Here is a 46,508-nt window from a genome sequence, read left to right as displayed (position 1 = left end):
TCCGTTTATAAGCATGCCGAATTCTTGTGCCATTTCTCCCTCCTAATTTTATGGCCGTAAGATCTTTGTTTTCAAAGTTAACAAAATAATTACGATTTTCAAAGAAAAAATTATGAAAAAAAATCCCCGGCACCTTTGAGGTACCGAGGATTTAAAAGAACAACTCCCTTACAAATTTTTCATCATTTAAAGAAAATCCTTGACTTTTCCCATTTAATTGTTTAAAATCCCAATGGTTGGACAGATACTTTCCCGTAGCTCAACTTGACGTTTCATTTGCTTTCACTCGAACCCATCAAATTCAGGAGGAACTCATCATGATTTTTCACTCTTTTACCCGATATGGGAGGTTGGCTTTTGGCGTTTTGTTTTTTCTATTTTCTTCTACGCTTTTTGCCGCTTCTCAAAAACACGTTACCGTTCCCGATACGCTGGTGGTCATTCACGTAAATGACAGCCACTCCCACTTGCTTCCTTTTGGCCCCCGGAATGAAAACGGGGTTTCGGAAATGGGCGGTTTGGCACGAATTGCCACTCTCGTTAAAGAAACCCGCGCCCACGAAAAAAATATCCTCTTTTTTCACGCAGGGGACCTGTTTGTGGGCGATCTCATGTGGGACCGCTTTTTCGGGGTTCCGGAATTCAAAATGCTTCACGAGCTGGGCTGCGATGCCTTCACCATCGGAAATCACGAATTTGAAATCGGTCCCGAGGTATTGAAATCATCTTTAAAAGCAGCCGGCCTGCCCGCTCCGGATTTTGCCGTTCTTTCCGCGAACATCGACATGTCCAAAGATCCGGGATTGGACAGCCTGGTGGTGCCTTACATCATTAAGGATGTCGGACATTTGAAAGTGGGTATTTTTGGCTTAACTACCCCGGAATCGAACGATTTCCAACATCCCAAACCCGATAGTGTGATTGGTTTCATCGGTCCGGCGCGCGCCTGCGTAGATTCGCTGCGCGGAAAAGTCGATTTGATTATTGCAGTCACGCATCTTGGGGTTTACGCAGATTCGGTTCTGGCGGATTCCGTTGCCGGCATCGACCTGATTGTCGGCGGCCACTCCCACACCAAAATCCCTCAACCAATTCCGGTCACCAATCCCGAAGGTAAACCCACCTACATCCTGCAGGCACAGTCCAAATACCGGTATCTTGGAAAGTTAAAAGCCTATGTGGACGGCAACGGAATGCACATTTTATCCTACGCCTTGCTGCCCGCCGACCCGAGTGTACCGGATGATCCCATTATTGGTGCCAAAATCCAGGCTCTTCGAGACACCATTGAAAATGATCCCAAATATGGCCCCTACTACACAAAGTTTATTGCCGAAGCAGATACATTTATGGGACGCAAATCCGGCTGGGGTTATAAAGACACCCCCATCGGAAACCTGATTACAGATGCCTACCGCGAAAAAACAGGAACCGACATTGCTCTGGATGTGTATGGGTACATCAGCCAGGACCTGTGGAAGGGGCCACTCACGGGAATGGACTTGTTCCAGATCGTGTACTACGGGTACAATCCCACTACAGGCTACGGTTTTAATTTAATGACGTATGAACTGAAGGGATTTCAGGTAAAAATGGGAATGGAGTTTGTTGCGGGAAAAATGGAAACCTCCCAGGATTTAACCGTTCAGGTTTCGGGAATGACATTCAAATACAATCCCAACAATCCGCCCATGTCCAAGGTGACGGAAATATTGATCAATGGTCAGCCCTACAGCATGGTAAAAACCTACACGGTCACATCCAATTATGGGCTTTACAGTTTTCTTTACATTGCAGGACTCAATCCCACAAATGTCGTGGATACGGGCATTCCGGAATATATCGCCGTGCGCGACTTTGCTGAAGCCCATTCCCCCTTGCACTACACCGTAGAGGGACGGATCGAAAACGTGGTCGAAACAGGCGTTGCCCATTCTCCACACCAAGCACCCTTGCGCTCCTTTGCCCTGGAACAAAACTATCCAAATCCCTTTGAAATCAAGAACGGGCAATCCCTCCAAACCACAATTGCCTATCGTCTCAATCACCGGGAAAATGTTTCACTGAAAATTTACAATGCCGTGGGGCAGGAACTCAAGGTGCTGGTTTCGGGAACCAAAAATCCGGGGAGATATTCCGTTCAATGGAATGGGCAGGATGATCGGGGTCGTTTTCTTCCAAATGGAATTTATTTCTATAAACTGAAAATCGGGAATCAGCAGAAAACACGGAAATTAATTTTAATGCGATAGAGAGACAGGGGTCTGTATCAAAAGTCCCTTTTTCAGGAAAAAATGAGTGTTTGTCATTGCGAGTCCGCCGCGGTTCCCGAGCTTGTCGAGGGACGGCGGACTCGCAATGACATGTCTTAGAAGAATAAGTCTCATAACCGTATTTTTAGACTTTTTATACAGCCCCCTGCAAATTAAAAAGGGAAAAGGACTATTCCGAATAGCGCACTTTTTTCTGCAGCCGGTCCCAATTTTTATTCACGGAAAACTGAATGTTCCGAATATCGTCGTCTGTTAAATTCCGGAAACGTCCCTGTACCTTTAAATAATCACGCACGGGAATATTTCGGGGTTCTACCGTAATGCGGTATTTTTCGCCATATTCCACCTCATACAGGGGAAAGGCCTTCGAATTAACGGCCATCCGCGTGACCTTTATGGATTGGTCATCGGGTATTTTCCATCCCGGAGGGCAGGGCGAAAGCAGGTGAATAAACCGCATCCCGCGAATGGTTTTCGCTTTCCGGAATTTCTGAATCATATCCTCGGGATAGGCCACACACGCCGTAGCGGCATAGGGAATTTGATGGGCCGCCATAATTTCCATAATATTTTTTTTGGGCCGGTCTTTTAAATGGCGTTCCGGTGTGGTGGTGGTCCACGCCCCATACGGCGTAGCCGAGCTTCGCTGAATACCCGTGTTCATATAGGCCTCATTATCGTAGCACACATAAAGGATATTATCATTCCGTTCGGCTGCACCGGAAAGCGCCTGAAAACCAATATCGAAGGTTCCGCCGTCACCCGCCCAGGCCATTACGGTGATGTCTCCCTGCCCCAGTTGATCCAAAGCCGCAGCCATTCCCGATGAAACAGAGGCAGCCGTTTCAAAGGCCGTATGGTAAATAGGTACCTTAAGTGTCGAATAGGGAAAGGGCCCCGCAATAATGGACCAGCAGCACGCCGGAATCACAACCATCGTTTTGGGGCCAAGCGCTTTTAGCGCATAGCGCATGGAAAGTGAGGCCCCGCATCCCGGACAGGCCAAATGTCCCGGATAAATATATTCTTCTTCAGGAATTCTTGGTTTAGGAAAAACAGCTTCCATAATATGTCCTTTCAGGTCACAAATAGATAAAGATTATTTTCAAGCCATCTGACTTACCAGGCTATCAACCCGTAAATTCCGCGGTGACTTTTTATCTGTTTCTGTTTTTCTAGTATCCTGACTTTTTACAGATATTGAAAGAAAGCTATTCTTTAAAACAAACCTATTTTTTCAGTCCGATCCACACCGAATCTTCCTCAGGTTCATCATGACTCATCATGTGGTCAACCATTTGCTCCAGGTGAGACAAGGTAATATCCCGGCCGCCCAGGCCCATGACGTAACCAAACAGGGCGGGTACTCCGTTTTTCTTTTCCGGATACAGAGCCGCTTTTATTTCCTGAAAGAAGATCCCGGTAGCCCCAAATGAAATATCCCGGTCCAAAACGCCGATTTTCTTGCGTCCGGCCAAAAGCTTTTTGAAAATTTCAGTGGGAAAGGGACGAAACATTTTGATCTTCAGCAAGCCAAGTTTGAGTCCTTTTTCCCGATAAGCATCCACAATGACCCGAAGCATGCTGGTAATGGCCCCGGCAGACATGATGACATACTCTGCATCATCCAACTTGTAGGCTTCCATCACTCCGTAGCTTCGTCCAAAAATCTCCTGAAATTCCTGATCCGCCTCCACGGCCACCGTTTTTGCCCGCTGCATCGCCTGGTGTATTTTGTAACGCATTTCCATGTAATTGTCGGGCGTTACCAGTCCCCCAAAGGCATGCGGATTATTTACATCCATTTTGAATTCAGGCTGGTAGGGAGGCAAATAGGAATCGACCATGGCTTGTTCGGGCACGTCGACAATTTCATTCGTATGTGAAAGAATAAAGGCGTCCAGTACAACCATCACCGGGAGCAAAACCTGCTCGGCAATTCGATAGGCCATGATTACCGTATCCAGAACCTCTTGATTATTTTCGCAATAAAACTGCAGCCACCCGGTTTCCCGCTGGGCGAGGCTGTCTGTTTGTTCCGTCCAGATGGACCACCCCGGCGCCAATGCCCGATTTACTTCCGCCATAACAATCGGAAGCCGGGCCGCCGATGCCCAGTGCAGAAGCTCGTGCATAAGCGCCAACCCCTGAGAGCTGGTTGCGGTAAATGAACGGGCACCCGCTGCTTCTGCCCCGATGCAGGCCGCCATGGCCGAATGTTCAGACTCAACCTTAATAAATTTGGCATTTAAATCACCATCCGCGCAAAGCTCCGATAATTTTTCGACGATTAATGTCTGAGGCGTAATCGGATACGCTGCAATCACATCGACCTTTGAAAGCCTTGCTCCATGCGAAGCTGCATGGTTTCCAAGCATCACATCTTTCATAAAATCACCTATTAAGAGTTCGTCGGTTTATCGAATTTGTTGGCTTGTTTAATGGTTAATCAGTGCCGATTTTCCACTGCACGTTGCTTATCCTTAATCGTTTTTGCCAGAGCCTCTCTCCGCCGCCCGCTTCCACATTACCTGCCTTCTGACTGGAGTGTCATGGCAAAGCGCGGGCATTCCTGTACACAAACGCCGCATCCCTTGCAATAATCGTAGTCAATAATGTACCGATAGCCGTCTTCCCGCCGCTTGATGGCTGTATCGGGACAATAAACCAGACAATTATCGCACATATTACAGACCCCGCAGTTAAAGCAGCGCCTGGCCTCGGTGATGGCCGTTTCTTTGGTAAAACCAATCTTAACTTCCTGAAAATTGGTCACCCGGCGGGCTATTCCCAATTCAGGCACGGCATTGCGTTCCAGATGTTCAAAATGATCCAGATTTACATGCTCAATGTGCACCACTTCGCGATTATCGACAGGATCTCTGGGAAGGTCCCGCACATAGCGCCGGAAGGAAAAACTGCCCTTGTAACCGATTTGAATTTCAGCAAGCAGTTCCTCCAGATTCTTATCCTTCAAAAAGGCATCAATGGCCATGGCCGCCCGCTTGCCTGCGCCAATAGCGTGTACCACTGTGTGCGGCTGTGAAATAATGTCGCCACCTGCAAAAACCTTTGGGATGGCCGTTTGTCCAATTCGATTGACCGAAATGGTGCCGTCATCAGGCTGCAGTTCCTTCGGCAAATAGGAAAAATCACCCTTTTCGCCAATGGCCGTAATCACATTGTCAATCTGAACCTGAAATTCGGATCCCGGAATGGGAACAGGCCGTCGCCTGCCGGACTCATCCGGTTCTCCCAATTCCATTCGCGTAAACTCAATGGCATGGACCTTTCCATTCTCACCGACAATTTTGGAAGGCGAAACCAGAAAGACCATATCGATCCCTTCGTGTTCCGTTTCATCAATCTCTTCGCGAATGGCCGGCATCTCGGCGCGGGTTCTCCGATAGTAAATGGTCGGTTTTGCTCCCAGCCGAAGGGCTGTTCGGGCCGCATCCATTGCCGTGTTGCCCCCGCCAATAATGGCAACTTTTTCTCCCAATGCCACATCCTTCCCGCTATTCACCTCCCGCAAAAATTCCAGTCCCGACAAAACGCCGTTTAAATCCTCGCCCGGCACCTGCAATCGGCGGTTTTTGTGAACACCGGAAGCCAGATAGATGGCGTCGTAAGCCAGCAACTCGTCCCATCGGATATCCTTCCCAACGGTTGTAGCGGTTTCAATGACAACGCCCAGTTTTTCGATACGGGCAATCTCTTTGTCCAAAATATCCCGTGGCAGGCGATATTCGGGAATCCCCACCCGTAAAACACCCCCCGCTTCTCTGTGCGATTCAAAAACCGTTACATTGTAACCCAGCCGGGCCAGATGATAAGCACAGGCCAAACCCGACGGGCCCGATCCAACCACCGCAATTTTGTGGGAATTGCTTTGACGAATGCGAAGCTTCTCTACGTCCATGTCCAAACCATGATCCCCTACCACCCGTTCGATGGCATTAATACTCAAGGATTCATCATAGTCTCCCCGATTGCAGGACATCTCACATGGATGATAACAGACACGGCCGCACACAGCCGGAAAAGGATTTTCTTTCATAATCAGTTCCCAGGCTTCATCAAATTTGCCCTGGGAAACCAGATACATGTATCCTTCCACATCTTCGCCTGCAGGACATCCTTCCACACAAGGGGCTGTTTTATCGTGATAGACAGGACGCAGATAGCGCCAGGAACCGGTTTTATTATATAAAGTGGATTCCAAAGAAACCACAAGAAGTGGCATTTCCTTTTCCGAGGTAAACTCAATGACTCTGCTCAAGGCACCCTCCACACTTAAAAAATGACTTTTTCATAGGCTTCTTTCGCCGCCTTTGCATTGCTTTCAGCCATCAACGGCACATTTTCCTTGATCGCGTCCACAATGGAATCCAGCGATAAAAATCCAAGACGTGCAAACGCACCCAGAATTCCTGTGTTTACAATGGGATGAGATTTTGAACCCAATTGATACTTAACTGCAATGCCACTTGCATCAACTGTGGCTATTTTAAATCCCTTGAGGTGGTTAAATTCGGATGGGTCTCGAACAGTATTAATTAAAATCCAGCCTCCGCTTTTGAGGCCTTTTGTAACATCTACTGAATCGATTAATGTGGGGTCTAAAACAATGATATGGTCTGGCTCATAAATCTGACTTCGAATCAACACGGGTTTTTCATCGATACGAACAAAGGCTGCCACCGGAGCTCCCCGTCTTTCAACGCCGTAGGTGGGAAAAGCCTGCACGTATTTGCCTTCCTTAAACGAAGCATACGCCAGCAGTTTGGAAGCAATTACCGCACCTTGCCCACCCCGGCCGTGTATCCTGATCTCGATCATCACGCCTTCCTTCTCTTGGTCGTTTTGAGAATAGAACATATGAGTCCCCCCACAAACGGCCCTGCTCACAACCTCCATGAATTTTTATAAATGCATGGCAGTAAATTAAACCGGCACAACCGATGTCATTGATGACTTTTGGGGTGAACTCATATATCAATTGCCAAAAAACAATACGGACTGCTTCAGCCATTCAGAGTATACGAATTTTTAAAAATATTTGCAAGGGTTTTTTCCCGAAAAAGAAATAGAATAATTCAGTTCTCCCGTTCCCGGATCCCCGGCAGCAGAAAAGCCAATGCAATTTTTTAATTCAAGATTACTCTCCAAACAAACGATAAAGGCTCTTCCCCGAGGAGATATCCAAAAAAATTACATTTTTGCAATTTTTTTCTTGACATGGGGACTATTTTTTTGTACTATTTTTAAAAAGGTTTCTAATAATAAAATAGCGTTTTACTATATGAAACAACTACCCAACAATTCCATTTATCGGGCGTTTCAAATTCTCTTTTTTATGGCCGAACATGCGTCAGATGCGGGAGTCACGGAAATCGCTAATGCGCTGGGAATTCATAAAAGTACGGTTTACCGTTTTCTCTCATCCATGGAAAAATTGGGTGTTGTCCAACAAAATACCGAATCCAATAAATATCGTCTTGGTCTGGCCCTTTTTGAGTTGGGGAATCGTGTTCCAATGAAGCAAGGTCTTATCGATAAGATCCATCCCTTTCTTGAAGATTTGGCGCAGGATGTACGGGAAATTGTTAACCTTGCCGGGCTTTTCCAAAACGAAGTGTTATATTTAGATAAAATCGAAGCCTACCGAAATATTCAAATCAAAACCTATATCGGATTTCACATTCCCCCTCATTGCACGGCCCTTGGCAAATCAATTTTAGCGTTCATGAACCCGGAGGATGTGAAACACATTCTGCATGAAAAAGGGCTTCCAAGGCTCACGAAAAAGACCATTACTGACGCGGGTACATTTGAAAAAGAACTGTCGAGAATTCGTTCCGCAGGTTTTGCCGTTGATGATGAGGAGTTTGAAGAAGGCATCCGCTGTATCGCGGTCCCCCTGTTTGATACCCGGGGAAATGTCATGGCGTCAATCAGTATTTCAGGACCTACGGCACGCATTCAGGAAGAAACAATTCCGGAAACAGTGAACAAGCTTAATGATACCGTTAGCGCGATTCACAAATCTTTAAAATTTAAGCTGTTGTAATTTCTTTCGTTCAAATGCTTCTTTTACTGAATTCGTAATTCACTTGAACATATTCAGAAAAACGTGATTATCGATTTCCACAAGGAGGGAATAAAAAATGGAGTTTAATCTGGCATTTATCGGATTTGGTACCGTTGGGAAGGGCTTAATGGAATTACTTATCGAAAAAGAGGAGAGTCTGCAGCAGTCCTTCAATTTTTCATATAAAATTGTTGCCGTTCATGATCTTCTTCTGGGAACAGTAATCGACACGGAGGACGGCCTGAATGGCCCTGAGATTCTGGACACCGTCGCCCGGGAAAAATCCCTTAAAAATCACCCTCGTTTTTCAAAAGGATGGGACACAAAGCGGGTCATCAGTGAAACCGATGCCCACATTATTATTGAAGTCACACCGACGGATATTAAAACGGGACAACCAGCAATTTCCCATGTGGAATGGGCCCTTTTGAACCAAAAGCATGTTGTGACAACCAACAAGGGGCCAGTTGCTCTTGCCTATCAACCCCTGAAAGAACTGGCCGACCAAAACGGTGTGGACTTTCGGTTTGAAGGAACCGTTATGAGCGGAACACCCGTTTTTCACTTGTGTGAAACGGGGCTTGCAGGTGCAAATATTCATCGGATTCAGGGTATTTTAAACGGAACCACCAACTACATTCTTACCCAAATGGAACAAGGAATTCCCTATGAAACGGCGCTTAAGGATGCCCAGGAAAAGGGCTATGCAGAAACCGTGCCCGATGCAGATGTTCTGGGTTGGGATGCAAAGGCCAAAGTTCTTATATTGGCCAATGTTTTAATGGGAGCTAATCTGAAGGAGACAGATATCCCCTGTGAGGGCATTACTCATATTTCATTGGATGATATTGCTTCAGCCAAAAAATCGGGCCAGCGGTGGAAACTCATTGGCAGCGTGGAACAAACAGAAGAGGGTGTATCGGCCAGTGTAAAGCCCGTAAGACTTCCGCAAGATGATTTTCTCGCAGGTATATCCGGTGTGACCAATGCTCTAAGCTTTGAAACAGACGCATTGGGAACCACGACGATTATTGGACCCGGTGCAGGCAAAATTGAAACCGGTTTTTCGCTATTGACGGACATTTTGGCAATTAATCGGAAATACAATCAATGAAGGAGAAATTGTCATGGAAATGCTTATTGCCGGAAAATGGATCGATAAGCCTGAAAAAATAGATGTGCGCAATCCCTACGACAATTCACTGATAGACACGGTTCCCAAAGGGACGGCACAGGATGTAAAAGCAGCAATTGACGCGGCCGTTTTAGGGTACCACGTCAACAAGAATCTTCCAACCCACACGCGGGTTGATATCCTTTATAAAACCGCGCAATATGTTCAGGATCGTTTTGAAGATTTCGCCAAAACAATTGCAAGCGAAGGCAGCAAAACAATTCGAGAGGCCAGAAAAGAGGTGAGTCGCTGTATTAACACCATTACCCTTTCGGCAGAGGAAGCCCGGAGAATTTCGGGCGAAACCATCCCGTTCGACAGTGTTCCGGGTTCGGAAAATCGTACCGGCTACTATTACCGCTTTCCAATTGGCGTAATTGCAGCCATTACGCCTTTTAACGATCCACTCAACCTGGTCGCCCATAAACTTGGGCCGGCCATTGCGGGGGGCAATTCAGTCGTTCTCAAGCCGGCAACGGTCACCCCCCTGTCTGCCCTGAAATTAGCACGGGCTTTTACCGAATCGGGATTGCCGGAGAACATCCTGAATGTGGTTACCGGCTATGGGAACGAAATCGGCGACCCCCTGGTATCCGATCCGCGCGTTCGAATGGTGACTTTTACGGGCGGCGTGGAGGCCGGATTGGACATCACAAAAAAGGCCGGACTCAAGAAGATCGGCATGGAATTGGGCTCCAACTCTCCCGTAATCGTCCTGAAGGATGCCAATCTCGAAAAGGCGGTAGAATCCTGTGTTTCGGGCGCGTTTTGGGCTGTTGGACAGAATTGTATCGGCGTTCAGCGTATTTACATCGAAAAAGATATTTATGAAACGTTTGAAAAAGCGTTTGTGGCGCGGACGCAGAAGATAAAGGTGGGGTATCAACTGGATGAAACGACCGACATGGGCCCCATGATTACAGAGAAAGAAGCCATCCGGGTTGAGAATTGGGTTCGGGAGGCTTCTGAAAAGGGGGCCACCATTTTAACCGGCGGTCACCGGAACGGAACCCTCATGGAACCCACTGTTCTGGCCAACGTACCGCCGGAGGCAAAAATTAATTGTCAGGAGGTATTTGGCCCCGTTGTGGCACTCTACCCCATTCAATCCCTTGAAGAAGGCATTGAAAGGGCAAATGCCGTAGAATACGGCCTGCACGGTGCCATTTTTACAACGGATCTGAATAAGGCTCACAAGGCCATTCGGGAACTGGATGTTGGGGGGATTATGATTAATGATTCAACGGATTACCGAATTGACGCCATGCCTTTTGGAGGGGTGAAAAACAGCGGTCTGGGACGTGAAGGCATAAAGTTCGCGCTGTTGGAAATGACCGAACCCAAGGTGGTTTGTTTTAACCTGGAAACCGATTAAGCGGGGCATTTTTGATAGGTGCGAAGACGATCTGTTTTTAACTCTTTGTTTTTTTACCGGCAAAGCAACCGGAAAGGGATGGACAGAATTGATCCCGGTTCGACAGGATCAATTTTTGTCCATCCTGACCTATTTGCAATATCTGAGTCGTTTCCGAAATGAGACCTGAATTCCCCAATCGCTTAGACTATTGTAATAATCTGTAAGTGAAATAGATTCATCCAACACGTATTCAGAGGAAGGGCGATTCTCATGGTTGCTGAAAAGGAAGAATGGAAAAGCCGTATCGGTTTTCTTTTGGCTGCAATTGGTGCGGCGATCGGTTTGGGGAATATTTGGCGTTTCAGTTATTTATGTTACAAAAACGGTGGGGGTGCCTTTTTAATTCCGTACATTATTGCCCTTTTAACCGCAGGAATTCCGCTTCTGATTCTGGAATATGGAATTGGCCATAGGTTTAGAGGGTCTGCCGTTCTCAGTTTTCACAAAATCGGAAAAAAATGGGAATGGGTCGGGTGGTGGCCTTCTGTTTTTGTGGTTCTCGGAATTACCTTCTATTACACTGTTATTCTGGCCTGGTGTCTGGATTACATCTGGTATTCGATCACCCTGAAGTGGGGTACAAACCCGGCGGATTTTTTCTACCACCAGCATCTTCAGTTATCCCGCAGCTTTTGGCATCTGGGGAGTCCGAGCACCATTATTTTCGTGGCCCTTATCGTTATCTGGATTCTCAACTGGGTCATTGAATTACGCGGAGTTCAGCGGGGCATCGAACTGGCCTGCAAAATCTTTATTCCTCTGCTGGTTGTTTTAACGACCATTCTGGTTATTCGCGGAGTTACCCTCCCGGGATCGGGAAGAGGACTGACCTGGTACCTGAAGCCCAATTTCTCCGAGCTTTCTAATCCCCGGGTTTGGTTAGATGCCTACGGACAAATCTTTTTCAGCCTCAGTCTGGCCATGGCCACAATGATTGCCTATGCCAGCTATCTTCCCAAAAAGTCGGATATCGTCGGGAATGCGTACATTACGGGATTTGCAAACAGCAGTTTTTCGCTTTTTGCCGGATTTGCCGTATTCGGCACTCTCGGGTTCATCTCGTTTCAACAGGGGCTGCCGCCCTCTGAAGTAGTCAAAGGAGGATTCGGGCTGGCGTTTATTACCTACCCGCAAGCCATAGCGGCCATGCCGGTGGGAGCCCGTCTGTTTGGAATCATATTCTTCTCGGCACTGGTCATCGCCGGCCTTTCGTCTTCAATCTCACAAATTGAAGGCCTGGTAGCCAGTTTGATTGACAAGTTTAACTGGAAACGCAAAAAAATCATTCACATTATTACGCTTCTCGGAATATTGGTTGGCTTGATCTACACCACCGGATCCGGGTATTATTGGTTGGATCTGATCGATCACTTTATTTCAAGCTATCTTTTGGTCCTTATCGGATTTCTGGAGGCCGTTATTGTAGGGTGGATTTACAAGGCTGAAACGTTGCGGGGCTACGTCAACGACGTATCCAATATTCGTGTGGGAAAGTGGTGGAATTTTATGATTAAATATTTTATTCCATTGGTTCTGGGAGTCACATTTATTCTTTCTCTGAAAAGCGATCTTGTTCACCGATACGGGAATTATCCGATATCGGCCATTCTGCTTATTGGCTTTGGCAGTGTTATTTTTACCTTTTTGATTGCCCTTTTCTTTTACAAGAGAAAATGGACGACGGCCGGGAACATTCAAAATTAAGCAAAGGAGGTGAATACACAAAACTTTGATGTTTCATCTAATGAATCTGGGGACAAATGGGTAGAAAACCTGCAACTTAACAAAGGAGGACGTGGTATCATGAAACATGTATTCAGAATCAGTGTATTGGTTGCTTTGCTGGCAGCCCTCACCATGGGATGTTCGCAAAAGCAAGCCAACAAAACCGATTTGTGGGGCATTTACCAGAACACGCTGACCAAATGCAAATACGTGGATTTGACCCATGCATTCAGCCCCACCATTCCGGTCTGGAAAGGTTTTGGTAACACCCAGTTTTTGCCGGCACGTGCGGCGGTTGACATTCCCGGATATTGCAAAAAGGGAGAAATTTTTACGTATGCCAAACATGAATTTCAGGCAACCGCTTACATCTTTAAGACCGATCAGTACGGTACGCAATTGGACCCGCCCGCACATTTTAATCCCTACGGCGCAACCATAAGCGACCTGCCGGCCACATATGCCGTACGCCCCCTGGTTGTCATCGACATTCACAAAAAAGTGGCAAAGGACCCGGGGTACCACTGCTCGGTGGAAGACATCAAAGCGTGGGAAGCCAAACACGGCACCATTCCTGAGGGCTCGGTCGTCTTTATCCGATCGGATTGGTCAAAGAATTGGCCGGATAAAAAGAAATGCGATGCCTTCCCCTTTCCGGGAATTACGCTTGATGCTCTGAAGTTTTTGCATCTCCAGCGTCATATTCTCTTTCACGGACATGAACCGCTGGATACGGATACGACATCTGCCATGATTGGCGAAAGCTGGATTCTGCACCATAATTTCTGCCAGGCAGAAGGTCTGACCAATCTGGATAAGGTTCCCGAGGCCGGCGCATTGGTTGCCATCGGCTTTGCCCGACCTGAAGGAGGAACCGGCGGCTATGCACGGTACATCGCTATCTGCCCGCCCGATTGGAAATACGGAAAATCCATTCTTGAAGTACCCGGCGCTCCCCTGCCAAAACAGCCCTATCCTTTAAAGCGTGACAAAAACGGGGTTTTGCGTCCGACAAAGGAATAGGACATTCATCGCATGAGATAAAATTAAGGGCGGGAGAATTCCCGCCCCGATGTATTCATTTTGGATGGTAAAACGCATTCATAATGACATGGCATGTATTCTCCGGTTTTTCGATGCTGGATTAAAAAACGAATCATTAACAAGCAGGTGGGAGGAAAAAAATGAAACGAACTTTTCTTATAATACTTCTTGTGGTTTTTGGGTTAACATTTGCCACAAATAGTTTTGCCGAAGGTCCAAAAGTGGAATGGCATGGCTTATTTTATATCTACAACTTCTTTCATAAAAATACGGACTTCGACAAAAATACTCCGGATGGAAACTCTTACATGTACATTCACGGAGACATCCAATACAACGTTGATTTCGGCAAGGGTGTTTCAATTTACACCATGATCGGTGCCTGGAGCCAACACGGCATCAACCCCTATTGGGGTACGGACTTGCAGGGAAACACGGATCCCGATGTCCGAATTCTGCAGGGTTACCTAACTGTCTCCAATATTTTTGATTCGCCGTTCTCATTTCGAATGGGAAAAGAGCGGCTTCTCTACGGCGACGGAACCGTATTTTTTGACGGCGGAGAAGACGGCGCCATTCAGGCCAAACTCATGTACAACAAGGGCCCGCTGGATGTTGATTTCTTTTACTCACGTCTGGCCCAATCCCATGGGATTGCCTATGTCGGCGCTCCAACCTACAACGGCTACGATCCGACCAAATCGGATCAGTACCCCGGAAATATTAATCTGCTGACCGCCTACGGAACGTATCATGCCATGGGCGGGAAAATGAACGTGTCTGCGTACGGTGTGATGCGCCCGCAAAACATCAACAAGACCCAAACCAGCAAACCCATCTGGCTGGGTGCCCGGGTGGAAGCAAGCCCGATAAGCGGATTGGATTTAACGGGTGAATACACCCTTCTGCGCGGAACAAACGATGCCGCAACAGCCAAAAACTACAAGGGATACGCCCTGGTCACAAAAGCCGATTATGCCCTTGCCAAATCACCCCTCAGTTTTGGCGGTGCCTTTATCGAATTTAGCGGCGACAACACCTCAACCAAAACCGACAATGAGCTTTATGAATCGGCCACAAACGGGCCTTTTACATTTGGTTTTTATAAGGATTGGCCCGGATTTGGTCCGGCTCATCTGATGACCACTGCCTATGGGTTTGCCGGATTGGATCCCGGAAACCTGACCATGACCAATCTGAATGTTATTAACGCCCATGCCAAGGTTTCCCTTGGCGATCTGGGTGTTCGGTTTGATTTCTACAACTACGCAAGAAATTGGGTCCCCTCCAACGGACATGCAGCCATGGGCAATGAAGTGTCTGTTCTGGCAACCTATAATTATAAAAAAACCATCACATTTGGCTTTACGGCAGGAATGTGGATGCCGGGAGACTACTGGAAAACGGACATGGGCCTGGGTAATAATGCCGACAATGCATTTGGCGGCTATTTCTACTTCGCAAAAGAATTCTGATAAACGTCTCCCCATTGACCTTGCGAAGGTTTCAAACCTTCGCAAGGTTCATTTTTTACACCCCTTCGCCCGCTACACTCTCCCAAGAAAATCTCTTTTTTCTATTTGACATAAAACGAAAAATTATTACATTTAATTTGAAGAACGATAAAATACAAGAAGTGTTTGAACGAAAATTAGATTCGGACACAAGGAGGACGCTAAATGCCCACAACGATGGAATGGCTTTATCTGGCCGGCTTATTTCTGATTCTTTTCCTGTTTGTCGGAATTGCGGAAAAAACCCGCTCTGCCCTGGGCTGGTCGCCGGAAGTTACACGGAAATTCGTTCACATTGCCACGGGGATTGTTGTTTTTTTCACCCCCTACATTTTTCGCACCAATGTCCCCCTGATTGTCCTGGCTGGCATTTTTACAATCATTAACGCCATGTCTCTAAAAGCCCAGGCTTTTAAGGGAATGCATGAGACCGAACGCACAACCTACGGCACCGTTTTCTATCCCCTTTCCATTATTTTAATGGCCCTCCTTTTCTGGAATCACTATCCGCAAATCCTCCAGATCGGAACCCTTATTCTGGCGCTCTCTGATGCCTTTGCCGCAATTGCGGGAGAAAACATCCGGCATGCACATACCTTCCGGATCACCCGTGATAAAAAATCGATTGAAGGCTCATTCACGTTTGCCACGACGACATTCGTTCTCGTAATAGCGGGATTAACGTTTCTGCAACCCCAACCCGTTCCGTTGGCAACCCTGCTGTGGGTCGCCTTTTTAACCGCCCTCCTTTCCACCGTGACCGAAACCCTTTCCTGGGCCGGTTCGGATAACATCACCGCACCGCTGGCCGGCGCGTTCGTCCTGCACCTGGCTCTTGCACATCCGGATCTGCTTACCCAGTTTTCCGTAGGCATGGGACTGGCCGCTTTGGTGGGATTTTTATCGTTTAAGGCACAATTTCTGGATGCCAGCGGCGCCGTTTCTCTCTTTCTTCTGGGAACGCTTATTTTCGGGATTGGCGGCTGGCTGTGGGCTATTCCCATCCTGACCTTTTTCATCACCTCCAGCATTTTATCCAAGCTGTGGAAATCCCGAAAGGCCGAATCCAATCTGCTCTTTGAAAAATCATCCCGAAGAGACTGGGCTCAGGTATTGGCCAACGGAGGAATGGCCGGTATCTCAATGATTTTATGGTACATCTGGCCGAAACCCATCTGGTACGCCATTTATTTGGGATCGTTGGCCGCCGTAACGGCCGACACCTGGGCTACGGAAATTGGAGTGCTTTCAGGCAGGGCACCCCGTCTGATTACCACCTTCAAAAAAGTCATTCCCGGCACCTCTGGCGGGATCTCGGCTGTTGGCTTGTTCGGAGCGTTGTTGGGCTCCCTTCTCATTGCCGGGGTCGGAATTGCAAGTGCCCCGCACATTTTCTCATCGCCCATCCGGATTATTCTTCTGGTTACGGCGGCGGGCATCGGAGCCAGTCTGGTGGACAGTCTTTTTGGAGCCACCCTCCAGGCCCAATTTCGTTGTTCCGTTTGTCATAAAATAACAGAAAGACGTTTTCACTGCAACAACACCCAGACTATTTTTGAAAGCGGAAAAAAATGGATCAACAATGATGTGGTTAATTCGTTTTGCGCGCTCAGCGGATTTCTCTTCACGGCTATTTTTATGGCATTATTCTGTTGAGCCAAGCGCAAACAGCCCATTCCTTCCTGAGTCTGTGAAACACGCAAGAAGAATCCCTTTTTATCCAAAAGATGAATTTCTTATTTGAAATTCGTCTTTTTTTTAATATCTTTTATGAGTGTCCTTAAAAAACCACCAATTACACAAATTGAACCGTTTTCACTATCGCCGGTTTCAATACCATCATGTTATAAACCGGACGGGTGCAATCTTTTTGGAACAGACTTATCTGCAGATAGTGAAAGGTTAAAGACCGATATAGTGTTAGCAAAAATACTCAAACAAAATCTTAACAGGAGGTTAGGATGACAACAATTGCTGATGTAACAGCCAGAGAAATTTTGGATTCGCGGGGCAACCCTACGATTGAAGTAGATGTTTTGTTGGAAAGCGGTATTCTGGGAAGAGCAGCCATTCCCTCAGGTGCTTCTACCGGAGAACACGAAGCCGTTGAATTGCGGGACAATGATCCCAAGCGGTTTCATGGGAAAGGTGTCTTGAATGCGGTAAAAAGTGTGAATGAAATTATTGCCGATGAAATTATTGGATACGATGCGGCTGACCAGGCGTTTATTGATAAATTGCTGATTGAATTGGACGGAACCCCGAACAAAGCCCGGTTAGGAGCCAATGCCATTTTAGGGGTTTCCCTGGCCGTTTGTAAAGCGGCGGCAGAAGCCTTTGAACTTCCGCTATACCAGTACATCGGCGGCGTAAGTGCCCGAACAATTCCCGTTCCCATGATGAATGTTTTAAACGGCGGTGTGCACGCCGACAACAATGTGGACCTGCAAGAATTTATGATCTTCCCGGCCGGGGCACCCACCTTTGCCGAGGCCTATCGCTACGCATCCGAGGTTTTTCATACACTCAAGTCGGTTCTTAAACAAAAAGGGCACAGCACCTCTGTTGGAGACGAAGGCGGGTTTGCCCCAAATTTAAAATCCAATGAAGAAGCCATCCAGTTCATTCTGCAGGCCATTGAAAAAGCCGGCTACGAGCCCGGAAAAGATATCTACATTGCCTTAGACCCTGCTTCCAGTGAGTTTTACGATGCACAAAAAAACAAGTACATTCTGAAGTCGGAGAAAAAAGAACTCACCCCGGCGGAATTGGTCGATTATTATCAGGCCCTCGTTAAAAAATATCCCGCAATTGTTTCGATTGAAGATGGAATGGCCGAAGATGATTGGGATGGGTGGAAGATTATGACAGAAAAAATGGGCGATAAAATTCAATTAGTCGGAGATGATATTTTCGTCACCAATACAGAACGGATTCAAAAAGGAATTGACCTGGGCATTACCAATTCGGTATTGATCAAACTAAACCAAATTGGCACCCTGACGGAAACGCTGGCCGCCATTGAAATGACAAAGAATAACGGGTGGACGGCCGTTATTTCCCACCGGTCAGGCGAAACCGAAGACACCACCATTGCCGATTTGGCGGTCGCTACAAATGTGGGAATGTTAAAAACGGGGTCTCTGTGTCGGAGTGAGCGAATTGCAAAATACAACCAATTGCTTCGGATTGAAGAAGAATTGGGTGAAGTGGCCAAATTCCCCGGCATTGGAATTATCAAGCAACAGCATTAGGGTATTGCAGGTTATTGTGGGTTTGGGCGGGTTTATTTGAACCGGCCCAACCCTTTCGTCCCTAATGGGACTGGCAAATGTTTTTTGTTTTTCTAATCTACAAACCTGCCGTCCCTAATGGGACGGAAACACAATGGGGAATATTTCTGGCATTTTTTGGGCTTGATGGGTGAAATTTTGTTCTTGCGAAAGAAACCCGTGAAAATGTAATATTTGTAGTGTCCAAATAAACCCTGATTCTGTTGGTCATTTGATAATCAGTCGCGTGAGCGACGGCAGGTTTGTAGACAACAGCAAAAGCCCGAAACAAACAGTCCCGTAGGGACGACACGGGGATCATTGTCAAAGGAACCAAGAAATGGCAAATACGTACACCCAAATCCATATTCATATTGTTTTTGCTGTGGAAAATCGCTTCAGTCTAATACAAGATAATTGGAGAGAAAGGCTGCACCAATACATGACGGGAATTATTCAAAACAATAAACACAAAATGCTTGCAATAAACAGCATGCCCGATCATATTCATGTCTTTATTGGAATGCAGCCTCATCAATCAATTTCAAATCTGGTACAAACAGCAAAGGCCAATTCTTCAAAATGGATTAATGAGAATAAATTAGTATTGGGTAAATTTAATTGGCAACCTGGATTTGGGGCATTTTCATATTCGCATTCGCAGATTGATAATGTGGTAAAATATATTTTAAATCAACAGCACCACCATCGGAAGAAAACATTCAGGGAAGAGTATATTGAATTTTTGGATAAATTTCATGTTCCTTATGATGAACGATATCTATTCAAATTCATATTTTAGGAAAATACCTTTCGTCCCTACGGGACTGGCAAATCTTTTTTGTTTTTTTAATCTACAAACCTGCCGTCCCTAATGGGACGGAAAAACACAATAGGGGGAACAACTTGTGGCATTTCACCAGATTGGCGGGTAAAAATTGGGTTTTACGAAAGAAACCCGTGAAAATGCAATATTTGTAGTGTCCAAATAAACCCTGATTCTTTTGGTCATTTGAGAATCAGTCGCGTGAGCGACGGCAGGTTTGTAGACTTTTTTCTTAGTGGTTCTTTTTTCTCTCTGTGGTTCTCTGTGTTATTTCTTTTAAGCCATTCCACAGGCCATAGAGACATTACAAACCCAAACAGGACGATATCCTTGCAAAAGCGTCGAATCAAAAAAAACAAAACAACCACGCAGTTTCTAAAGGCCATGTTCTGGATTGCCATAGGAGTTGTTGTCATTTATTACTTCATAATCAGCGACTATGGCGCCATTACACAAATCCGCCTTAACCGAGAGGAAAAAGAAAGCCGGGAGCGAATTGAGGCATTAATAAAACAAAAAGAAGATTTACACAAGCAGATTTCAAGATTGACGCAAGATACGGCTTATCAGGAAAAGATTGCCCGTGAAAAGTATAAACTGGCCAAAAAGGGGGAAACCATCTATCTAATGGTTCCCAAGTCCAGCGATTCGTCTCAATTTAAACAAAAATAATGCGCCTTTAATTTGGAAAAATTTGTGAAACCATGAGCCAGAAATTCTCTAAGAAAATCCAACGGTACTTTTTGACCGGAATTGTTGTTTTAACGCCAATCGTTTTAACGATTTACATCTTCTGGAAAATATTTATTGTTTTTGACAACTGGATGGCCGGGATCCTCCAGTTTCTTTTCGTTCGGGTTTTAGGAATCTCAAACTATTATCACCGCATCCCGGGTATTGGCATCCTGGTGATGATTCTACTGATTATTCTGGTTGGAATCCTCACAAGGCTCTATATCGGCCGGAAATTGCTTGATCTTGGAAATTGGATTGTGGGTAAAATCCCCTTTTTTAACAGCATCTACATGACACTCAAACAAATTGTGGAGGCGCTGTTTTCAGACAAAGGAGAGGTTTTTCGAAAAGCCGTGCTCATTGAATATCCGCGGAAGGGCATTTATTCCATTGGGTTTATGACACAAGATACACGGGGAGAAGTTCAAAACCACTCCTCAAAAGACCTGATCAGTATTTTTCTTCCAACCACACCCAATCCAACCTCCGGCTTTTTGCTTTTTGTCCCCAAGGAAGATACTATTGAATTAAACATGTCCATTGAAGAGGCCATCAAGTTAATTGTTTCCGGCGGAGCCATTAACCCGGAAGAATTGGAAAAAGCGCAAGTCATCGAAACAAGCGAAAAGACAAACACGATTTTTTCGTTCTTGCGGAAGAACAAAAATCAAAAAGAAAAACGCGGTTCTTAACCGAGCATGAATACACTATTTAGGGCATTACGAAAATGGGCATGGTCCCTTTTTTGGGGATGTTTAACGTCGCCGCTACTCTCTCAAACGTCTTCCCCAAACATCAATCTGAACTTTCAACAAAATTACACATCCTACACCTGGAAAGAAAATCTTAATTACCAAAAAACATTCTCGAATCATCGATCATTGACCATTCAAAATCACTACGTCAGCAATTTGCTCCGCACATCTTTTTCCCAAAATAAATGGCGGGACAGCGCCCAATTGTCTCTCGAATACCAATCCCCCCTGTGGCGGGCGATTGACCAGGTTTTTCAGACCACGTCATCCACCTATATTGACAAACAAACCGGTTACGAAAACAGCGCCAGAACACACCTTATTTCCTGGGGCGTGAAAACCTCTCTTCTGAAAAAAATTCACCTGAAGAGTGTTCTGGGAGAAAAATGGGACCGGCGTCAGGGCCAACAGGACAGAGGGTTGTATTATTTCACAAATGCCACACTCACGCCATCGTCCTGGCAGGGATACGTGAACCGATTTCGACTGAATTGGCAGGGCAGTGAAATGGGCCGACGACGGGACTACGATTTCGGAATCGGCTACAAGATTGCCCGGGAGTTTTATCCGGGGACTATAGACTCTCTTTCCTTTCAATTCTACAATACCCGGCGGGATTATTACATTTCAATGAAGGGCGATCTGGAATCCAGGCGGGGAAAAAACCGAAGGCTCTCGAATTATCTGGTGTACCCGATTTCCAGCTCTTTGAAGATGAAACAAATTTCCACATTCTATTCGCGCGACACTTATATCAACCAGCGGCTGCGAACGGCTGCCGGAGGAAATCGTACAAGAGAAAATCTGGGTGCTACTTCGGAAACCGAGCTTCAATTCAAAAACCGGTTTATACGATCCACCCTGGGAATGCTTTATGTATATGAATCAGAAACATACACCTTTTCCCGATCCATGCAAGCCAATCCTTTCAGCGGAATCCCAGGGACCCCTGACAATAAAAATCGTCTGCTTGAAATTCGCCATGATCTCGCCCTGCATTGGGGAACGCAAGACAGCCTTATTTTCCAGAACTCCATCAGCCGCCTGCAATACGACACGCCAGATACGTCCAATTTTGACGACAGGGATGAACTCCGAACAACTCACTTAATCGAATGGTCTCATCTTTTCTTACCCGGTTTTCAGATAAAAATTGGCGGTAATGTGCGGCTGCGGCACCTTGTGTATCTGTTTTCTCAAAAGAGTGCCGACAACAACTGGAACCGAATCTTCCGTATTTATTCAAATCTGGCATTTTCCCGTTCTCCGGGATTTTCCTTCAAACAGCGGGCAGAAGTTCTCGCCAATTACACGGATTACGATTTTGAGTATGTGATGCAGCAGGTGAAAAGTTATGTGTTCAGGGAGTTTTCTGTCACCGATTCAGTCTCCTGGAATCTGTTTGGACAAACCCGTCTTTCGGGTTACTACCGTCTTGAATTTGAAGAGAATGGGCGCTTATTCTGGGATGCGTTTGCAGAACAACCCCTGTTGAGCCGGCAAAATCATTACTACTCACTTATGGTGGATTTCCCCATTCTTCAGGTATTTCGGGTTTTTGGCGGTTTTCAGGGTTATTTTAGAAAAGAGTGGCCATACAAAATGATTCAAAACAATATTCGAAGATCAAATGCACCCAAGCGATTCAGAAGCTACGGCCCGGTTCTAAAAATCTTTCTGTTGGGTTCCCAGCGCAAACAAGGGATTGTCTCCATTTCCACGCTCCGTGTAAAAAACCGGGATGAAAAGCCCTATTTTATCAATCAGATTAATTTGCAGGCACTGTGGCATTTCTAAATGAGACTTTTCGAGCTTGCATCGATTAAAACTTTTCTCTATATTTAAAAGAAGACAGAATGATTAAATAACCTGCATTCATAATTTTCGCCACGAAGACTCTAAGTCACGAAGGTTTTTACAACTAAAGTAATTGGCTATTTGACACTCAGTTCGATTTAAATATTTTCCGTTTCAATGAATACTTATTTATCCTTTTGTTTATCAGACCTTTGTGCTTTTGTGGCTTTGCGGCCAATGAATTTTTAGGATAAGACGGCTACAAAAACCTTTATGAAAAAATATAGTCTAACACTGGCCAGTCAATTGGACAAAATTGAGGAAGCCGCTCTATTTATTGAAAAGGCTCTCATTAATCTCCGGTACTGCCCGAAAAACCGGGACAACATTGTGATTGCAGCCACAGAGGCCATTACCAACGCAATCATTCACGGGAACAAAAATGACCCAAAAAAAACCGTTCAGATCACGGTAGAGGGTTTAAACGATCGAATTGTGATCCACGTAAAGGATCAGGGAAAGGGATTTCATCTTCATTCTATTCATAATCCATTGGCACCCGAAAATATTATGCGGGAAAACGGACGCGGCATTCTGATTCTGAAATCTCTTATGGATGATATTACATTTAATTTTTCTCCGGATGGAACGGAGATTGTATTAACCAAATATAAATCCGGTAAGAAATAGATTGCCTTCGGCTTTCATAAATGCAGAAATTCATCATTTTATTATTGCATCACTATCAAATTTGTGGTAAATTAAATCAACTATCATTTCATTTCCTGATGGAATTCTAACAATTGCCTTTTATTGATCATCAAAACCCCATAAACAAGGAGGAAGCCTCACATGCAGATTAAGGAAGAAATTCGTGGAGACGTTGCTATTCTTTATCTCAAAGGAAACCTCATGGGTGGGCCTGAGGGAATGCAAGTCCATGAAAAAGTGAAAAGTCTACTCAACGATAAAATCAAGAAAATCGTAATCGACCTAAGCAAGGTGAAATGGATGAACAGCTCCGGGCTGGGCATTCTTATGGCCTGTTTGACCTCTACCCAAAACGCGGGTGGGAAAATGAAGATTTCAGGCGCCACCGAGAAAATTAAGAACCTCTTTATGATTACAAAATTGATTACTATTTTTGAAACTTTTGAAAATGCAGACCGCGCAGTCGCCAGTTTTCAATCCTGATTTTTAACGTCCCCGGCGCTCCAAAGGTGCCGGGGACATTGATTCCTGCTGCAGGGGCAATTCATATAAAGGCAATTCATGAATCGCCCCTACGTGAATTGTTCTTACAATCTACTTCAGCAGAAACTTCCCTTTCAACCGAATATCCCGTGATGAACCTCCGATCAACACCTCAAACCAGCCCGGTTCCGCCACCCACTTTTTGGCGTTGGGATCGTAAAACGACAGGTGTTTTTTATTTAATTTAAAGGTTACCCGCTTGGTTTCACCCGGCTTGAGACTCACCCTGGCAAATCCCTTTAGGGCCTTTACCTCCCGCGGAACACTGGCTTTTACATCATGCACATACAGCTGAACCACCTCGTCTCCGGCTACTTGTCCCGTATTTTTTACTTGAAGCTGCACCCGGACCGTGTCCTTTTGGCCGATTTTTTGGGGTGAAATGCGAAGATCGCTGTACGAAAATGTGGTGTACGAAAGTCCGTACCCAAACGGGAAAAGCGGTTCGATGTTTTTCTTGTCGTAGTAACGATACCCCACAAAAATACCTTCCTTGTAATACGCCACATCTTTCTTCCCCGGGTACGAATCATGCACGGGTGTGTCTTCCCAGCGTTTGGGAAAAGTCAACGGCAAGCGCCCCGATGGACTCACATCCCCAAACAGAATGTCGGCCAGGGCGTTTCCTCCTTCCTGCCCCGGGTAAAGGGCGTCGATGATGGCCGGAACCGCGTTTATCCAGCGGTTCATCAAAATGGGAGTGGCATTGTTCAGGACTACGATGGTATTCTTATTCACCGCCGCCACCCTTCGAATCAGCCGCTCCTGTTCCGCTGGCAGCGGCAGGCTGTCCCGATCCACCGACTCCCCTTCCATTTCAGCATTCAGGCCCATGCACAAAACGGCCACATCCGAGTGTTGCGCCAGATTCACAGCATTTTTCAAATAGTTCGTCGGATGATAGGGCGCCAGACCCAGTTTTGCCTGGCAGCTTCCCACATTTTCATAGAAGTCCACCCGAATCTTGTACCACTTGCCCTTTTCAAATCTGTATTTGGTGATTTTAAATTTCCCGGGTCTTGAATCGATCCAGGAATCGATGATTTTTTTGCCATTCAAAAAAAGGCGAACGCCGTTGTCCGTTTTCAGTCCAATGTAGTACCAGCCATTTCCCGGGGATTTGAATTGCCCCGTCCAGCGCGCCGACCATTTGTCCAGGCGAATGATCTTTGGATCGGGCGAACCCAGGTGCTCCGGATCCCGTTCTCCGCCGTAGCCCCAATCGAAATCGATCGCTTTTTCCACGCGCGTCAGCGCAGGCTTTCCCTCAAGATCGCGGTTGTTGAAATATTCGGCGTAGATTCCGGGATTTCCGTTGGGCAGACGGTAGTATTCGGGGCCCACGATGGGAAGCGTCGTTACTTTTTGCTCAACGCCCCGTTCAAATTTCACGGTGATTTTATTGCCAACCTTTTTCCGAATGCCCTCCAGCGGAGAGATTCCGTAATTGCCGGTCAACGAGCCGCTTCCGCCGCCGTGCATTCGGGCCACATCCCCGTTGGGGCCGATCACGGCAATCGATGTGATGTGATCTTTCCTGAGGGGCAGTATGTGGTTCTGATTTTTCAGAAGTACAATGCTCTCCTGTGCCACCTTTCTTGCCAGGGCCCGGCGTTCGGGGGTATCGTCAAAACCGCCGTAAGCCATGATATTTTCATCAAAAAGTCCTGCCTTAAACATGACCCGCAAAATCCGCCTCACCTTGTCATTCAGGGTCGATTCCGAAACCTTTCCCTCTTGAACGGCCTTGAGTAACTTCTCGCCGTAGTATTTCCCGGTGGGCATTTCCAGATCGAGTCCGGCGTTGGCCATCTGCACGGTGGAATGAGAGGCTCCCCAATCGGTCACCGCAACGCCCCGAAATCCCCATTCGTTTTTCAAAATATCAGTCAGCAGGTATTTGTTTTCGCAGGCGTAGGTCCCGCGGATCCGATTGTAAGCGCCCATAATCGTCCAGCCGCCAGCCTCTTGTACGGCGGCCTTAAATGCCGGCAGATAGATTTCCCGAAGCGCCCGCTCGCTTAGCTCAGCACTCACATCAAATCGGTTCCATTCCTGATTGTTGGCCACATAATGCTTGGTGCAGGTGATCACATGTTTGCTCTGGACGCCTTTCACGTACGCCACCGTCATTCGGGACACCAGGAAGGGGTCTTCGCCAAATCCCTCAAACGTGCGGCCGCCCTGCGGCACACGGGCAATGTTGATACAGGGGCCCAGAAGCATATTCCGCCCCAGGATACGCACCTCTTCGCCGATGTTTTCCGCCACCTTTGCCATCAGCGGCACGTCAAACGTGGCCGCCAGATTGATCATGGCCGAATAATTTGTGGCGTGTCCCCGTCCGTTTGGACCCAGCGGACCGTCCGTCATGATGAACTGGGGGATGCACAGCCGGACATTCCTTTTCGTGGTGAAACCGTTTCCTCCGACCAGATCCACCTTTTCCGCCAGCGTCATTCGGGAAAGCAAATCCTTAACCCGCGCCTCCACGGGTGCTTTGCTGTTTTTGTACAGAGGTACGTCCGGGCCTTTCGCTAAAACCAGACCCGATAAAACCCAGAAAACAACCACAAGTAAACGTGCTTTTTTCAACATGCCTTTTTTCCTCCGGATTAGTTATTGTTGATGCAGGGATTTATTTCATTCACGCATTCGCGGCGAAAAAATTCAAGTTTGACTCTTTACCTCATTTTTCTAACCGAAACCGCCTTGTCAGGCGAATGTCACGGGAAGAGCTCCCCACGCGTACTTGAAACCAGCCGGGTTCCGTTACCCAGCGTTTGCTTCCAACATCATAGAAAGCCAGATCGCGTGGCGAGATTTTAAAATGCACCGCTTTGGTTTCCCCTGGCAACAGGTGGACACGGCTGAATCCTTTCAGAGCCTTGAACTCCCTTGGAACACGGGCCTTTTCATCGCGGACATAAAGTTGGACAACCTCGTCGCCTGCCCTTTTACCTGAATTGGTTACATTCAGGTTCACGCGCAGACTTTCATCTGAGTGCAGGTTGTGCGTGCTCAGGTTTAGATCGCTGTAGGTAAAGTGTGTGTACGACAACCCAAACCCAAACGGAAACAGGGGCTCGATATTTCGGGTGTCGTAATAGCGGTATCCAACCCAAATTTTCTCCCCGTAAACCAGCCGGTCATTGGTTCCCGGAAAGAAGGGAAATGTGGGGTTGTCCTTGTAGGCCGCCGGAAAGGTCACCGGAAGCTTCCCCGACGGATTGGCGTCACCCAAAAGAATGTCGACAATCGCCGCGGCTCCCTCCTGCCCCGGATAAAAGGCGTCCAGAATGGCCGGTACGGAATCCACCCAGCTCGTCATCGTAACCGGCGTTCCTCCGAAAAGCAGCACAATCGTGTGCTTTTGAACCCGGGCTACCTCCCGGATCAGTTTGTTTTGTGCCCCGGGCAGGTCCATTCCGGCCCGGTCCAATCCCTCACCCTCAAATGAGTGATTGAGTCCCACGCACAAGATCGCCACATCCGATTGCCCGGCCAGCGTAAGCGCACGGGGGTCAATGGTTTCCGGCGCGTCTGGTTCCCACTCCAACCGCACCCCGGCCACATTTCCCACCTCAAAATACTCTACCTTAATGGCAACCGGTTTTCCTTTCTCCAAAAAAATCCGTTTGCTGCGAAGTTGAAAATCGTGGTTTCCCCAATTATTGACGAATAGTTTCCCGTTCACAAACAACCGGCTTCCGTCGTTGCTCTTTACGCCAAGCCGGTAAAAACCGCTCTTGGGAGGTACCAATTTTCCCGTCCAGCGTGCCGAAAAACGGTCGGGATGCACCGCTTTATCCGGAGAGCCCTTGCCCCAATTAAAATTGATCGCACGGTCCAGACGGGTGATTACCGGTTTGCCCTTAAGATGAAGATTGTTAAAATACTCGCCCTTGACACCATGAAGGCCCTTCATTCCCTCCGGAGGCAAAAGAAACCGGGACGGAACGGCCGGGTACTCCTGAACAAAGGTCACGGCTTTGAGGGAGCGGATTTGAACGTGCGAACCCAATTTTTGCCGAAAAGCCTGAACCAGCGATTGGGAACGAAACGGGGTGATGGAAGAACTTCCTCCGCCTGCCAGATAGGCTTCTTCTGCCCAGGGGCCGATTAAGGCCAGTGATTTAATTTTGGCCCGATTCAGGGGCAGCTGGTGATTTTGATTTTTGAGCAGCACAACGGATTCCTCGGCCACCTCGCGGGCCAGTTTCCGGTGAGCCAGTGTATCCAGCGGCAGAGATTTTGGGGACGTGTTTTCGTCCAATAGACCAAGGCGGGCCATTACACGCAGGATGCGCCGGGCATGCTCATCGATAACCGTCCGGGGAACGCGCCCATCCCTGACAGCGGCGGCGAGCGAATCACCAAAAAAGCGGGGCGGGCCGGGCATCTCCATGTCCAAACCGGCCAGAGCCGCCCCCACCGTGCTGTGTGTGGCGTCCCAATCGGACATGACCAAACCGGAAAATCCCCATTCCTTCTTAAGGATGTCCGTTAACAGGCGGCGATTGGCCGTGGCATAATATCCGTTCACACGATTGTAAGCGGCCATCACGGTGAGGGCGTGCGCTTTTTGAACGGCCGCCCTGAACGGCGGCAGATAGATTTCACGAAGGGTGCGTTCATCCACCACCACATTGACATCGTTTCGCTGGAACTCCTGATCATTGCAAACGAAATGTTTCACACAGGCCGCAACCTTCTGGCTTTGCACACCGGAAATCCAGGCCACAGCCATCTGAGCAGAAAGAAAGGGATCCTCCGAATAGCTTTCAAAATTGCGCCCGCCAATGGGAAGCCTCTGGATATTCACGCAGGGGCCCAAAATGATTTGCTTGCCATAGTGCCGGGCCTCCCCGCCAATGGCCTGCCCGACGCGGTAAATCAAAGAGGTGTCCCAGGTGGCCGCAAAGGAAATGCCCGCGCCAAAATAAGTGGCGGGTACGCCTCCCACACCCAGGGGACCGTTGGCCATTTGCAGCGCCGGAATATTCAGACGGGGAATGCCATGGCTGCTCATGCCGTCTTTCCCGGACATGAGTGAAATCTTTTCCCGAAGCGTCATTTGAGAAAGAAGCCCTTGGATGTGTGCCTCGCGTTTTGGAGAAAGGGGTTGAGCGGCGGTCGGATCAATCGATTGCGCCAACCAAAAAAGAGCGGAAACAATCAGAAAAAGAGGCATTCCAATGGGAAAACGAACGGTCATGCGTTCTAATCCTTATGTGGTTCTGGTAAAATGAGGTACCCGTGGTTTTCCAAAATTCCTCACAATTTAAGAAAAACAACCGGTATTGTCAAGAAGGATTTTGGGGGATGACTTTATTCTTCCCTCGCACGGCTTCGCCTGCGTAAAAAAGTGCATTTTTTATGACGAAGAATCGGCACCACAGCAAACAGGGCTCCGTTCAACACCGGCTTTAATGGAGAGATTGCCGGGAGCAGCGGCTCCGTTGAAAAGTCATCAGCGCGGGCAGGCACCCGCTAAACCAGCCGTTTTAAGAGATATTCCGCCTCATTTTGAAACAAACGCAGAACGGCAACCGTAGATAGTAACGTATTGCAATCTCCGGTACAAACAAATCCTGACGGCATTCACTGGGGTTCCTAAAAGAGACAAAACTGTCTTGTAAGAGGCTCGGTCAATTCATTCGGGGCTGATCGGGTCGGTATCATTTGAATGTCACCACATAAACGGAGGATGACAAAAATGAAAATTGCATTCCTCATTTTGTTTTTTTCAGTCTTTATGGCGGCGGCCCCTCATTCTTTACAGACTTCACCCGGACAATCCATTCAGCCTTATGTTGATTTTATCAAAAATCAAGAAACAACGGCCAAGGATTATATTCTAAATCTCTTCAAAAAATATGATCTTGTTATGATCTGCGAACGTGATCACAGGGATATTACCCAATATGATCTTTATTTGTCGATTCTCCGGGATCCTTACTTCGTAAAGAATGTGGGGCATGTTTTTACGGAGGTAGGGGTCAGCACACTTAATCCTGAGTTAAATCGTTTCATGCATAATGATCGTCTATCCGAAAATGAAGTAGAAGAGAAACTCCTGTATTTTCAAAGAAATGCCGTTGTTTGGCCGCTATGGGAAAAGTACAATTATCACTACTTTTTGAAGGAATTTTATGCCGTCAACCGTAATTTACCCGCTGAGATGAAAATTAATTTCTATCCATCGGATGTTCCGTTCAATTGGGATTGGGTGAAGAATGAAGATGATCTAAAGGATTTCTGGCAAAGGCTCATAAGAAACGGCAAAAAAAATGTTCGGGACAGCATTATGGCGGCACAAATCATTGATACCTACGATTCACTGTATGCACATTCCCGGCGAAAAAAGGCTCTCATTATTATGAACTACAGACACGCATTTAATGATTCCTTTGATCCCAAAGCCTACAATACCGGCCGGTTTTTATTTCAGAAATACCGCGGACGTATTGCAAATGTTCTGGTGAATAATTATATGGTATATACTAATCCTCCCTATTCTGCAATTCAACGGGGCAAATGGGACGCGGCCTTTCAGCTTGCTTCAGTAGACGATATTGGCTTTAATCTCAGAAACAGCCCTTTTGGTAAGGACTCTTTTGATTATTATCCTGATAAGCAAAATCTAACGTACCAGGATGTTTTTACAGGAATGGTCTTTTACAAGCCTTTGGAAAAGTTCAAACTGGTCATTGGAATACCTGGCATTGTGAATAAAACCTTTCTTCATGAACTTTTGAGGCGTGAAAAGATTTTATGGAAAATAAAAGGAAGAAGACATACCATGTCTCCGGACGAGCTTATGCGCTACTATAATGGTAAACGAAGTTTTAAATTATCCAATTTGGATAAAATAAAAAAAGAGATCCATTCTTGGATGGAATAAATGAGCAGTGGAAAAGAGCACTGGCTCTATGGCAGAGGCAGCCGTGCATGGCGGCATGCCCTGGAAACTCGTCGGGACGGCCAAATGCTGATCAGACCTAATTGTTTAATCTACCGAGGAATGACGAAACCCGAAGACTTTCGTCGATGGCGGGAGTTTGGATCCGTTTGACTGTTTTCCGCATCAGACAATCCCCTGTTTTGAACCAAACCACAGTGATTTTCCCTTGATTTCCCATGATTTTTTTTCTATTTTGAAAAGGCACAGGAAAGATTTAACCGAAAGTCAGAATCAGGCCTTTTACTCTCTCTGTGGTACTCCGTGTAACCGAAAAAAAAGAGTGACACAGGGAACCTCAGAGAAAGAAAAAAGAGAACCACAGATAAAAAACAGCACTCAGCATAAATAGGGATTTCCAAATGATTAAAGACAGTGTCCGTTCCATTCATTTTATCGGCATTTGCGGTACAGCCATGGCCAATGTGGCTGTTCAGCTGAAAAAAATGGGGTACCGGGTGACCGGATCAGACGAAAACGTCTATCCTCCGATGAGCACCTTCTTGCAAAAAAACGATATTTCTCCTGCCGAAGGCTACCGGGAATCCAATCTGGATCCGGCACCTGATCTGGTTGTGATCGGAAACGCCATTTCCCGTGGAAATCCCGAAGCAGAAGCCGTGCTTGAAAAAAAATACTTCTATCTTTCTCTGCCCGACGTTATTCGCGAGTTTTTCATCCGCGGAAAGGATTCCATTGTGGTTTCCGGAACGCACGGGAAAACCACCACGACCTCTTTGCTCTCCTGGGTGCTGGAGGTGGCTCAGCTCAAACCCAGTTTTCTCATTGGAGGGATCCCAAGAAATTTTGGCAAAGGTATGAAAATTGAAGACGGCCCCTACTTCGTTATCGAAGGCGATGAGTACGATACCGCCTTTTTCGACAAACGCTCCAAGTTTTTGCACTATCTTCCCGAAATAACGATCATCAACAATATTGAATTTGATCACGCCGATATTTTCCGTTCTATCGAGGACATTAAGCTTACCTTCAGCCGCCTGATTAATTTGATTCCACGAAACGGCCTTCTGGTCATCAACGGCGATGACCCCATTGTGCGTGAGCTGGCACAAAAATCCTTTGCCCCGGTGGAATCCTTTGGATTCCGCAGTGATGTTGACTGGCGTATTGAAAATCTCCGGCCCTCCCGGGAAGGGATTTCCTTTTCCATTTCCAGAAACGATCAGGCGGTGAGCGAATTCTATCTTCCCCTCACCGGGCACCACAGTGCGCTGAATGCAGCAGGCGTCATTATTGTTGCCAAACATCTGAACATTTCAAATGATACGATTCAGGACGCCTTTAACTCATTTCAGGGCGTTAAGAGACGCCTTGAGGTTAAGGGAATCCTCCAGGACATTACCATTTACGATGATTTTGCTCACCATCCTACGGCTATTCGGGAAACGCTGGAGGGGCTTGTGGCCCGCTTCCCGGAACAGCGGGTGTGGGCACTTTTTGAGCCGCGAACCAACACCACCCGCCGCAATATTTTTCAGAAGGACTTTCCTCTGGCATTTGAGAAGGCCCATGGGGTTGCAATAGGGAAAATCAACCGGCCCCACTTGCTTAAAGATGATGAAAAATTGGATCGGGAACAGATTGTAGCGGAACTGAAAAAAATGGGCAAGCCGGCCATGTATTCCGATTCGGTGGAAGAAATTATCGATTGGCTGCTGGAGCGTGTGCACCCTGGTGATCAAATTCTGGTTATGTCGAACGGTTCATTTGACGGAATCTACGATAAATTGATAAAAGCACTGGAGGAAAGAGAATTTACCAATGAAAAAGGGGCGCTCTGAAAACGACACCCCATACAAAATTGGGGACTGAAAAGGGCACGCTAATCTTCGCTATTCTCCGTCAGAAGTCCATATTGTCGGAGTTTTTCGCGAAGGGTTGATCGGGAGATACCCAGTATCCGGGCCGTTTTCGATTTATTGTTCTTGTTCTGTTTCAAAACATGCAGAATGTGCCGCTTTTCCATTTCATCCAAAGAAAAACCCGCCGAATAATCGGATTCCGTTTCCACGTGTGTAGATTCGCTTTCCGTTTGAAGTTCCAGGGGAAGATGTTCCGGCTCCAGCCAATCCTTTTGGCACAAAATACTGGCTCGTTCAATTACATTTTTTAACTCCCTCACATTCCCGGGCCAGGAATAATACAGCAGTACCTTTTCTGCTTCCGGAGAAATGCCTTTGATGTCCTTATTGAACTCCCGATTATTCACGTCCAAGAACAATTTGGCGAGCGGCAGAATATCCTCCTTGCGGTCACGCAGGGGGGGCACGTCTATTACCATTACTTTCAGGCGATAAAATAGGTCCTCCCGGAATTCCCCGTCCTTTACGCTGTCTTCGAGATTCTTGTTGGTGGCCGTAACAATTCTCACATCTACCGGAATATCCACCGTGCCGCCCACCCGGCGCAGGGTTTGGGTTTCCAAAATCCGGAGCAATTTGGGCTGCAAATTCAGCTTCAGGCTGGACACCTCATCCAGAAAAAGGGTCCCGCCGTTTGCAATTTCAAAAATCCCCTTTTTGAGTATTTTGGCATCCGTAAATGCCCCCTTTTCGTGGCCGAACAATTCGCTTTCAATCAGATTGTCGGGAATGGCACTGCAATTGATTTTAACCAGGGGTTTGTTTCTCCGGTTACTGGCATAGTGAATAGCATTGGCAACCAGTTCTTTGCCCGTCCCGCTTTCGCCCTGAATTAGGACGGAGGTTCGGGGCGTTTGCGCAACCAGCGAAATAAGGTTCTTAACCTCCTGAATTTTGGGACTATGGCCATAAATTCCCCTAATGGGATCGTCCATTTGCTGCCGGCGGAATTGATTAACCTCCCGGCGCAAACGCTGGGTTTCCAAGGCCTTGTCAACCTTCAAACGAAGCTCTTCCAATTCAAACGGTTTCGTCAGGTAATCGTAGGCTCCGGCCTGCATGGCAGAAATGGCATGTGTCAAATCTCCGTAGGCTGTAATCATGATCACCAGCAAATCGGGATCATGCGCCTTTAGCTTGCTCAAAACGTGAATGCCATCGATTCCCGGCAGATTGATATCCAATAGGACGAGATCAAGAATTTTTCTGCTGGCTTTTTCAAGCGCCTCTTCTCCGGAAAAGGCGGTTTCAACGTCATACCCCTTTTTTCTTAAATTGTAAGCAACAGCGGTGCATAAATCTTCATTATCCTCGACAACAAGTATCGATGCCTCTCCCAATTATTCCTCCGCAGGTAATAGTAAAGTAAAAATCGTACCCTTATTTAATTCGCTGGTTACCTTGATGCTTCCCCCGTGTTCTTCCAGAATACGATAGACGATTGAAAGTCCCAGACCCGTGCCCTGGGATTTTGTGGTAAAAAACGGATCAAATATCGCTTCCAGATGATCTTTTTTAATTCCAATACCCGTATCCTTAACGCTGACTTCGGTAAAAAGCATTTCCTTTTTTCGATTTTTAAAATTCTTGCGTCTGCGGTCCACCGCCTCCAGCCGGGTTTTTTTTGCTCTGGCACTGATTATTAACTCTCCGCCATCGGGCATGGCGTCCACGGCATTCAAAATCAAATTAATAAATACCTGTTGAATTTGGTTCAAATCGACAAAGACACGGGGTAATTTTTCCTGGTAATTTTCTTTAAAATCAATTTTGGAGGATGTAATTTTCTTGTTCAGCAAAACGGTGACTTCGTGAATAATATCCTCCAGATTGTGCCATTTTTTGATAGGGGGCCTGGGCCGGGCATAGGAGAAAAAGGCCTTCAGAAGTTCATCCAGGCGGTTCACCTGACGAATAATCCGGGATAAATATTCGCGGCGCGAATCCTGGGGATCGATCTCTTCTTCGAGTGTCTGCGCCATAGTTTTAATCCCGGCCAATGGATTCCGAATCTCATGCGCAATTCCGGATGCCAGCACTCCCAGTGATGCCAGCCGGTCCATTCGGATCATTTCAACCTGCAGGCGTTTAATCTCGGAAATATCGCGAAAACTAATAATGGTTCCCATTTTTTGATTATTATTGTCAACCCAGGGGGTGTTCGAAAAGCCGATAAAAATCTTTTCGCCCTGCTTATTGGTCATTTCCATCTCGCGATTCAGAAGAGAGGTATTCCCCCCCGAATCTTTTGGCAGAAGCTTTTCAATTTCACTTTGAGGGAAGATATCATCGACGGCTTTTCCAATCACCTCGTTTTGAGATATTTTGAGGATTTTTTCGGCGCCCGTATTGAAGTAGGTTATTTTCCGGTCTAAATCCACCGTTATCAAACCCGAACCAATGCTTTTGATAATGCTTTCATTAAAATTCTTCAGTTCAACAATCTGCTCTTCCAACTTGATACGATCGGTAATATCACGGGCAATGCCCACGACACCGTCAATTGCTTCTCCACCCCGAATGGGATTTAAATTGGCAGAAAAATAATGAATTCCTCCCATTTTGTGTTGAATCCGAAATTCCACCGTGCGGCAATTTCCAAAGAGACACTCTTGAAACGCTTGTATCACTATTTCGCGATCTTCCGGGAAAACGACATCAAAGACGGATTGATTTTTCCATTCCTCCTCAGAATAGCCGGTTAGGGGCTCAAGTTGAGTATTCACAAATTTAAAATACCCCTTTTCATCAAGGGTAAAAATCAGATCATTTGCGTTTTCAATAAGATCCCGATACTTGTATTCAGTCTGCCGAATTTCTTCCTGAAGGGCCATATTCTGTCTGCGGACGTCATTCAGCTGGAGTACATTTTCAATGACATTAATGAGCTCTCGATGGCCAAAGGGCTTAATCAAAAAGGCTGCCAGCCCTTTTTCAAACATGGAGACACGGTCAATTCCGTTGTCGCCCCGGGCCGTTAACATAATTATGGGAATATCCCGGAATCTCCTGTATTTTTCATCGGTTACAAAACGATTGAAAAATTCATCCCCCCGCATTTCAGGCATCATGTAATCCAGAAGAACCAGGTTGGGATGATGAGATTGGATTTTTTCGAATCCCTCCTCCGCATTCCTGGCTTCAATAAAATTATAGCCGGCTTTTCGAATAATGATGCGTCCGATATCTTGCATATCGGGATCATCATCAATCAAAAGAATTGATTTTTTTTGATGTATTTTTTCCATCGCTTTTCATTCTCCAAAGAATAAGGCGAAATATTTTTATCAACTACATGCAATTTTTCGCTGCCCGTTTGTGTTGATAGCCTGCATGCCGGTAAAAGAGCACTCAATAAACTCATGAATACAATTTTTGCAATGAAATTGTTGGGGGAGAATCAGATGAACGGCCTGTTTTTTCTAAACCGGCATGAATTATGGGCAGTGTAAAATAAAATGTCGACCCCTTGCCGATATCCGATTCCACCCAAATCCGGCCATCGTGCGATTCCAGCAGTTGTTTGGCGAGACTCAAACCAATCCCGGTTCCGCCGTACCGCCTGGTATTGGATCCATCCAATTGGCGAAACTCCTCAAAAATCAGCGGAATGTCTTCCTTGGCAATACCAATACCGGTATCCCGAACGGAAAATAGGATTTCGGAGCCTTCCAGACGGCCTCTAATCTCAATTTCTCCTTTCTGAGTAAATTTCATGGCATTGCCCACGATATTGATAAAAACCTGATAAATTTTCTGGGAATCCACATAAACATCGGGCAAATCGGGAGCCAACTGGATGTTCAGTTCAATTGGCAGATTTTGAAGCATGGGTTTTACCGTCGCTTCCACTGCATCAATGATGTTGTAAATTGAGCAGACCTCTTTGTAGAATTTCATCCGACCGTTTTGCAGTCTGGAAAAATCCAGTATTTCATTGATGAGATCCAGCAGGTGGTTTCCTGAGGCAATAATATTTTGAAGCGCTTTTTGTTGTTCATCATTTACCGTTCCGTAAATTCCATCGCGCAGGAGTTCAGCATAGCCGAGGACTCCGTTTAGGGGGGTTCGCAACTCGTGACTGACATTTGAAACAAACTGGGATTTCAGGCGGTTAATCTCTTCCAATTCTTTATTTTTCTTTTTGAGTTCCTCATTTAATTTTTTTAATTCTTCACTTTGCTTCCGGATTTCTTTCTCCGTTTGCATCTGAGAGGTAATGTCCCGGGCAATTCCCTGATATCCATTTACTTCTCCGTTCTTGAAAACCGGAGAAATATTAAGCTCAATATGAATTTTTTCACCACTCTTGGTTCGGACCAGCGTTCGGATATGATCCAAGCTGCCCTTTTTTTGAAGTTTCCTGACCAATCGTGACCATCGGTTTCTTTCTTCCAGGGCAATCACATGTCTGAAGTGCATCTTCAAAAGCTCTTTTCGGGAATAACCCGTAATCGTAATAATTTTGTTGTTGACCAGAACAAAACGGCCCTTTTTGTCCAACACGTAAATTCCATCGTTGGCATTTTCAACCAGATCCTTGTAACGCTGCTCCGTTTCATCCAACCGTTCCTCGAGTCCTTTGCTTTTCAATACCTTCTGGATGGTTACGGGAAGGGTTACAAGGTAGCCTTCCGACTTAATCAGATAATCATAGGCCCCCTTTTTGATCGCTTTAACAGCGATCACTTCGCTCCCCATGCCGGTGACAACGATAATCGGGGTCTGAATCCCCATTCTCTTTATTTCTTCGAGAACAGCCAGGCCATTTTTGTCGGGAAGAGAATAATCCAGGATAATGGTATCGAAAGAGTCCTGTTCCAAAACGGACAGACAGGATTTTGCCGAGAAGGCTTTCGTTAGTATCAGTCCAGAAATAGCCTGTTTTAAAGCAATTTCCGTCAGTTCGGCATGGTCGACGTTATCTTCAACCAGAAGGATTTTCCATTTGGGCATTGATTTCGACTCTCCTCACGTTCACACTTCGTTCAGTGAATGACCGGATGGGCCATTCGATTCCGTTTCTCCGCTTTCCCATCCCCTGAGTCTTTCTCATGCGGCCAGGGCAAGACCACCCGAAAGGTTGATCCCCGGCCCACCTCACTTTCCACGAGAATGATGCCCCTGTGTAATTCCACAATTTCTTTCACCAAAGACAAGCCCAATCCCGTGCCCTTTTCGTCCTGAGCGGCTTCGTCTTTTATGCGAAAAAATTTATCAAAAATCCTCTCCCGATATTTTGGAGGAATTCCATATCCCTGATCACTCACTTCAATAACAACGCCGGTATCCTCTTCCCTGACGCTTATTGTCACTTTTGTGCCGGAAGGACTGTATTTGATGGCATTCGAAAGCAGATTCAGAACAACCTCTGACATTAGCTTGGAATCGGCTAAAACCGGATGGATCTCATCGGGCAAATTCACATCCAGCGTAATGCCTTTTGTCTGTGCATGGCTGCTGGCGATGTAAAGAATCCCTTCAATCAATTCGTTCAGGCGAAGCAATTGCGGATGAAAATCAATTCTTCCCGCCTCGATTTTGGTCAAATCCAGAAATTTGTTGACCAGATCCGAAAGCCGGTCCGATTCCTGCTTGATAATCTTGGAATATTCATACATGCTGTCGTCATTCAACGGGGTATCCAGTAAAAGTTCAGCGAATCCGGAAATCGATGTCAGCGGCGACCGCAGCTCGTGAGCCACCAGTGATACAAGCTCCGTTTTCATGCGATCCACTTCTTTTTCCCGCGTGATGTCCCGAAGAATGGTAACCGCCGCGATTTTATGCCCGTCGTGATCATCTACCCAGCTGGAACGGGCCTGAAAAACGCTTTCCTTTCTCTGGCCGGGCAGTTTCACAGAAAATTCCCGCGTAAAGGATTTTAACTCGGGGTCCTGATTCATCTCATGCATGAGTTCTTCCAAATGTTTATTGGGAAGAACCCGATCCAGAGGCTGATCCACTATTTGCCGCTCGTCAATTTGAAACCAATCCTCGATAGCCGCATTAATCATCATGATTTTTCCCCGGGGATCGGTTACGATAACACCATCGGCAATGTTTTTGATTATGGCACGGGTTTTTGCGCGCTCTGAAATAATCTGATTGAGATTCATCTCATTCAGGCGGCGCAATTCAACCATCATGTAATTGAATATTTTGGCCAGGCGGCCAATTTCATCCTTGGATTGGATGTCTATTTTTTGCGTGAAATCGCCTCTTGCAATTTCAGTAGCCGATTTTGCAAAGTGTTGTAGCGGAACCGTAATGCGCTTTGCGAAATAAAGCGCGCCAACAATTGCCCACAAAATCCCAAACAACAGGAAAAAGACCGACTCCAGCTTGATTCGCCACACGGGGCTGAAAATAGACTGTTTTGAAACCTGACCCACCACCCAGAGAGGCAATCCGTCCACCTGGCTCACTTCCGTGAACCAGCGGGAAGCAGGCGGAATAGCTTTTGCCCCCGTCTTTGTTCTTCCCGATGGCCGGTTATTTCCGGACAAAGCGAATTCGACGACGGGCAGATCGTCCTTTAAAAAGGGTGTTCCGGAAAGGGTTTGATATTGGCCTTCGGCATCGACCAAAACAAACCGGGAGTTTTTTGAAACAATTGTGCCGGGATACCGCAAATCCTTCAGAACACGTGAAGCCGGAAGAATTCCCGCCACAAACGAACGGCCCGTTTTTTCCGAAAAAGACTTTTTGATGATCAGAAAATAGTGTGATCCGTTGGATCCGGCAGAACTGAAAAAATAAATCCAGGGATCCCGGGCTGATCGGGCATAGTGTGCCAGAATCTGCCGTAAGCTCTTTTCGGAGAGAACCGGAGCCTTTTCCAGGGGAGACTGGTAAATCAGCCGGACACCCCCGTCGGCTGCCGTTCCCGTCCAATCGGAGATTCTCCAGATTTCCCCAAATCCGCTGAGCCACTCATTGGACAGCTTATCTGACGGAATCAACTGAAAAACTTCGAGCTTTTCACTCCATTGATCAATCAGGCGATCAGACAGGGTTTTGCTTATAAGCTGCGTTTGCAGAGCCAGAGTCGTTCTGGCTTGTTTACGCGCATAAATCCAGTTCTGATAATGAAAATAGATTCCCATTAACAGAAGAGGAATGAGTGTAACCAGAATTGTGATGGTTACCAGTTGTTCTAACAATTGTTTTCGTTTAAATAAACCCATAGATTTCAGGAACCTGCAACCACTTTGTTTCGCCCGGACTGTTTGGCTTTGTAAAGATTGGCGTCAACATTTTCAACGAGTTCATCGGAGGTCTCGCCGTCCTCCGGAAAAGTGGCCACGCCAATACTGATCGTGAGTTTGCCATTGGGTTGTTTTTCTTGATTTTTAAACGGCATTTTCTCAATGAGATCCCGAATTTTGTCGGCAACCACAACGGCAGCCTTCTTACCCGTATCCGGCAGAATCAGAATGAACTCTTCTCCTCCGTAACGGCAGGGAATGTCAATTTTGCGGATATTTTCCCGCACCGCATCCGCAATCGTTTTCAAGACCACATCTCCGGCGGGATGACCGTTGGTATCGTTATAGCTTTTAAAGAAATCGATATCTGTCATGATGAGCGAAAGTTCCAGATTATGACGCCGGGCCCGCTCCAATTCGTGGTCCAATTGAGAGCGAAAATAGCGGTAGTTAAACAACCCCGTTAGCCCGTCTGTGATGGCCAATTGCTGAAGCTCTTTTCTTGCTTCATCCAATTGTTCCATTTTATTTTCAAGCTCATCGTGCAGAAATTTAATTCGCAATAGAGAACGCACACGGGCCATGAGTTCGGTTTTATTGAATGGCTTGGAAATAAAATCATCAGCGCCCGCTTCAATTCCCTTGATTTTGTCTTCAATGTCCTTTAGGGCGGTTACCATAATGACCGGAATAAAGCGTGTTTCCGGATCATTCTTAAGCAAACGGCACACCTCATAGCCGTTTTTCTTGGGCATCATAATGTCCAACAAAATCAGATCGGGTTTTTCTTCATAAACCTTTCGGAGAGCTTCTTCGCCATCCATGGCCAGAACAACATCATAACCGGAACCCTGTAAATAGGCCTTCTGCAGTTCCAGATTAATCGCTATGTCATCAACCAGGAGAATTTTGGGCTGTTTTTTCCCGTTTTTCATTCATTCCTATAAACTAAGTTTAAAATAATTTCTCCGAGAAAATCTCACGGTTCCGGAGTCCATTTTACCTGCAGCTGCCGGGCAGCAAGGGCTTCATTTAACCGCCCAACAGGGGTTGTAACGGGAGCCTGTTTGAGGCGGTCTGGATTTTCATCCACTTCCCGCGCAATGTGAAGCAAGGCTTCCGCAAAAGCATCCAATGTTTGTTTCGATTCGGTTTCCGTGGGTTCGATCATCAGAGCCTCGTGAACAATAAGCGGGAAATAGACCGTCGGTGCATGGAATCCCAAATCCAATAAGCGTTTGGCTATGTCCAGGGTCTTGATTCCGTTTTTTTTCTGGCGATCACCCGACAGAACAAATTCATGCATGGGCCTCCGGGGATACGGCAGGTCGTACGCCGATTTCACCCGTTCCAACAAATAATTGGCGTTTAAAATCGCATGCCGGCTCACCCGTTTTAATCCTTCCGAGCCAAGCATTCGAATGTAGGTTAATGCCTTCACCATTACGGAAAAATTCCCGTAAAAAGCCTGTACTTTTCCGATAGAATCCGGATAATCGTACCCAAGGCGGAATTTTTCTCCGGCCTTCTCAACCCGGGGCACCGGCAAGAAAGGAACCAGGCGCTCAGACACGCCTACCGGACCGCTGCCCGGACCACCCCCGCCATGCGGGGTGGAAAAGGTTTTATGCAGATTAAAGTGCATGACGTCCACACCCAAATCACCCGGCCGGACAATTCCCAAAAGCGCATTCAGATTGGCACCGTCCATGTACAACAGGGCTCCGACCTCATCCAACTGTTTTTTGACCTCCTGAATGCGCGATTCAAACAAACCCAGCGTATTGGGGTTGGTTACCATCAGGGCAGCCACCTCTTCATCCAGATTTTCCTTCAGCATATCCAGATCAATTAACCCCTCCCCATCGGATTTAATTTGGACGGCCTGATAACCGGAAACTACGGAACTGGCCGGATTGGTGCCATGGGCAGAATCGGGCAACAAAACCTTTTTCCTGGGATTTCCCTGCTTTTCATGGAAGGCACGAACCATCATCATTCCGGTGAGTTCTCCATGGGCACCGGCAGCCGGTTGAAGGGTAACGGCTTTCATTCCCGAGATTTCACAAAGAGCCTCGCTCAATTCATACATGAGCTGAAGCGCACCCTGAACATCCTCTTCGTCCTGATGCGGATGAATGGCCGCAAATCCTTCCAGGGCAGAAACCGTTTCATTCACCTTGGGGTTGTACTTCATCGTGCACGATCCAAGAGGATAAAATCCCTTGTCAAGATGATAATTCTTATTGGACAATTGAACAAAATGACGCACCACATCAGGCTCAGAAACCTCCGGTAAAACAGGCGGTTCTTTTCGCAGGAATTTATCGGGCAATATGTCGGTAATCGGCTTTTGTGGAATCGTCAGTTTTGGAAGCGTATAGCCTCGTCTGCCTTTCACACTCAGCTCAAAAATGACTTTATCATACATTGCAGGTTGCCTCTTTGCAGTCATAGTTTTCGAAGGGAACATTCGTATCAACTTTAAAAATAACAATAATTCAATGATAATGTCAAGTTATTTTTTAGTAACATTTTTTTGATTTTCCTGAATAATCGGTGTCTGGCGCAAGATTTCCCGTATGACCTTTCCGTCAGCGGCAGGGAAAGGCAGCTCCAAAAGATCCTCCGGAGAAACCCACTGAAACGCATCCACACCGTTCAACACGGGTTTTCCCGACACGTAACGGCAATCAAACATGTGGAGAGTCATTTTAAAATGAGAATAGGCGTGTTTTACATCCATAAAATGCGCAATAATTTCCACGCGGATGCTCAGCTCCTCGGAAATTTCACGCAGCAGACACTGTTCAAATGACTCCCCTTTTTCGCACTTGCCCCCGGGAAATTCCCAGAGTCCGCCTAACATTTTATCTGTCGGACGGCGGGTAATCAAAATCTTTCCATTGGCCCAGATAATTCCGGCAGATACGTCCACATGGGGTACCGGCTTCTTTTTGATTTTGACGGGGATCTCGTTCTCCCGTCGATTCACCCGGGATAAACATATCTCCTGCAAAGGGCATATTTTGCACGATGGACTTTGGGGAGTACACACCAAAGCCCCCAACTCCATTAACGCCTGATTGAATTCCCCCGGATTATTCGAAGGCAAAAGACTTTCGGCCATTTGCCACAGTTTTTCCTTGGCACGGTGTGTGTTAAGAGGCTCCTCAAAAAGCAGAACCCGGCTGAGGACCCGGGCCACATTTCCATCCAGAATCGGAATCGGAACACCAAACGCAATACTCAAAATGGCCCCGGCCGTATAACGTCCAATTCCGGGCAGTTTGAGGACATCCTGCAATTTATCCGGGAAACGCCCGTCGAATTCCTCAACGATGATCCCGGCAGCCTTGTGCAGATTCCGCGCCCGGGCGTAATACCCAAGTCCTTCCCAAACTTTTAGCACCTCTTCCAAGTCGGCTGAAGCCAGGGTCCCGATCGTCGGAAACGCCTCCAGAAAACGATAATAGTAGGGAATAACGGTGAGAACCTGAGTTTGCTGCAGCATGATCTCGGAAATCCAGATTGCGTAAGGATCGCGAGTGCGTCTCCACGGTAAATCCCGCTTGTTTGTACCAAACCAGTGTAACAATTTTTTCGCCAGATCTGAAGCTTGCAAATTTCCGTACCCAATCCACCTTTGCAATATGTATCAATTCAAAAGAATTTTGACAGGATTTACAGGATATTTTTTTCCGTGATCAATGATCTGGTTGATATCACAATAGTCCCAACGAACATCTTCATAAATACGATATTGCATAATCCTGTAAATCCTGTCAAGATATTTGAGAAAAAATAAATTACATTAAACATACAACAACTATTCAGCTATTGCAAGAATTTATGTTCGATTTTACCGACCTTTTGGGTTGATATTCCCTCGATTTTTCGGTATATTATTTTCACAAATAGTCCCTTATCCAAAAAATTCGAACAGCTGACGCGATATTGGATTTTTATGACCATTTATTCGTCTGCCTCTTTCTTTTTTCGAAGAGCCGTTGTTTTTGTTGTCTTTTTTCTCGCATCTGCCCTTCCAGCTCGGGCACAAGGCTACCTCTGGCCGACCGATGCCAGTCACTTTATCAATTCCACTTTTGGTGAATACCGCCCCGGGCATTTTCATTCGGGCATTGACATTAAGACATGGGAAAAAGAGGGGTATCGGGTTTTTGCCGTGCGAAACGGTTATGTTTACCGGGTACGGATTTCACCGTTCGGGTATGGAAAGGCTCTTTACCTGAAGCTGGATACGGGGGAGATTGCCGTTTACGGGCACCTGCAGCGTTTTGCTCCAAAGATTCAACGGGTGATGAAGGCCCTTCAGCGAAAGCGCCAGAAATACTCCGTCGAAAAGTATTTTACCGCAAATCAAATCCCCGTTAAAAAGGGGGAAGTGGTTGCTTTTTCCGGAAGAACGGGAATCGGAGCGCCTCATCTTCATTTTGAGATTCGCGACGCAAAAAACCGTCCCATTAATCCGCTCCTGAAATACCCGTTTTTCAAAGACCGTGTTCCCCCCAGAATCACGGGATTTGCTGTTATTCCATTCGGAAAAAATTCACAGGTGGAGGGAAGGCCTCTTCCCCAAACGTTTCCTGTTCGCCATAAAAAAGGAACCGTTGTTTACCTGGACCACCCCATTCAGGTCTGGGGGAATTTTGGTCTGGCCGTGACAGGATTTGACCGGTCGGCCAAAATTCCAAATAAATGCTCGTTTTACCGGCTCAAACTTCTGGTGGATGGCACGCCTGTTTTTCAAACGGAGTACGACTCCCTTTCCTTTGACCAAACACATGAGATTGTCTTCGATCGCAATTTTCGTTTGCACCAGTGGACGGGGCGCTATTTCAACAACCTCTTTTTGCGGCCGGAAAACAGGCTTCCTTTTTACCATCCTTCCGAGCCCGGAGCCGGATTATTTGAAACGGCAGAAGCGTCACCATCGGAACGGCCGCCCCATTCGCCGGCTGCTGGATTTTCCGGCAGAGCTTTTTCTATTTTCCCGGGGAATCCGGTTCCCCTCCAGCCGGTCACACTTCGTCCCGGAAAACATTATTTTACCGTTATCGCAGAAGACTTCACAGGAAACCGGGCCACCCTAAACGGTATTCTTCTGGTGGAACCCAAAAAAATTTCACCCATCCGATGGGAACGATTTAACGATCACCTTCAAATAACGAATCCGACGCCGGATGAACTTTTTGCGGCACAGTGGATTGGCAAAAAATGGGATCCCCTTTCACTCCAGGCCCTTCTGGGTGCGGACCCCTCACCCTCCGACTTTCCGATTGACATCCCCATTTCCAAAGCGGTACGCTGGTTCAAATTCTGGACCCTTTCAAATCTGGGATTTGATAATTTCCCCATTTTTGTTTCGGCCGATTCAGGTGCATCCGATCTACCAACCCTGTTCAGAAACAGTTCCCTTAAAAAAATCTTTTTGGATGATTTTTTGCTGATCCGTCTGCGTACCGCCGGGCCGCTTGCACAACCCTTGCAATTGGTTTACAACACGGGATTTTCGACGGGGGTTCGTCCGCTGCGCCAGCTTGACTTAACCCGTTACGAAACAACCCTTTCCCTTGATTCCATCGCAAATGCGTTTACGTTGTTCTCCATCCAGGATCCGGTGCATAAAAAGCGAATTCCCATTGACTTCGTCAAACTCTTTAAGATTGAAACGTCCCAGGAAAAAGAAATTCCACTATCACAAGATGGCTCGGGCATTCGATTTCTGAAGAATTCCGCCTACCAGCCCCTTTTCTTCCGATTTGAGAAACTGCCCCTTCGGCGGGCACACCTTTCTGTTCCGGGAGATTCAATCACCTATTTACTGCAGTTAAATCCAGCGGACATTCCTTTGAGAAGGGGTGCGATTCTTTCACTGCATATTCCGGATGGAGAAAAGAATCCCAAACAATTGGCGGTGTATTCACCGTCAAAAAGAAGATGGGTTTTTCAGGGGAATACTCTTTCTGCCGACCGTCGCAATCTCAAGGTTCATTTGAGACATTTTGGGAGATTTACCATTTTGCGCGATACCACCCCGCCGTCCATTCTGGCCCGGTTTCCCCGGCATTTGCAGGTCATTTCCTCAACACGACCCAAAATCGCGGTTCGATTCAAAGACAATCTCTCTGGAATTGAAAATGAAACTTCGATCCGTCTTACTCTGGACGGGAAATTTTGTATTGCGGAATATGATCCCGAAATGAGCCGAATTACCTACCGGCCGGACAAGCCCCTGCAAAACGGAAAGCATCTGTTGCGCATTCGAATCGTTGATCGCTGTGGAAATTCGGTTGATAAAAGATGGAGTTTTATCATAAAAGCCCGCAAGAAACCGTAAGAAAATCATCACCCCAATAAATTGGGGTGATTGTACAAGGTTTTTCACGGAGTACAGTTTATTTACACGGACAATTTCTTCTGCTGTAAATGAAGAATATTCAACATGATGAGCCGAAAAGTCCCCTCTATCAAGAGGGGATTTAGGGGTGTGTTTTCCTGTGATTTGCAGATACTCTGTTCAAGAATTTGAATGAAGCCTCTTTCACG

At 46.6% G+C, this 46,508-nt stretch carries 31 protein-coding genes; 18 read left to right on the top strand and 13 right to left on the bottom strand.

Going from position 1 to position 46,508, the window contains the following annotated elements:
- The first annotated feature begins 317 nt into the window (after positions 1–317).
- Positions 318–2,252 (top strand): T9SS type A sorting domain-containing protein, encoded by a 1,935-nt coding sequence (locus tag GXO76_01535; protein NOY76529.1) that lies wholly within the window; start codon positions 318–320, stop codon positions 2,250–2,252.
- Positions 2,253–2,442: 190 nt separating this feature from the next.
- On the opposite strand, the gene GXO76_01530 is transcribed toward GXO76_01535, so the two are convergent.
- The 4 genes from GXO76_01530 to GXO76_01515 form a co-directional block, all read right to left on the bottom strand.
- Entirely contained in the window at positions 2,443–3,339 is an 897-nt protein-coding gene (locus GXO76_01530) for a 3-methyl-2-oxobutanoate dehydrogenase subunit beta (protein ID NOY76528.1), read from the bottom strand.
- A 163-nt stretch (positions 3,340–3,502) separates the two neighbouring features.
- Positions 3,503–4,663, bottom strand: a complete 1,161-nt coding sequence (gene porA, locus GXO76_01525) for a pyruvate ferredoxin oxidoreductase (GenBank protein NOY76527.1) — start codon at positions 4,661–4,663, stop codon at positions 3,503–3,505.
- A 137-nt stretch (positions 4,664–4,800) separates the two neighbouring features.
- Positions 4,801–6,555, bottom strand: a complete 1,755-nt coding sequence (locus GXO76_01520; protein ID NOY76526.1) for an FAD-dependent oxidoreductase — start codon at positions 6,553–6,555, stop codon at positions 4,801–4,803.
- A 14-nt stretch (positions 6,556–6,569) separates the two neighbouring features.
- Complete coding sequence (locus tag GXO76_01515) at positions 6,570–7,115, bottom strand: pyruvate ferredoxin oxidoreductase (GenBank protein ID NOY76525.1); 546 nt, start codon at positions 7,113–7,115, stop codon at positions 6,570–6,572.
- Between the two features lie 298 nt (positions 7,116–7,413).
- On the opposite strand from GXO76_01515, the gene GXO76_01510 reads away from it, so the two are divergent.
- From GXO76_01510 to GXO76_01445, 14 genes are all read left to right on the top strand, one after another.
- The gene (locus GXO76_01510; GenBank protein ID NOY76524.1) at positions 7,414–8,346 is read left to right on the top strand and encodes an IclR family transcriptional regulator; all 933 of its coding nucleotides are present in this window, start codon (positions 7,414–7,416) and stop codon (positions 8,344–8,346) included.
- Between the two features lie 97 nt (positions 8,347–8,443).
- A complete protein-coding gene (locus GXO76_01505) occupies positions 8,444–9,481 on the top strand; it encodes a homoserine dehydrogenase (GenBank protein ID NOY76523.1) in 1,038 nt (345 codons plus the stop codon).
- A 13-nt stretch (positions 9,482–9,494) separates the two neighbouring features.
- Complete coding sequence (locus GXO76_01500; GenBank protein ID NOY76522.1) at positions 9,495–10,916, top strand: aldehyde dehydrogenase family protein; 1,422 nt, start codon at positions 9,495–9,497, stop codon at positions 10,914–10,916.
- 252 nt (positions 10,917–11,168) lie between these two features.
- Positions 11,169–12,662, top strand: a complete 1,494-nt coding sequence (locus GXO76_01495) for a sodium-dependent transporter (GenBank protein ID NOY76521.1) — start codon at positions 11,169–11,171, stop codon at positions 12,660–12,662.
- 99 nt (positions 12,663–12,761) lie between these two features.
- Positions 12,762–13,706 carry a cyclase family protein gene (locus tag GXO76_01490; protein NOY76520.1) on the top strand — a complete coding sequence of 315 codons (945 nt, stop codon included), beginning with the start codon at positions 12,762–12,764 and terminating at the stop codon, positions 13,704–13,706.
- A 161-nt stretch (positions 13,707–13,867) separates the two neighbouring features.
- Entirely contained in the window at positions 13,868–15,202 is a 1,335-nt protein-coding gene (locus GXO76_01485; protein NOY76519.1) for a hypothetical protein, read from the top strand.
- A gap of 204 nt (positions 15,203–15,406) precedes the next feature.
- A complete protein-coding gene (locus GXO76_01480; GenBank protein NOY76518.1) occupies positions 15,407–16,897 on the top strand; it encodes a DUF92 domain-containing protein in 1,491 nt (496 codons plus the stop codon).
- A gap of 305 nt (positions 16,898–17,202) precedes the next feature.
- Positions 17,203–18,495 (top strand): phosphopyruvate hydratase, encoded by a 1,293-nt coding sequence (gene eno, locus GXO76_01475; protein NOY76517.1) that lies wholly within the window; start codon positions 17,203–17,205, stop codon positions 18,493–18,495.
- A gap of 358 nt (positions 18,496–18,853) precedes the next feature.
- Positions 18,854–19,315 carry an IS200/IS605 family transposase gene (gene tnpA, locus GXO76_01470; GenBank protein ID NOY76516.1) on the top strand — a complete coding sequence of 154 codons (462 nt, stop codon included), beginning with the start codon at positions 18,854–18,856 and terminating at the stop codon, positions 19,313–19,315.
- A gap of 354 nt (positions 19,316–19,669) precedes the next feature.
- On the top strand, positions 19,670–20,011 hold the full coding sequence (locus GXO76_01465) for a hypothetical protein (protein ID NOY76515.1): 342 nt from the start codon (positions 19,670–19,672) through the stop codon (positions 20,009–20,011).
- A gap of 32 nt (positions 20,012–20,043) precedes the next feature.
- Positions 20,044–20,766 carry a DUF502 domain-containing protein gene (locus tag GXO76_01460; GenBank protein NOY76514.1) on the top strand — a complete coding sequence of 241 codons (723 nt, stop codon included), beginning with the start codon at positions 20,044–20,046 and terminating at the stop codon, positions 20,764–20,766.
- Between the two features lie 189 nt (positions 20,767–20,955).
- Positions 20,956–22,626: a hypothetical protein gene (locus tag GXO76_01455; protein NOY76513.1), complete on the top strand. Its 1,671-nt coding sequence runs from the start codon at positions 20,956–20,958 to the stop codon at positions 22,624–22,626.
- 273 nt (positions 22,627–22,899) lie between these two features.
- Complete coding sequence (locus GXO76_01450; GenBank protein ID NOY76512.1) at positions 22,900–23,316, top strand: ATP-binding protein; 417 nt, start codon at positions 22,900–22,902, stop codon at positions 23,314–23,316.
- Between the two features lie 162 nt (positions 23,317–23,478).
- A complete protein-coding gene (locus GXO76_01445) occupies positions 23,479–23,820 on the top strand; it encodes an STAS domain-containing protein (protein NOY76511.1) in 342 nt (113 codons plus the stop codon).
- A gap of 111 nt (positions 23,821–23,931) precedes the next feature.
- Here GXO76_01445 and GXO76_01440 read toward each other — a convergent pair whose 3' ends face one another.
- Positions 23,932–26,478 (bottom strand): hypothetical protein, encoded by a 2,547-nt coding sequence (locus tag GXO76_01440; protein NOY76510.1) that lies wholly within the window; start codon positions 26,476–26,478, stop codon positions 23,932–23,934.
- Positions 26,479–26,569: 91 nt separating this feature from the next.
- Positions 26,570–29,098 carry a hypothetical protein gene (locus GXO76_01435; GenBank protein ID NOY76509.1) on the bottom strand — a complete coding sequence of 843 codons (2,529 nt, stop codon included), beginning with the start codon at positions 29,096–29,098 and terminating at the stop codon, positions 26,570–26,572.
- Positions 29,099–29,599: 501 nt separating this feature from the next.
- Here GXO76_01435 and GXO76_01430 point away from each other — a divergent pair.
- Both GXO76_01430 and mpl read left to right on the top strand, forming a co-directional pair.
- Positions 29,600–30,787: a hypothetical protein gene (locus tag GXO76_01430; GenBank protein ID NOY76508.1), complete on the top strand. Its 1,188-nt coding sequence runs from the start codon at positions 29,600–29,602 to the stop codon at positions 30,785–30,787.
- Positions 30,788–31,206: 419 nt separating this feature from the next.
- Positions 31,207–32,646: a UDP-N-acetylmuramate:L-alanyl-gamma-D-glutamyl-meso-diaminopimelate ligase gene (gene mpl, locus GXO76_01425; protein ID NOY76507.1), complete on the top strand. Its 1,440-nt coding sequence runs from the start codon at positions 31,207–31,209 to the stop codon at positions 32,644–32,646.
- A gap of 41 nt (positions 32,647–32,687) precedes the next feature.
- Here mpl and GXO76_01420 read toward each other — a convergent pair whose 3' ends face one another.
- The 7 genes from GXO76_01420 to mutY all read right to left on the bottom strand — a co-directional run bounded on the left by GXO76_01420 (position 32,688) and on the right by mutY (position 43,548).
- Positions 32,688–34,067 (bottom strand): sigma-54-dependent Fis family transcriptional regulator, encoded by a 1,380-nt coding sequence (locus GXO76_01420; GenBank protein ID NOY76506.1) that lies wholly within the window; start codon positions 34,065–34,067, stop codon positions 32,688–32,690.
- Complete coding sequence (locus GXO76_01415) at positions 34,068–35,975, bottom strand: PAS domain S-box protein (GenBank protein ID NOY76505.1); 1,908 nt, start codon at positions 35,973–35,975, stop codon at positions 34,068–34,070.
- Positions 35,976–36,087: 112 nt separating this feature from the next.
- Positions 36,088–37,683 carry a PAS domain S-box protein gene (locus GXO76_01410; GenBank protein ID NOY76504.1) on the bottom strand — a complete coding sequence of 532 codons (1,596 nt, stop codon included), beginning with the start codon at positions 37,681–37,683 and terminating at the stop codon, positions 36,088–36,090.
- 32 nt (positions 37,684–37,715) lie between these two features.
- Positions 37,716–39,917: a cell wall metabolism sensor histidine kinase WalK gene (locus tag GXO76_01405; protein NOY76503.1), complete on the bottom strand. Its 2,202-nt coding sequence runs from the start codon at positions 39,915–39,917 to the stop codon at positions 37,716–37,718.
- Positions 39,918–39,922: 5 nt separating this feature from the next.
- Complete coding sequence (locus tag GXO76_01400) at positions 39,923–40,873, bottom strand: diguanylate cyclase (GenBank protein NOY76502.1); 951 nt, start codon at positions 40,871–40,873, stop codon at positions 39,923–39,925.
- A gap of 44 nt (positions 40,874–40,917) precedes the next feature.
- The gene (locus GXO76_01395; GenBank protein ID NOY76501.1) at positions 40,918–42,369 is read right to left on the bottom strand and encodes a glycine dehydrogenase subunit 2; all 1,452 of its coding nucleotides are present in this window, start codon (positions 42,367–42,369) and stop codon (positions 40,918–40,920) included.
- 87 nt (positions 42,370–42,456) lie between these two features.
- Positions 42,457–43,548 (bottom strand): A/G-specific adenine glycosylase, encoded by a 1,092-nt coding sequence (gene mutY / locus GXO76_01390; protein ID NOY76500.1) that lies wholly within the window; start codon positions 43,546–43,548, stop codon positions 42,457–42,459.
- Positions 43,549–43,905: 357 nt separating this feature from the next.
- On the opposite strand from mutY, the gene GXO76_01385 reads away from it, so the two are divergent.
- Positions 43,906–46,299 (top strand): M23 family metallopeptidase, encoded by a 2,394-nt coding sequence (locus tag GXO76_01385; GenBank protein NOY76499.1) that lies wholly within the window; start codon positions 43,906–43,908, stop codon positions 46,297–46,299.
- Positions 46,300–46,508 lie beyond the last annotated feature (209 nt).

The sequence above is a fragment of the Calditrichota bacterium genome, from assembly GCA_013151735.1.
GTDB lineage: Bacteria > Zhuqueibacterota > JdFR-76 > JdFR-76 > BMS3Abin05 > BMS3Abin05.
The sequence above is the reverse complement of the archived record's forward strand: the minus strand, read 5'-3'. Positions and strand labels throughout refer to the sequence as shown.

Bases quoted from the DNA above. Each gene is read 5' to 3' on its own strand.
- GXO76_01535 (NOY76529.1), top strand. From the start codon at position 318: ATGATTTTTCACTCTTTTACCCGATATGGGAGGTTGGCTTTTGGCGTT.
- GXO76_01445 (NOY76511.1), top strand. From the start codon at position 23,479: ATGCAGATTAAGGAAGAAATTCGTGGAGACGTTGCTATTCTTTATCTC.
- GXO76_01495 (NOY76521.1), top strand. From the start codon at position 11,169: ATGGTTGCTGAAAAGGAAGAATGGAAAAGCCGTATCGGTTTTCTTTTG.
- GXO76_01530 (NOY76528.1), bottom strand. From the start codon at position 3,339: ATGGAAGCTGTTTTTCCTAAACCAAGAATTCCTGAAGAAGAATATATT.
- GXO76_01505 (NOY76523.1), top strand. From the start codon at position 8,444: ATGGAGTTTAATCTGGCATTTATCGGATTTGGTACCGTTGGGAAGGGC.
- GXO76_01385 (NOY76499.1), top strand. From the start codon at position 43,906: ATGACCATTTATTCGTCTGCCTCTTTCTTTTTTCGAAGAGCCGTTGTT.
- GXO76_01500 (NOY76522.1), top strand. From the start codon at position 9,495: ATGGAAATGCTTATTGCCGGAAAATGGATCGATAAGCCTGAAAAAATA.
- GXO76_01515 (NOY76525.1), bottom strand. From the start codon at position 7,115: ATGATCGAGATCAGGATACACGGCCGGGGTGGGCAAGGTGCGGTAATT.
- GXO76_01430 (NOY76508.1), top strand. From the start codon at position 29,600: ATGAAAATTGCATTCCTCATTTTGTTTTTTTCAGTCTTTATGGCGGCG.
- GXO76_01400 (NOY76502.1), bottom strand. From the start codon at position 40,873: ATGAAAAACGGGAAAAAACAGCCCAAAATTCTCCTGGTTGATGACATA.
- eno (NOY76517.1), top strand. From the start codon at position 17,203: ATGACAACAATTGCTGATGTAACAGCCAGAGAAATTTTGGATTCGCGG.
- GXO76_01435 (NOY76509.1), bottom strand. From the start codon at position 29,098: ATGACCGTTCGTTTTCCCATTGGAATGCCTCTTTTTCTGATTGTTTCC.
- GXO76_01450 (NOY76512.1), top strand. From the start codon at position 22,900: ATGAAAAAATATAGTCTAACACTGGCCAGTCAATTGGACAAAATTGAG.
- GXO76_01485 (NOY76519.1), top strand. From the start codon at position 13,868: ATGAAACGAACTTTTCTTATAATACTTCTTGTGGTTTTTGGGTTAACA.
- GXO76_01395 (NOY76501.1), bottom strand. From the start codon at position 42,369: ATGTATGATAAAGTCATTTTTGAGCTGAGTGTGAAAGGCAGACGAGGC.
- porA (NOY76527.1), bottom strand. From the start codon at position 4,663: ATGAAAGATGTGATGCTTGGAAACCATGCAGCTTCGCATGGAGCAAGG.
- tnpA (NOY76516.1), top strand. From the start codon at position 18,854: ATGGCAAATACGTACACCCAAATCCATATTCATATTGTTTTTGCTGTG.
- GXO76_01405 (NOY76503.1), bottom strand. From the start codon at position 39,917: ATGGGTTTATTTAAACGAAAACAATTGTTAGAACAACTGGTAACCATC.
- GXO76_01510 (NOY76524.1), top strand. From the start codon at position 7,414: ATGCAATTTTTTAATTCAAGATTACTCTCCAAACAAACGATAAAGGCT.
- mpl (NOY76507.1), top strand. From the start codon at position 31,207: ATGATTAAAGACAGTGTCCGTTCCATTCATTTTATCGGCATTTGCGGT.
- GXO76_01480 (NOY76518.1), top strand. From the start codon at position 15,407: ATGCCCACAACGATGGAATGGCTTTATCTGGCCGGCTTATTTCTGATT.
- GXO76_01440 (NOY76510.1), bottom strand. From the start codon at position 26,478: ATGTTGAAAAAAGCACGTTTACTTGTGGTTGTTTTCTGGGTTTTATCG.
- GXO76_01460 (NOY76514.1), top strand. From the start codon at position 20,044: ATGAGCCAGAAATTCTCTAAGAAAATCCAACGGTACTTTTTGACCGGA.
- GXO76_01410 (NOY76504.1), bottom strand. From the start codon at position 37,683: ATGCCCAAATGGAAAATCCTTCTGGTTGAAGATAACGTCGACCATGCC.
- GXO76_01415 (NOY76505.1), bottom strand. From the start codon at position 35,975: ATGGAAAAAATACATCAAAAAAAATCAATTCTTTTGATTGATGATGAT.
- GXO76_01490 (NOY76520.1), top strand. From the start codon at position 12,762: ATGAAACATGTATTCAGAATCAGTGTATTGGTTGCTTTGCTGGCAGCC.